At 66.7% G+C, this 56,088-nt stretch carries 56 protein-coding genes, 2 tRNA genes and 1 riboswitch (1 of these 59 only partly in view); of the genes, 31 read left to right on the forward strand and 27 right to left on the reverse strand.

Annotated elements, in window-relative coordinates; translation table 11 throughout:
• The 4 genes from AZH51_RS05990 to AZH51_RS06005 all read left to right on the forward strand — a co-directional run.
• The coding region (locus AZH51_RS05990) for a LytR C-terminal domain-containing protein (protein WP_291522356.1) at window positions 1-375 on the forward strand (375 nt) is incomplete at its 5' end.
• A 58-nt stretch (window positions 376-433) separates the two neighbouring features.
• Window positions 434-523: transfer RNA gene (locus AZH51_RS05995), tRNA-Ser, on the forward strand.
• A 320-nt stretch (window positions 524-843) separates the two neighbouring features.
• Window positions 844-1,179 carry a hypothetical protein gene (locus AZH51_RS06000; RefSeq protein WP_291522359.1) on the forward strand — a complete coding sequence of 112 codons (336 nt, stop codon included), beginning with the start codon at window positions 844-846 and terminating at the stop codon, window positions 1,177-1,179.
• A gap of 47 nt (window positions 1,180-1,226) precedes the next feature.
• Window positions 1,227-1,616, forward strand: a complete 390-nt coding sequence (locus tag AZH51_RS06005; protein WP_291522361.1) for a hypothetical protein — start codon at window positions 1,227-1,229, stop codon at window positions 1,614-1,616.
• Here AZH51_RS06005 and AZH51_RS06010 read toward each other — a convergent pair.
• Window positions 1,604-1,810, reverse strand: coding sequence for a hypothetical protein (locus tag AZH51_RS06010; protein ID WP_291522362.1), 207 nt, complete (start codon window positions 1,808-1,810; stop codon window positions 1,604-1,606). The genes AZH51_RS06005 and AZH51_RS06010 overlap by 13 nt on opposite strands.
• Window positions 1,811-1,864: 54 nt before the next feature.
• On the opposite strand from AZH51_RS06010, the gene AZH51_RS06015 reads away from it, so the two are divergent.
• Entirely contained in the window at window positions 1,865-2,344 is a 480-nt protein-coding gene (locus tag AZH51_RS06015) for a MarR family winged helix-turn-helix transcriptional regulator (RefSeq protein WP_291522364.1), read from the forward strand.
• On the opposite strand, the gene AZH51_RS06020 is transcribed toward AZH51_RS06015, so the two are convergent.
• The 3 genes from AZH51_RS06020 to AZH51_RS06030 all read right to left on the reverse strand — a co-directional run bounded on the left by AZH51_RS06020 (window position 2,328) and on the right by AZH51_RS06030 (window position 5,591).
• Complete coding sequence (locus tag AZH51_RS06020; protein WP_291522366.1) at window positions 2,328-3,782, reverse strand: MFS transporter; 1,455 nt, start codon at window positions 3,780-3,782, stop codon at window positions 2,328-2,330. The genes AZH51_RS06015 and AZH51_RS06020 overlap by 17 nt on opposite strands.
• A gap of 60 nt (window positions 3,783-3,842) precedes the next feature.
• Window positions 3,843-4,616, reverse strand: a complete 774-nt coding sequence (locus AZH51_RS06025; protein WP_291522368.1) for a hypothetical protein — start codon at window positions 4,614-4,616, stop codon at window positions 3,843-3,845.
• Between the two features lie 96 nt (window positions 4,617-4,712).
• Window positions 4,713-5,591, reverse strand: coding sequence for a LysR family transcriptional regulator ArgP (locus tag AZH51_RS06030; RefSeq protein WP_291522370.1), 879 nt, complete (start codon window positions 5,589-5,591; stop codon window positions 4,713-4,715).
• 69 nt (window positions 5,592-5,660) lie between these two features.
• Here AZH51_RS06030 and AZH51_RS06035 point away from each other — a divergent pair, with 69 nt between their 5' ends.
• The 3 genes from AZH51_RS06035 to AZH51_RS06045 all read left to right on the forward strand — a co-directional run bounded on the left by AZH51_RS06035 (window position 5,661) and on the right by AZH51_RS06045 (window position 8,122).
• On the forward strand, window positions 5,661-6,275 hold the full coding sequence (locus AZH51_RS06035) for a LysE family transporter (RefSeq protein ID WP_291522372.1): 615 nt from the start codon (window positions 5,661-5,663) through the stop codon (window positions 6,273-6,275).
• A 52-nt stretch (window positions 6,276-6,327) separates the two neighbouring features.
• Window positions 6,328-6,600, forward strand: a complete 273-nt coding sequence (locus AZH51_RS06040) for a type II toxin-antitoxin system Phd/YefM family antitoxin (protein ID WP_291522374.1) — start codon at window positions 6,328-6,330, stop codon at window positions 6,598-6,600.
• A gap of 499 nt (window positions 6,601-7,099) precedes the next feature.
• On the forward strand, window positions 7,100-8,122 hold the full coding sequence (locus AZH51_RS06045; protein ID WP_291522376.1) for a bile acid:sodium symporter family protein: 1,023 nt from the start codon (window positions 7,100-7,102) through the stop codon (window positions 8,120-8,122).
• A gap of 32 nt (window positions 8,123-8,154) precedes the next feature.
• On the opposite strand, the gene guaD is transcribed toward AZH51_RS06045, so the two are convergent.
• From guaD to AZH51_RS06090, 9 genes are all read right to left on the reverse strand, one after another.
• Entirely contained in the window at window positions 8,155-9,450 is a 1,296-nt protein-coding gene (gene guaD, locus AZH51_RS06050; RefSeq protein WP_291522377.1) for a guanine deaminase, read from the reverse strand.
• Window positions 9,447-10,250, reverse strand: coding sequence for a xanthine dehydrogenase accessory protein XdhC (gene xdhC, locus AZH51_RS06055; RefSeq protein WP_291522379.1), 804 nt, complete (start codon window positions 10,248-10,250; stop codon window positions 9,447-9,449). The genes guaD and xdhC overlap by 4 nt, the downstream gene beginning before the upstream one ends.
• A complete protein-coding gene (gene xdhB / locus AZH51_RS06060) occupies window positions 10,247-12,709 on the reverse strand; it encodes a xanthine dehydrogenase molybdopterin binding subunit (RefSeq protein WP_291522381.1) in 2,463 nt (820 codons plus the stop codon). The genes xdhC and xdhB overlap by 4 nt, the downstream gene beginning before the upstream one ends.
• Window positions 12,706-14,160, reverse strand: coding sequence for an FAD binding domain-containing protein (locus AZH51_RS06065; RefSeq protein WP_291522383.1), 1,455 nt, complete (start codon window positions 14,158-14,160; stop codon window positions 12,706-12,708). Before AZH51_RS06065 ends, xdhB begins: the two co-directional genes overlap by 4 nt.
• Before the next feature lie 317 nt (window positions 14,161-14,477).
• The gene (gene uraD, locus AZH51_RS06070) at window positions 14,478-16,409 is read right to left on the reverse strand and encodes a 2-oxo-4-hydroxy-4-carboxy-5-ureidoimidazoline decarboxylase (RefSeq protein WP_291522385.1); all 1,932 of its coding nucleotides are present in this window, start codon (window positions 16,407-16,409) and stop codon (window positions 14,478-14,480) included.
• A 321-nt stretch (window positions 16,410-16,730) separates the two neighbouring features.
• Window positions 16,731-17,657 carry a factor-independent urate hydroxylase gene (gene pucL / locus AZH51_RS06075; RefSeq protein ID WP_291522387.1) on the reverse strand — a complete coding sequence of 309 codons (927 nt, stop codon included), beginning with the start codon at window positions 17,655-17,657 and terminating at the stop codon, window positions 16,731-16,733.
• Window positions 17,658-17,662: 5 nt separating this feature from the next.
• Window positions 17,663-17,986: a hydroxyisourate hydrolase gene (uraH, locus tag AZH51_RS06080; protein WP_291522388.1), complete on the reverse strand. Its 324-nt coding sequence runs from the start codon at window positions 17,984-17,986 to the stop codon at window positions 17,663-17,665.
• Window positions 17,983-18,492: a 2-oxo-4-hydroxy-4-carboxy-5-ureidoimidazoline decarboxylase gene (uraD, locus tag AZH51_RS06085; protein ID WP_291522391.1), complete on the reverse strand. Its 510-nt coding sequence runs from the start codon at window positions 18,490-18,492 to the stop codon at window positions 17,983-17,985. The genes uraH and uraD (AZH51_RS06085) overlap by 4 nt, the downstream gene beginning before the upstream one ends.
• 95 nt (window positions 18,493-18,587) lie before the next feature.
• Window positions 18,588-19,349, reverse strand: a complete 762-nt coding sequence (locus AZH51_RS06090) for an IclR family transcriptional regulator (protein ID WP_291522393.1) — start codon at window positions 19,347-19,349, stop codon at window positions 18,588-18,590.
• Window positions 19,350-19,463: 114 nt separating this feature from the next.
• Here AZH51_RS06090 and AZH51_RS06095 point away from each other — a divergent pair, with 114 nt between their 5' ends.
• The 3 genes from AZH51_RS06095 to alc are packed head-to-tail and all read left to right on the forward strand — an operon-like array spanning window position 19,464 to window position 23,130.
• A complete protein-coding gene (locus tag AZH51_RS06095) occupies window positions 19,464-20,714 on the forward strand; it encodes an aldolase/citrate lyase family protein (RefSeq protein WP_291522394.1) in 1,251 nt (416 codons plus the stop codon).
• A gap of 17 nt (window positions 20,715-20,731) precedes the next feature.
• On the forward strand, window positions 20,732-22,078 hold the full coding sequence (gene allB, locus AZH51_RS06100) for an allantoinase AllB (protein WP_291522396.1): 1,347 nt from the start codon (window positions 20,732-20,734) through the stop codon (window positions 22,076-22,078).
• Window positions 22,075-23,130, forward strand: coding sequence for an allantoicase (alc, locus tag AZH51_RS06105; protein WP_291522398.1), 1,056 nt, complete (start codon window positions 22,075-22,077; stop codon window positions 23,128-23,130). Before allB ends, alc begins: the two co-directional genes overlap by 4 nt.
• 64 nt (window positions 23,131-23,194) lie before the next feature.
• Here alc and AZH51_RS06110 read toward each other — a convergent pair whose 3' ends face one another.
• Window positions 23,195-25,861 carry a LuxR family transcriptional regulator gene (locus AZH51_RS06110; protein ID WP_291522400.1) on the reverse strand — a complete coding sequence of 889 codons (2,667 nt, stop codon included), beginning with the start codon at window positions 25,859-25,861 and terminating at the stop codon, window positions 23,195-23,197.
• 123 nt (window positions 25,862-25,984) lie between these two features.
• On the opposite strand from AZH51_RS06110, the gene AZH51_RS06115 reads away from it, so the two are divergent.
• The 6 genes from AZH51_RS06115 to AZH51_RS06140 are packed head-to-tail and all read left to right on the forward strand — an operon-like array spanning window position 25,985 to window position 31,364.
• Window positions 25,985-27,013, forward strand: coding sequence for a hypothetical protein (locus tag AZH51_RS06115; RefSeq protein WP_291522402.1), 1,029 nt, complete (start codon window positions 25,985-25,987; stop codon window positions 27,011-27,013).
• Window positions 27,010-27,594, forward strand: coding sequence for a hypothetical protein (locus tag AZH51_RS06120; RefSeq protein WP_291522404.1), 585 nt, complete (start codon window positions 27,010-27,012; stop codon window positions 27,592-27,594). Before AZH51_RS06115 ends, AZH51_RS06120 begins: the two co-directional genes overlap by 4 nt.
• On the forward strand, window positions 27,591-28,706 hold the full coding sequence (locus tag AZH51_RS06125) for a hypothetical protein (RefSeq protein ID WP_291522406.1): 1,116 nt from the start codon (window positions 27,591-27,593) through the stop codon (window positions 28,704-28,706). Before AZH51_RS06120 ends, AZH51_RS06125 begins: the two co-directional genes overlap by 4 nt.
• Window positions 28,703-29,833, forward strand: coding sequence for a DUF5624 domain-containing protein (locus tag AZH51_RS06130; RefSeq protein ID WP_291522408.1), 1,131 nt, complete (start codon window positions 28,703-28,705; stop codon window positions 29,831-29,833). Before AZH51_RS06125 ends, AZH51_RS06130 begins: the two co-directional genes overlap by 4 nt.
• Window positions 29,830-30,705: an alpha/beta hydrolase gene (locus AZH51_RS06135; RefSeq protein ID WP_291522410.1), complete on the forward strand. Its 876-nt coding sequence runs from the start codon at window positions 29,830-29,832 to the stop codon at window positions 30,703-30,705. The genes AZH51_RS06130 and AZH51_RS06135 overlap by 4 nt, the downstream gene beginning before the upstream one ends.
• On the forward strand, window positions 30,702-31,364 hold the full coding sequence (locus tag AZH51_RS06140; RefSeq protein WP_291522412.1) for an isochorismatase family protein: 663 nt from the start codon (window positions 30,702-30,704) through the stop codon (window positions 31,362-31,364). Before AZH51_RS06135 ends, AZH51_RS06140 begins: the two co-directional genes overlap by 4 nt.
• Window positions 31,365-31,458: 94 nt before the next feature.
• Here the strand turns inward: AZH51_RS06140 and AZH51_RS06145 are convergent, their stop codons facing one another.
• Both AZH51_RS06145 and AZH51_RS06150 read right to left on the reverse strand, forming a co-directional pair.
• Complete coding sequence (locus AZH51_RS06145; RefSeq protein WP_291522414.1) at window positions 31,459-32,193, reverse strand: aspartate/glutamate racemase family protein; 735 nt, start codon at window positions 32,191-32,193, stop codon at window positions 31,459-31,461.
• Window positions 32,194-32,271: 78 nt separating this feature from the next.
• Window positions 32,272-33,918 carry an NCS1 family nucleobase:cation symporter-1 gene (locus AZH51_RS06150; RefSeq protein WP_291522416.1) on the reverse strand — a complete coding sequence of 549 codons (1,647 nt, stop codon included), beginning with the start codon at window positions 33,916-33,918 and terminating at the stop codon, window positions 32,272-32,274.
• Between the two features lie 199 nt (window positions 33,919-34,117).
• Here AZH51_RS06150 and AZH51_RS06155 point away from each other — a divergent pair, with 199 nt between their 5' ends.
• The 5 genes from AZH51_RS06155 (at window position 34,118) to AZH51_RS06175 (ending at window position 40,405) form a co-directional block, all read left to right on the forward strand.
• The gene (locus tag AZH51_RS06155; protein WP_291522417.1) at window positions 34,118-34,768 is read left to right on the forward strand and encodes a helix-turn-helix domain-containing protein; all 651 of its coding nucleotides are present in this window, start codon (window positions 34,118-34,120) and stop codon (window positions 34,766-34,768) included.
• 88 nt (window positions 34,769-34,856) lie between these two features.
• Window positions 34,857-36,272: a nucleobase:cation symporter-2 family protein gene (locus AZH51_RS06160; RefSeq protein WP_291522418.1), complete on the forward strand. Its 1,416-nt coding sequence runs from the start codon at window positions 34,857-34,859 to the stop codon at window positions 36,270-36,272.
• Between the two features lie 117 nt (window positions 36,273-36,389).
• Window positions 36,390-37,544 (forward strand): EfeM/EfeO family lipoprotein, encoded by a 1,155-nt coding sequence (locus AZH51_RS06165; protein WP_291522419.1) that lies wholly within the window; start codon window positions 36,390-36,392, stop codon window positions 37,542-37,544.
• Window positions 37,541-38,761 (forward strand): iron uptake transporter deferrochelatase/peroxidase subunit, encoded by a 1,221-nt coding sequence (gene efeB / locus AZH51_RS06170; RefSeq protein ID WP_291522420.1) that lies wholly within the window; start codon window positions 37,541-37,543, stop codon window positions 38,759-38,761. The genes AZH51_RS06165 and efeB overlap by 4 nt, the downstream gene beginning before the upstream one ends.
• A gap of 27 nt (window positions 38,762-38,788) precedes the next feature.
• A complete protein-coding gene (locus AZH51_RS06175) occupies window positions 38,789-40,405 on the forward strand; it encodes an alkaline phosphatase family protein (RefSeq protein ID WP_291522421.1) in 1,617 nt (538 codons plus the stop codon).
• 61 nt (window positions 40,406-40,466) lie between these two features.
• On the opposite strand, the gene AZH51_RS06180 is transcribed toward AZH51_RS06175, so the two are convergent.
• The gene (locus AZH51_RS06180; RefSeq protein WP_291522422.1) at window positions 40,467-41,180 is read right to left on the reverse strand and encodes a GNAT family N-acetyltransferase; all 714 of its coding nucleotides are present in this window, start codon (window positions 41,178-41,180) and stop codon (window positions 40,467-40,469) included.
• 31 nt (window positions 41,181-41,211) lie between these two features.
• A riboswitch (SAM riboswitch) is annotated at window positions 41,212-41,327 on the reverse strand.
• A gap of 71 nt (window positions 41,328-41,398) precedes the next feature.
• On the opposite strand from AZH51_RS06180, the gene AZH51_RS06185 reads away from it, so the two are divergent.
• Window positions 41,399-42,280 carry a crotonase/enoyl-CoA hydratase family protein gene (locus tag AZH51_RS06185; protein WP_291522423.1) on the forward strand — a complete coding sequence of 294 codons (882 nt, stop codon included), beginning with the start codon at window positions 41,399-41,401 and terminating at the stop codon, window positions 42,278-42,280.
• Between the two features lie 4 nt (window positions 42,281-42,284).
• Here the strand turns inward: AZH51_RS06185 and tadA are convergent, their stop codons facing one another.
• Complete coding sequence (gene tadA, locus AZH51_RS06190) at window positions 42,285-42,773, reverse strand: tRNA adenosine(34) deaminase TadA (protein WP_291522425.1); 489 nt, start codon at window positions 42,771-42,773, stop codon at window positions 42,285-42,287.
• Between tadA and upp the strand changes: the two genes are divergently transcribed.
• A complete protein-coding gene (upp, locus tag AZH51_RS06195) occupies window positions 42,772-43,413 on the forward strand; it encodes a uracil phosphoribosyltransferase (RefSeq protein WP_291522426.1) in 642 nt (213 codons plus the stop codon). The genes tadA and upp overlap by 2 nt on opposite strands.
• On the opposite strand, the gene AZH51_RS06200 is transcribed toward upp, so the two are convergent.
• From AZH51_RS06200 to AZH51_RS06215, 4 genes are all read right to left on the reverse strand, one after another.
• Window positions 43,395-43,898 carry an acyl-CoA thioesterase gene (locus tag AZH51_RS06200; protein ID WP_291522427.1) on the reverse strand — a complete coding sequence of 168 codons (504 nt, stop codon included), beginning with the start codon at window positions 43,896-43,898 and terminating at the stop codon, window positions 43,395-43,397. The genes upp and AZH51_RS06200 overlap by 19 nt on opposite strands.
• 5 nt (window positions 43,899-43,903) lie before the next feature.
• The gene (locus tag AZH51_RS06205) at window positions 43,904-45,157 is read right to left on the reverse strand and encodes an MFS transporter (RefSeq protein ID WP_291522429.1); all 1,254 of its coding nucleotides are present in this window, start codon (window positions 45,155-45,157) and stop codon (window positions 43,904-43,906) included.
• Window positions 45,154-45,636, reverse strand: a complete 483-nt coding sequence (locus AZH51_RS06210; RefSeq protein WP_291522430.1) for a transcriptional regulator — start codon at window positions 45,634-45,636, stop codon at window positions 45,154-45,156. The genes AZH51_RS06205 and AZH51_RS06210 overlap by 4 nt, the downstream gene beginning before the upstream one ends.
• A gap of 211 nt (window positions 45,637-45,847) precedes the next feature.
• Entirely contained in the window at window positions 45,848-46,738 is an 891-nt protein-coding gene (locus tag AZH51_RS06215; RefSeq protein ID WP_291522431.1) for a small ribosomal subunit Rsm22 family protein, read from the reverse strand.
• A gap of 156 nt (window positions 46,739-46,894) precedes the next feature.
• Here AZH51_RS06215 and AZH51_RS06220 point away from each other — a divergent pair, with 156 nt between their 5' ends.
• From AZH51_RS06220 to AZH51_RS06240, 5 genes are all read left to right on the forward strand, one after another.
• Entirely contained in the window at window positions 46,895-47,068 is a 174-nt protein-coding gene (locus tag AZH51_RS06220) for a hypothetical protein (RefSeq protein WP_291522432.1), read from the forward strand.
• Window positions 47,069-47,079: 11 nt separating this feature from the next.
• Entirely contained in the window at window positions 47,080-47,958 is an 879-nt protein-coding gene (locus AZH51_RS06225; protein WP_291522433.1) for a PH domain-containing protein, read from the forward strand.
• 39 nt (window positions 47,959-47,997) lie between these two features.
• Window positions 47,998-48,573 (forward strand): peptide deformylase, encoded by a 576-nt coding sequence (gene def / locus AZH51_RS06230; protein WP_291522434.1) that lies wholly within the window; start codon window positions 47,998-48,000, stop codon window positions 48,571-48,573.
• 4 nt (window positions 48,574-48,577) lie between these two features.
• Window positions 48,578-49,450 (forward strand): SMP-30/gluconolactonase/LRE family protein, encoded by an 873-nt coding sequence (locus AZH51_RS06235; RefSeq protein WP_291522435.1) that lies wholly within the window; start codon window positions 48,578-48,580, stop codon window positions 49,448-49,450.
• A gap of 92 nt (window positions 49,451-49,542) precedes the next feature.
• A tRNA-Arg gene (locus AZH51_RS06240) sits at window positions 49,543-49,615 on the forward strand.
• A 62-nt stretch (window positions 49,616-49,677) separates the two neighbouring features.
• On the opposite strand, the gene AZH51_RS06245 is transcribed toward AZH51_RS06240, so the two are convergent.
• The 5 genes from AZH51_RS06245 to AZH51_RS06265 all read right to left on the reverse strand — a co-directional run bounded on the left by AZH51_RS06245 (window position 49,678) and on the right by AZH51_RS06265 (window position 53,349).
• Window positions 49,678-50,346, reverse strand: a complete 669-nt coding sequence (locus AZH51_RS06245) for an anti-sigma factor (protein WP_291522436.1) — start codon at window positions 50,344-50,346, stop codon at window positions 49,678-49,680.
• Window positions 50,333-50,920, reverse strand: a complete 588-nt coding sequence (locus tag AZH51_RS06250; protein WP_291522437.1) for a sigma-70 family RNA polymerase sigma factor — start codon at window positions 50,918-50,920, stop codon at window positions 50,333-50,335. The genes AZH51_RS06245 and AZH51_RS06250 overlap by 14 nt, the downstream gene beginning before the upstream one ends.
• 72 nt (window positions 50,921-50,992) lie before the next feature.
• Complete coding sequence (locus AZH51_RS06255; protein WP_291522439.1) at window positions 50,993-51,640, reverse strand: fasciclin domain-containing protein; 648 nt, start codon at window positions 51,638-51,640, stop codon at window positions 50,993-50,995.
• A gap of 102 nt (window positions 51,641-51,742) precedes the next feature.
• Window positions 51,743-52,441, reverse strand: a complete 699-nt coding sequence (locus AZH51_RS06260; protein ID WP_291522441.1) for a DUF6629 family protein — start codon at window positions 52,439-52,441, stop codon at window positions 51,743-51,745.
• Between the two features lie 53 nt (window positions 52,442-52,494).
• Window positions 52,495-53,349, reverse strand: coding sequence for a tryptophan 2,3-dioxygenase family protein (locus AZH51_RS06265; protein ID WP_291522444.1), 855 nt, complete (start codon window positions 53,347-53,349; stop codon window positions 52,495-52,497).
• A gap of 133 nt (window positions 53,350-53,482) precedes the next feature.
• Between AZH51_RS06265 and AZH51_RS06270 the strand changes: the two genes are divergently transcribed.
• Both AZH51_RS06270 and AZH51_RS06275 read left to right on the forward strand, forming a co-directional pair.
• Window positions 53,483-55,114: an HAD family acid phosphatase gene (locus tag AZH51_RS06270; protein ID WP_291522445.1), complete on the forward strand. Its 1,632-nt coding sequence runs from the start codon at window positions 53,483-53,485 to the stop codon at window positions 55,112-55,114.
• 191 nt (window positions 55,115-55,305) lie between these two features.
• Window positions 55,306-56,088: the 5' portion of an ABC transporter substrate-binding protein gene (locus AZH51_RS06275; protein WP_291522446.1), read on the forward strand. Its footprint extends 273 nt past the window's final position; 783 of the gene's 1,056 nt are visible here — the first part of the coding sequence; the start codon lies at window positions 55,306-55,308; its stop codon lies beyond the right edge, outside the window.

Below are 56,088 nucleotides of genomic sequence, written 5' to 3' on the forward strand. Positions count from 1 at the left end.
AGTTGCGTCCGCACCACCCCGCCTCCGGCGCCGCAATCGCTGTTCACGCTGAACGTCTACAACGCCTCGAAGGACAAAGGGGTGGCCAAGCGGACGGCCGCGGCGCTGCGGTCCCGGGACTTCTCGGTGGGCGCGGTGAGCAATGACCCGTACGGCGAGCAGATCGACGGCGTCGGCGAGTTGCGCTTCGGGACCGAGGGCGCGGCGTACGCCAAGCAGTACGTTCTTCCGCTCTTCCCCGGCGCGACGTTGCAGCAGGACGGGCGCACGGGCACCTCGGTGGACGTCGTGCTCGGCGAGGAGGCCCCGTCGGTCAGCGACAGTACGCCGACCCCCACCCAGACGTTGCCGGCCGACTGCGCGCAGTACGAGTAGGCGCCACTTCGGCTCGGCGTTTTGGGCGTGGCACCGCGGTTCGGGTACCCTCGTCGGCGGTGGCGTGTCCGAGCGGCCTAAGGAGAACGCCTCGAAAGCGTTTGTGGGTGAAAGTCCACCGAGGGTTCAAATCCCTCCGCCACCGCCAACGAAGAAGGACCGTGCTCCGAGCGCAAGCGAGGGGTGCGGTCCTTCTTCGTTCATTGGAGTCGGGGATTTAGAAGGAGCGAGGAGCGCAGCGACGAGCGACGGTTCCCTCCGCCACGAGATGCCTCAGGACATCGACGCCGTCTCAGCGACAATCGACGAAACCGGCACGAGTCGTTGCGTCCCCGGCCCGGAACACCTCGACTAGCGACGGAAACGCCACGATGCTCGAGCATCCCCACCAGCGGCGCGGCAGTATTGCCACGTCCGTCGGTCAGCAGCCTCACCGACGTAGAGGTATGTCAAGCAAGGAGGGATGTAATGGCAGGAGCCATCTTCTTCGATAAGGACCGCGCATGGTCGGCGGCGTCCTGGTGTTTCGACTGGGTGCTGGAGGTGATCGCTCGCAATACCGAGGATCCACAACTCGCACATGATCTGCGTTTCATCATCCGAAACAATTTCGGAGGCCTTTTCCTGGAGCAGCTTCCTTCCGAGCATCGCGAGGAGGTGCTACGAATCATGGATCAGGTACTCGTTCCGTACTCAGAGGCGAACCTACCCTCCGACATGCCGGCCCGCGAAGGCAACATTAGTTACCTTCAAGAACTGGTAGATCTCTCACGTGCGACCTCCGCTCATGGCGACAGCGCATAACGGTCAACCTGAACACTCGGAAGATGCGCATTGAAAAGGGAGGGCACATGGCGAACGCCCTGCCGCCAGACGATCTACCTGGTGGCTTCTGGTATCCGCACGGATATATCAGGCTTATCGAATGCGGCTTGCTCACCCTGGAGCCATGGCATGTGCTCGACGGGGCACAAGTGCAGGACAAGCGCAGCGGTCTGGCTGAACGGTTCCCGAGCCGCCGGTTGCTTCCCTTCGCGGCGCGTCAGGATAACGATGACTGCGCATGTTGGGATCTGGATCGCGGCAGCGAAGTGGTCGCGATCGTTCACGACTACGCCTCACCCGGCTACGAGAACCGCGGCGAGTACGCGACGTTCTACGACTGGCTCCGGCAAGCGGTCGAGGACTTCATCGAGTTCGACCTCGGCTACGACGAAATACTGAAACCTCAGTCCGGCTGAATCTCGCTGGGTAGCGCGGCCCGGACACGCGCCGTACGTTCGCGGCGCATGCGCTCACGCGGGTCACGGTGCAGGGGCATCTGAGCGGGGCCACCCCAGGCGAGCAGCGTGTATTGCAGCCGCCAGACAAAGCGGTAGCCCAGCGATAATCCCGTCGTCTCGGCAGGAATGGGTGTTGGTCGCGCCTCGCTCATGCCACCCGAGGGTATACCAATTCTTGGTACACCAACTATCGGTAGACTGACCCCGTGTCCGACGACCCCCTCGCCCTGGAGAACCAGGTCTGCTACGGCCTGGCCCTCGCCGCCCGGGGCATCATCGGTGCCTACCGCCCGGTGCTCGAGCCGCTCGGGTTGACCCATCCGCAGTACCTCGTGATGCTCGCGCTGTGGGAACGCCACCCGCAGTCCAACCGGCAACTCAGCGACGCGCTGCGCCTGGACCCGGGCACCATCACTCCGCTGATCAAGCGCCTGGAGCGAGAGGGTTACGTGACCCGGCAACGACAAGCGGGCAACGAGCGCACCCTCGACATCGACCTCACCGAGCGCGGAATCGCCCTACGCGACAGGGCAGTTCACGTGCCACTGATCATGATCCGGCGCCTCGGACTCAAGCCGGCGGACCTGCCCGCTCTCGCCGACACCCTGCACGGCCTGATCGCCGCCGCCGACAACCCGCTACCGCTCACCGACGCAGAACGGGCCGCTCTTACTTCACCTCACTGATCGGCGGCGCGATGTCCTCCAACGACTTCTGCGCGGCGTCCACCGACAGGAACAGCGCCAGAATCCCACCTATCACCATCAGCGCCGCCCCCAGGTAGTAGCCGGGCGCAATGCCGGTGATGTCCTTGGTCGCGGTCGCGTTGTCGATGAGTTTGCCGAAGAGCAGCGGACCGCTGATGCCACCGGCCGCCGTGCCGATCGCATAGAAGAACGCGATGCACAGCGCCCGGGTCTCCATCGGGAAGATCTCGCTGGCCGTCAGGTACGCCGAACTGGCACCGGCCGAGGCGACGAAGAAGGCGACCATGCCGAAGATCGTGAGCGTGACCGCGGTCAGGTTGCCGAGCACGAGCCCGGCGATGGCCAGGATGACGCCCGAGACGATGTACGTCGCGGAGATCATGATCTTGCGCCCCACCTTGTCGAAGAGCGGGCCGAGGATCAATGCACCGGCGAAGTTGCTGATCGCGAATGCCGCGAGATACCAACCGGTTTGACCAACGCCGAGGAACGTCTGCAACGTGTCGCCGAAGGTGAAGAAGAACGCGTTGTAGAGGAATGCCTGCCCGATGAACATGCCCAGACACAGGATCGTGCGCCGCGGGTATTCGGTGAAGACGGTCCGCGCGATCGTCGGCAACCCGATGGTGTGCCGCTGGCGGATCTTGAGCGTCTCGTCGACCTCCGGCAACGAGACGTCATCCTCCTTCTCCACCCGTTTCTCGATGTCGGCGACGATCTTCTCGGCTTCGTCCTCCCGGCCGTGGATGAACAGCCACCTGGGCGACTCCGGCACATTGCGCCGCACGAAGAGGACGCCGATCCCGAGGATCGCGCCGAGTGCGAAGCAGAACCGCCAACCGAACTCCGGGTTGACCAACTGGGGATCCAACAACGGAATGGTCAGCAGCGAACCAGCGGCTGCCCCCACCCAGTAGGACCCGTTGATGGTGATGTCGATCCGCCCGCGGAAGGCGGCGGGGATGAGCTCGTCGATCGCGGAGTTCACCGCGGCGTACTCCCCGCCGATGCCCAAACCGGTGATGAAGCGGCAGGCGAAGTACCACGCCGGGTTCATCGACGCGGCGGTGAGCACGGTACCCACCAGGTACACCAGCAACGTGATGATGAAGAGCTTCTTGCGGCCGAAGCGGTCGGTGAGTTGCCCGAAGAAGAGTGCTCCGATGCACGATCCCGCCACGTACACCGCGCCGGCCAGGCCGATCTGGGAACTGCTCAGTCCGAGCCCGTGGGTTGAATCCTTCAGGACGTCGGACAGGTTGCCGACGATCGTGACTTCAAGGCCGTCGAGCACCCACACCGTGCCCAGCCCGATGACGATGACCCAATGCCATGGCGCCCACGGCAACCGGTCCAACCGGGCCGGTATATCGGTGGTGATCGTGCCGAGCTCTTGGTCCCCCTGCGTCTGTGCCATCGCCCCCTTCTACTCCGCACACGGGGACTTGGCACCACCCATTGGGTGCCGGCGCACTCGTCAGTTGAGTGCGGCGAGATCCGCTTTCAGCTGCGTCATGTTGAAGCCTTCCGGCGAACGCCCCTGTCGCAGATACTCTTTCGAGACATAGGCGTAGCTCTCGTCGTTGTACTCCTGCAGGAACGCATCGGTCATCGCCTGCTCCCGACCCCACGTCACGATGACGAAGTGACCGGACCGCCGGGCCACCGCCGGGATGTAGTGGCCGCCCTCGATCGGGGATCCGGGCACGACATCCCAGGGCTGATGATCGCGGAACTGCTGCATCGCCGACTCCGGGAACCGCACGCCGACCCCGATCGCACCGAAGAGGTACATCGCCAACAGGTGCTCCTGCACATCTCCAGGAGTCAACGCCAGATAGGCCGCGATCTTGTGCCGATGACCGCTCGCGTCCGCCAGGCCGGTGTGTCGGCGATAGGAAGCGGCAACCGCCATGTCGGTACCCCGGTCGGTGTCGGGCTGCCCGGGGACGTACCCGGTGATCGCCGAGTAGTTCGTGATCGCTGCCTCGGTACTCACCGCTGCCTCGTGCGATCCGTTCTTGGTCCAGAGCATGGTTTCGTGGAGGCCCCCGGCGATGACGCAGTCACCCACGTGGTCGTTGCCCAGCATCTGCCACGGTGCGACTCCGCTGTCGTGGCCGAAGCTCGCCGGCGGGGTGGGCAACAGCCGTGGCTCGAGATACTTCGTGAGTTTGAAACTGACGGCATCCGGTCGAGCGGGGAGTTTGCCCAGTTTGAACTCGCTGGTCGCGGTGGATGTCTTGCTCATGATGGCCTCCTTGGACGTATCTGCATTTATGACGAGATCCGTTGCGGGACAGGAATACACGGGGGCGAAAATCCCAGCGAACTCCCAGCTAACAGGTCAGCCCAGCGCCGAGCGGGCCGCCGCCGTCACCAGCTCGGTGACCGTGTCCAGCAGCCCGGACTGGACCTTCCACCGCTGCCAGTACAACGGCACCTCGAGCGTGCGGCCGGGGGTCAGATCGACCAACGAGCCGTCGCCCAAGAGCGAGGAGCAGAAGATCTCCGGGATCATCCCCCAGCCGAGTCCGAGCAGCACCGCAGACCGATGCTCGGTCGTCGACGGGATGTAGTGTCGTGGCGCGTCGAGGGTTTCGCCGCTATTTGCCCGAAAGTAATTGTGCTGCAGGTCATCTGACCGATCAAAGGTGACGATCGGGGCGCCCTGCGCGAGATGAGGACGCCCGCTGAGCCAATCATCGACGTACGCCGAGCTGGCCACTGCGCGGTACCGCATCACTCCCAGCCGGCTACTGCGGCAGCCCACGACGGGACGGCGATCCGCCGTGACGGCAGCCATCACCCGGCCCGCGCGCAACATCGCCGCCTTGGACTGCTCGTCCTCACGGTGCAGGTCGAGGGTGATCCCGTGTTCGCGCGTCACGCGTTCGAAGGCCGGCAGCAACCAGGTGGCCAGGGAGTCCGCGTTGACCGAGATGCTGACCGCCCGTACCCCGGCGGCGTCGGCGGCGAGGTCACCCGCAAGATCGTCCTGCAGCACCTGCAACTGACGGGCGTAACGAAGCAGCCGAGTGCCGGAGGCGGTAGCCCGGGTGGGCAGGGTTCGCTCGATCAGGGTCTGGCCCAGCGCGTTCTCCAAGGCGCGGATGCGTTGGGAGACCGCCGACGGGGTCACGTTCAGCACCCGTGCGGCGGCATCGAAGCTGCCGTGGTCGACCACTGCGACAAAGGTCTGCACCTGGATGGCGTCGGGCGTCATGAAGTAAGGCTAATGTTTCATAAGAATCATTCGCTGGACTTCATATGACGGCGCACGCATGCTCAAGTCGTGAGTTTCTTCTTCATCGGCCTGCTGACCGGCCTCAGCCTGATCGTGGCGATCGGTGCGCAGAACGCGTATGTGCTGCGCCTCGGCTTGAGTGAACCCGCGCGCATCGTGGCGCCGGCGGTCGTGCTCTGCATCGCCTCCGACGCCGCGCTGATCATCGCCGGCGTCGCGGGTCTGGGTGCGCTCACCTCGCGCGTCCCGTGGCTGCTCACGGTTTTGCAGTGGCTTGGCGTGACCTGGCTGATCGGCTACGCGGCGCTGTCGGCGAGAAGGTGTCTACACGGCGTACGCTCCTCGGCCAGTCTCGACGCGACCCCGAGTGCCCCGGCCACGCTGCGGACTGTCCTGCTGACCACGGCCGCTTTCACCTGGCTGAATCCGCACGTCTACCTCGACACGATGCTGTTGATCGGGTCGCTGGCCAATGCCCATCCGGTCGGTCGCTGGTGGGTGGCGGCCGGCGCGATCTCGGCCAGCGCGTTGTGGTTCGTGGCCCTCGGCGGTGGCGCGCGGTTGCTCCGCCCGCTCTTCCGGCGTCCGCTCACGTGGCCGGTCATCGACGGCACCATCGCCGCCACCATGGGCGCCCTCGCTGTGCGACTTGCTATGCACTAAACCGAGCCCGCTGATTGCAACGGTCGCGCTACGGGACCGGCAGACTGGTGTCATGGCTACCCGGATCCCGCAGCGCGAGCTACGCAACAACAACGCCGAGGTGTTGAAGCGTGTCGCTGCTGGTGAGAGCTTCGTGGTCACCCGCAACGGAGAACCCGTCGCCGATGTCGTGCCCCACGTGGCAACGTCTCGTCCACCACGGTTCCCAGAGACACACACTCTGCTCTCCGAACCAGACAGTCGGCTTGATCGGGGCAAGTGGCTCGCAGACATTCGCGACGGCGACAACTTCATCGACGACGACCCCTTGAACAGTCGCGCCTGACCACGAACTCGCACTCCTGGATACATCGCGTGTCATCGACATCCCCGATGCCATCCCCAGCATCGCCACCCGGGCCGCGATCAGCACGCTGACTAGTGCGGAACTGGCCTACGGCCAACACCATGCTGACCCGATCATCGCCGGCGCGCGAGAGGCCAGGTATCGGAGCATCCTGACCCAGTTCGACCCAATCCCTACTCGTCCAACGCCGCCCACCTCTACGGAGCTATCGCGGCGGCCGTCCGTAACGCAACCCGCAACCCGCGACCCCGCCGCATCGACCTGTTGCTTGCGTCAGTAGCCGCGGACCTGGGTGCCGTACTCGTCACACGGAACCCTGACGATTTCGTCGGAACCGAGCGACTCATCCGCATCGTCGCTATCTAACCGCCCACGACCTGGTCGGCGCCGATCCGGCGCCTCACCCACGAACGAGGGCCGATCACATCGCGAGACCTACGTTCCACATCGTGGACGATCTGGGGTAACATCCGTCACCGTGTCAGAGATAGATAGCACCTCAAACAATCCGTCGCAGCGCCAGGACCGCAGCGCACTCATCGCCGTCACGATCTTCCCGCTGTTGGTACTCGCCGCAGGGGCAGCCGGCTATCTCCTTCCCGACACCTTCACCCCGTTCACCGGCCAAGTGCCCTACCTGCTGGGGATAGTGATGCTGTGCATGGGTGTCACGCTCACCCCGCCGGACTTCGCGCGCATCGCGAAGCGTCCCTGGGTAGTGCTGCTCGGCCTCGTGGCGCATTACGTCATCATGCCGCTCGCCGGATGGGCGATCGCGCACGCGCTCGGCCTGAGCCCGGCATTGGCAGTCGGCGTGATCCTGGTCGGCTGCGCACCGAGCGGCACGGCCTCGAACGTCATGACGTACCTGGCGAAGGGCGACGTCGCCCTGTCGGTCTCCGTGGCCACCTTGTCGACCCTGGTCGCCCCGGTCCTCACCCCGCTACTCACGCTGTGGCTCGCCGGCTCCTACCTGCACGTAGCGGCGGGTTCGATGTTCCTCGACATCGTGAAGACCGTGCTGATCCCGGTGATCCTCGGCGTCGTGATCCGTCTGCTCGCCGGGCGCTGGGTCGACCGCATCTCGGGCGTCTTCCCGTGGATCTCGGTTGCGGCGATCTCACTGATCGTCGCAATCGTGATGGGCCACAGTGCTGCTGCGTTCCGCACCTCTGGCCTGCTGGTCTTCGTCGCCGTGGTGCTGCACAACGGTTTCGGGCTCTTCCTCGGATACCTGTCCGGCAAAGCGGCCCGGCTCGACCACCGCGCCCGCCGAGCGCTTGCCTTCGAGGTCGGCATGCAGAACTCCGGGCTCGCCGCATCACTGGCCGCCGGGCACTTCGCCTCGATGCCGGCGGCGGCGCTTCCGCCGGCGATCTTCTCGGTGTGGCACAACGTCTCCGGCGCCGTCACTGCCGCCTTCTTCCGGCGACGTCCGCTGCCGCAGGCTGAACTCGCCACCGCCGAGCCCGACCGCGAAGAGGCCACCCTGGCGGGCTGAGCTGAGGTCGAGCGCGTCCGCTTCAACCGGACTCAGTCGCGCGACCGCACCTGGTCGCCGCCGATCCAGACCTTAGCCACGTCGTACGTCGTGCCAAGGACGAAGATCTTGGCCAACGCATCGCTCGGGTCCGCTGCGTTTCTGAGGCACACGTCGAGTGTGGATCCCGTTGGGGGCTGGAGGAGTACGGCGTCAAAGGACTTCCCGACGGACAGGTCACCTACCGTGTCGGCCAGGTCGAGCGCCTGCGCGCCTGCGGCCGTCGCGAGGTACAGCAGATGTGCTGGCGTGAGCGGCACCCCGGCCTCGCCGAGGAGTTGCTGCACGAAGTACGCCTGCAGCCCCTCCTTGAAGAGACTGAAACCGGTGCCACCTCCGACGTCACTGCCGAGGCAGACGCGGACTCCGGCAGCGAGGTGCTCTTTGAGCGGAAAGAAGCCGCTGCCCAGGGAGGAGTTGCTGGTCGGGCAATGGGACACCGAGGCCGATGCGGACGCCAGCGCCGACAGCTCAGCGGGCTTGGGGTGGACATTGTGGGCCAGGATGGTCCGTCGGCCGAGCAGTCCGTACCGGTCATAGCAGTCGACGTAGTCCCGTGAGTCCGGGAAAAGCGTTGCTACCTCGGCGATCTCGCGGTGGTTCTCGTTCACGTGTGAGGTGACGAAGAGATCCGGGGTGTCTTTGACCAGTTGCTGGCAGGACTCCAACATCGGCCCGGACGCGGATAGTGCGAAGCGGGGGGTGACCGCGTAACGCAGCCGCCCGCGGCCGTGCCAGGTGCCGATCAACGAGCGGCTCTCCTCATAGGCCCGCTTCGGGGTCGTCAGGAGGTCCGATCGCAGGATGCGGTCGCTGACGACGAGACCCGCGGTGGCCCGGATCCCGACACGGGACGCTTCGGCGAAGAAGGCGTCCATCGCCGAGGCGTAGTGCGCGCCGAAGACCATCGCTGAGGTCGTGCCAGCGGCGAGCAGGCCGGACAGGAACTCCCGGGCGATCTGCTCGGCGTAGCTGCGGTCGGCCAGGTGCGCCTCCTCGGGCAGTGCGCAGTACTCCAACCAGTCCAGCAGCGGCATACCCAGACCGCCGATGACGTGCACCTGCGGGAAGTGCACGTGGGTGTCGATCAGGCCGGGGATCAGGACGCCGCCGCGCACATCGACAACGTCAGCGTCCGGCGCGTCGGCCCGCACGACCGCGAACTCACTACGGGCCGTGATGATTCCGTCCTCGACCAGCAGGCCGACGTCCTCGCCGGAGCGCAACTGCCCACCCTCGAACGGGCTGTCCGAAGTGTCGAACACCCGGGCGCGATAGAGGGTCCTCACACTTCCACCATCGCCAACTGCGATGCCAACTGCGCCGCCACGCTGAGGGCGATGACCGCCGGCTCCTTGCCGCTGATTGACGGCAGACCGATCGGGCAGCTGATCGCGCCGACGGCCTCCGGCGAATGTCCCTCGGCCAGCAGCCTTTTCTCGAAGCGGCGCCACTTGGACCGGGACCCGATGAGACCGATGCTGCCGAGGTGCCCGCAGCGCAGCGCGGCGTCGCACAGCGCCATGTCCTCGGAGTGATCATGGGTCATGATCAGCACGTGAGTGCCGCGCGGCACCTGACCCAGGACGAGTTCGGGCACCGGCGAATGGTGGATCGTGACCGTGCCGACCGGATCGTTCAGGCTCGCCAAGCGCTCAGGCGTGAGTTCGTTTGCGCGGGAGTCGATCAGATGCAGGTCGAGGTCCTGCCGGACCAGAATCCGTGACAACTCCAGCCCGACATGCCCGGCCCCGAAGATGGCAATCGCCGGGACCGGCAGGATCGGCTCCATCAACAGGGTCACCTCACCGCCACAGCATTGAGTGCCGTGCTCGACCGGTGCGTGCTCGTTGAGCGCGAACTCCATTGTTACCGGGGCACTCTCACCACCACCGATCAGCTCACGGGCCTTCTCGATCGCCGTGGCCTCGAGGTTGCCACCACCGACACTGCCGCTCTCAGCGGTCGCGGTGACGAGCATCTTGGCACCGGCGTCACGTGGCACGTGCCCCCGCGACACAATCACGGTCACCAGGACGGCCGGTTCGCGGCGCGCCCGTGCTGCGGCGACCTCCGACACCCAACTCACGGCCGGCTCCCCGCCGGCTGGGGCTGCTCGGCAGCCGCGACCCGTTCGGATTCGGGACGCATCGGGTGACCACCCGGGATCGGTTCGGGATCAACGGCAGCCTTGTCGCGGCGTACGTTGCCATCAGCCTGACCCGACCGCGCCGACTCCAGCGCCCAGTAGACGGCCTCGGGCGTCGCCGGAAGCGCGAGGTCCACGCTCGCGCCGTCCGGACCGAACGCGGCGGCGGCCTGCCGAAGAGCTTCCCGTACGGCGAACGCGAGCATCAGGGGCGGCTCACCGACCGCTTTGGAACCGTAGACCGCGCCCTCCTCGTGGGCCTGCTCCAACAACGACACGTGGAAATCCTGCGGCATCTCCGAGAAGCTCGGCAGCTTGTAGGTGCTGGCGGCCTGGGTTGCCAAGCGCCCGCGACGCGGACCATCGGACTCGTCCCAGACCAGTTCTTCCAGGGTCATCCAACCGGCGCCCTGGACGAATCCACCCTCGATCTGGCCGATGTCGACCAGTGGCGAGAGGCTGTCGCCGACGTCGTGCACGATGTCCACCCGGCGCGTCTGATAGGCCCCGGTGAAGCCATCGACCTCGACCTCACAGACTGCCACCCCGTTGGCGAAGTACTTGAACGGTGATCCGGTCATCGTCGAGGAGTCCCAGTGCAGACCCTCGGTGCGGTAGTAACCAGCCGCGGACAGCTGAACCCGTTGGAAATAGGCACGTTTCGTGAGTTCGGCCCACGGCAGCGGATCCGCGGTGCTGCCGATCGCAGAGACCACACCATGATCGAACCGCACATCAGCCGGGTTGACCCCGAAGTGCTGTGCCGCGACCGGCCGCAGCCGCTCGATGATCTGCTCGCACGCGTTCTTGACCGCACCGCCGTTGAGGTCGGCACCCGAACTCGCCGCCGTAGCAGAGGTATTCGGCACCTTGTCGGTACGAGTGGGCGCGAGCCGCACGGTCGACAGCGGCACCCCGAGCGCCGTGGCCGCGACCTGAAGCATCTTGGTGTGCAGCCCCTGACCCATCTCGGTGCCGCCGTGGTTGATGAGGACCGAGCCGTCCTTGTAGACCAGCACGAGCGCGCCGCCCTGGTTGAACGCAGTCAGATTGAACGAGATCCCGAACTTCACCGGCGTCACGGCGATGGCGCGTTTGGTGTGCTCGTGCGTCGCGTTGAACTTCTCAATCTCCTGCTGGCGGTCGGCGAATCCACCCTGGCCGCAGGCCTGTTGCCAGGCACGGCCGAGGCGCTCCCATTGAGTGACCTCCTGCCCGTACGGCGTGGTCTGCCCCGGCCCGTAGAGGTTGCGTTCGCGCAACTCGGCTGGGTCGACCCCGAGCAACGGTGCGCACCGGCCGAGGATGTCCTCGATGACCAGCATCCCCTGAGGTCCACCGAACCCACGGAAAGCGGTCTGCGACGTCTTGTTGGTGCGTGCGATCCGGCCGTCGACCGACACATTGGGGATCCAGTAGGCGTTCTCGATGTGGCAGACCGCTCGGGCCAGCACCGGTTCGGAGAGGTCGAGGCTCCACCCCGCGTCGGAGGTGATCGTGGCCTCGAGCGCCAGCAGGTGGCCGTCGTCGTCGAAGCCGACCTTCCACTCGGAGTGGAAGCCGTGCCGCTTGCCCGACATCGTCATGTCCAGAGTTCGGTTGAGCCGCAGGCGAACTGGCCGGCCGGTGAGGATGGAGCCCAGTGCCGCGATGGCGGCGAACCCGTGTGGCTGCATCTCCTTGCCGCCGAAGCCACCACCCATCCGCAGGCACTGCACCGTCACCTCGTGGGAGGCCAGACCGAGCACGTGGGCCACGATCTCCTGGGTCTCGCTCGGGTGCTGGGTGCTGGACTGGATGAAGATCTGCCCGTTCTCGTCGACCTGGGCCAGCGCCGCATGGGTCTCCAGGTAGAAGTGCTCCTGGCCCTTGAACTCGAACTCGCCGCTGAAAACGTGCGCGGCCTCGTCGAATCCGGCCGCCACGTCGCCGCGCTCCATGTGCGGTCGCGCCCCTTGGAAGCTCTCCGCAGCAATGGCCTCGGTGACCGTCATGATCGCGGGCAGCGGTTCGTAGTCGACCTCGACCTTGCCGGCAGCCACCCGGGCAGCGTCCAACGTGTCCGCGAGCACCCAGCAGATCGCGTGTCCGTGGAACATCACTTCGCTGGGGAAGAGGGGCTCGTCGTGTTTGACGCCGGCGTCGTTGACCCCGGGGACGTCGTCTGCGGTGAGGATCCGGACGACGCCGGGGACGGCCAGCGCGTCGTCGACTCGAACCGCGGTGACGAGCGCGTGGGCGTGGGTCGATTGGACGGGCCAGGCGTGCAGGACGTCCTTGGTCCGGATGACAAGATCGTCGGTGTAGAGCGCCTGTCCCGTGACGTGCAGACTGGCGGCCTCGTGCGGGATGGACTCGCCGACAACGGGATTGGCGGGGCGCTGGGACAACGAACTCATGCCGAGACCTCCTGCACGGACGTGGTTTCCACGAAGAACTTGTGCAACGACGTGCGCAGCATCGCCGTGCGGTAGGCGCTGCTCGCGCGGTGGTCGCTCATCGGCGTACCTGCATCGGCCAGGGCAGTGGCCGCCGCGCGCACGGTCTCGGCCGTCCACGGGCGCCCTTCCAGGGCCGCCTCCGCGGCAGTCGCCCGTAGTGGTGTGGCAGCAACGCCGCCGAGCCCGATACGTGCCCGCGCGACAATGCCGTCGCTCAGATCGATGGCGAATCCGACTGCGACACTTGAGATGTCGTCGAACCGGCGCTTGGCGATCTTCTGGAAGGCGGTGTGCGCCGCCAATGGCTTCGGGATGACGACGGCCTTGATGATCTCGGCCTTCTCCCGCACCGACTGGCGATATCCGGTGAAGTACTCCGCCAGCGGCACGGTCCGTTCACCGGCGGGACCGGCCAGCACCAGCGACGCCTCCAACGCCAGGAGGGCCGGCGGGGTATCCCCGATCGGTGACCCCGTCCCGAGGTTGCCGCCAAAGGTTCCCCCGTTGCGGATCAGGCGGGAGGCAAACTGAGGAAAGAGTTTGTCCAACAGCGGAATCCGCCCGTCAAGGCGACTTTCAACCTCGGACAGGGTGAGCGCAGCGCCGATCGTGAATCCACCATCGTCCTCGGTCAGTTCGCGCAATTCCGGAAGGCGGTCGATTGCGATCAGCGTCGTCGCGCGGGTCATCATCAGGTTCGCTGCGACACCCCAGTCGGTGGATCCGGCCACCAGCTGCGCCGTCTCCCCGGTAGCCAGGAGGTCGATCGCCTCGGTCAACGACTCCGGTCGTACGTACCGCGCACCGGCCACCGTCACGTCGGTGTGGGCGGGCGCCGGAGCGGCCTGCGAGCGCCGCTGCGCCAGTTCGTCGGTGCTGTCGGGAGTGCCCAGGGCGTACGCCGCGTCCCGGATCGGTCGGTAGCCGGTGCACCGGCACAGATTTCCGCTGAGGGCGTGGAGGTCGAATCCGTTGGGGCCACGCTCGTGTTCGCCGTGCTCGTCGGCCTCGGCACCGACGTCCGATGCTGGGGTGCGGTCCTTGCGGTAGTACTCCGCGGCCATGCTGCACACGAAGCCTGGGGTGCAGTAGCCGCACTGCGATCCGCCGCGGACGGCCATCTCCTGCTGGACCGGATGCAACTGGCCGGGTTCGCCCAGACCCTCGGCCGTGACGATGCTCTGATCTTCCAGCGACAGGGCCGGGATGAGGCAGGCGTTGATCGCGGTCCAGGTCGTGTTGCCGTCGACGTCGGGCCGGGCCACCAGGACCGAGCACGCTCCGCACTCCCCCTCCGCGCAGCCTTCCTTGGCGCCGGTCAACCCCTGCTCGCGCAACCAGTCCAGGGCGTTGGTGTGGGCCGTCACCTCATCCAGTGACGTGGTGCTCCCGTTGACCGTGGCACGCATCGCGGCCTCCTTCGAATCTCGCTTCCGTCCCCGCCGCGCTGCGGATCCCGTTCTAAGGGGACCACAGCAGCCGAGGACATGGTTGGTCTGATCGAGGAAGTCGCCCGGTTATCCATGTCGAACGAGCAACGACCTTGTGAGGCGGGTCACACACTACCGCACATGAAGTGTACTTTGGAATGCATTTTCCACCATACGGATTTAGATCGACAGTCGAACACTACGCCCCACGGCTGTCGACCGGTTTGGGACGGGTTGACCCACAAATTTTGAAGACGTGGGTCAACCCGTCCCAAAGCCGAGGAAGGCCGCCGCTGTCAGCGGTCCCGCGGTGTGCTCAGGTGACTCAGGGCCGCCGCCTGTAGCGGGTTGGCCTCGGCCACCAGATCGTCGAACCGATACCCGGCGATCTTGGCGATCTCCACCATTGCGCTGTTGTGCTCCTGGACCACCGAGTTGTGCAGCCGGCGTTCGCCGTGCTCGATGATCTGGTCGAAGCTGCCCTCGTCGCGCACGCACACCACCAACGGGAAGCCGAAGCGCTCCCGGTAGGCCGAGGTCAACGCATCCAACCGCTGCTGGTCATCGCCGTTGAGGTGGGTCAGCCCGCGCAGCGACTGCTCCTCCTGCGACGCCGGACCGGCAGTGCCCTCGATGACCTCGTCCGAACCCAGTCGCGGATAGCCGGCGATCAGTTCGGCCTGCTCTTGGGGGGTCGCCGCGAAGAGCGCCTCCTGGAAGGACCGTCGCAGATCCGCGGTGTCGCTGAACGGCCGCTGCGCGTAGGCACGGTGCACCACCCAGTCCGGGCCCTGGAAGAGGCTGCCGAAGGTCTGGGCGAACTCGTCCTCGGACATCTCGTTGACCTGCTCCAGACGGATCAGGTTGCCCGGCGAGCCTGCGACAGCCGGCCCTCGATCACTACCGACGTGGTAGAAGATCATGTAGAGCACGAAGGCCGCGATGCTACCGATCGTGATGCCGCTGCCCAGCAGGACCTGCAGCTTGTCCGGCAACGCCTTGGCGATACCGGGCTGCGCGGTCACCAGCATCGCCAGCGCGAGGCTGGTCGCCACGATGATCACGTTGCGGTGGTCGTTGAAGTCCACCTTCGACAACGTCTGGATACCGACGACGGCCACGGTGGCGAACATCGCCAGCCCGGCACCACCGAGCACCGGCTTGGGAATCCCGGCCACCAGAGCGCCTGCTTTCGGCAGGAGTCCCAGGATGATCATGAACAGACCAGCGGTCGCCACGACGTACCTGCTCTTGACGCGGGTGAGGCGCACCAACCCGACGTTCTCCGCGAAGCAGGTGTAGGGGAAGGAGTTGAGGATGCCGCCGATGAAGGTGGCAACACCATCGGCCCGCAGTGCGCGGGTCACATCGGTGGAATCAACTCGCTTCTCGACGATTTCGGCGGTGGCGAAGACGTCGCCCGTGGTCTCCACCGCGGTGATCATCATGACGATGATCATCGAGATGATCGCGACGACACTGAACTTCGGGATGCCGAAGTAGAACGGCGTCGTGACGCCCACCCACGAGGAACTGCCGACCTCGCTGAAGGTGGCGTCGCCCAGCATCCAGGCGATCACGGTGCCGCCGACCAGTCCGATCAGCACGGCGATGGTGGCGATGAAGCCGCGGAAAACCCGCTGCAGCGCCACGATGACCAGGATGGTGCCGATGGCGTAGCAGAGGTTGCGGCCGTTGGTCGGGTCCGCCTTCCCGTTCGCGTCCATGACGGCGTCGCCCGCGGCCACCGGGAGCAGCGACAGGCCGATCACGGTGATGACCGTGCCGGTGACGACCGGTGGGAAGTAACGCACCAGCTTGCCGAAGTACGGCGCCACCAGGAAGGTGACCAGACCGGCGACGATGACCGAGCCATAGATGGTGAGCAGGCCGTCGGTGCCACCGCCCGCCGCAAGGCCGATGGTGATCATCGGGGCGACGGCGGTGAAGGTGACGCCCTGCAGCAACGGCAGCCGGACGCCGACCTTCCAGAAGCCGATCGACTGGATGATCGAGGCGATACCGCAGGTGAACAGGTCGGCGTTGATCAGGTGGATCAGTTGCTTGGTGTCCAGGCCGATACCGCTGGCCAGCAGGATCGGGACGATGACGGCGCCGGCGTAGAACGCCAGCAGGTGCTGCAAGCCGTAGATCGCCAGCTTCGGTGCGGGAAGCACCTCGTCAACGGGGTGGACGGCCTTGCGAGGAGGCGCTGCCACTGTGGTCATAGCGGACCTTTCCGCTCGAGAGCTGGCGGCGATGACACCACCAGCAGACATGGTTTTGCTGACCGACGATCCGCGACTGGTTATCCATGCCAAACACCCGCGGTGACTCTGTGAGCCTAGTCACATTCGGCGCCGCGTCAAGGAAAAATGAAAAGAAACTTCCACCAGGCGGAGATTGGTAGCTGGCGAGGGGTGGCCAACGTCCGGCTCTCGACACGTCTGGGACGGGCTACCCCACGATCCGAAGAGTCGTGGGGTAACCCGTCCCGAAGCCGGTGGCAGGACGAGGAGGTGAGCCCTCGCCGTACGTCGATCGCCGGACTATGCGTCAGCCGGCACCTTGGCAGCGGCCTCGGACCAGGCCTGACCCGGGTCGTACGCCGCGGAGGCATCCACATCGGCAGTCCGCTTGATGGTCGCCTCGATCAGCCCGTAAGGCCGGTCATCGGCGTGGAAGACCTCGTTGTTGTTCTCCAGGTCGAAGGAGGACAGGTCGAGCACGAAGTGGTGCTTGTTGGGGCAGCTCATCCGGATCTCGGCGATGGTGGCGTCCGCGTCGAGCGCGGCCTGGCCCATCTCCCAGATGGTGTGCTGCAGGGCGTAGCTGTATGCGCCCGCGAAGGCTGCCGTCACCGCATCGAAGACCGCGTCGAACGATGCGCCCCAGTCCTTGTCGTTGCTGGAGTGCGCCCACTGCGACTTGATCGCGGTCGCCATGACGCGGTCGTTGGTCGGCTGCAGCGTCGTGTACTTCTCCTGGTAGAACCCGTGGAACTCCGAGTCGGTGGTCTTCAGGACGGTGAGGTCCTTCAGCCCACTGACGACGGTCGCCGGAGCGGAGCCGCGACGCGTCACGGTCACCGTCCGCACATAGTCACCGTTCTTGACGAAGGCGTGCGGGTTGCCGTGCGAGCGCACCCACGGGAAGGCCTCGATGTTGATCCGGGCGGTCTCCACCTGCGGCACGTCGTCGACGAAGTGGTTGGCCAGCGCCAGCGCGAACGACTCCGGCTGACGGACCGCGTCCCCGGCCTCTTTGGCGAAGGCGTTGACGGTGTTCTTGCACGCGTCGGTGGTCAGCACCTTGGCCTGGTCGCCGGTCTGGTGGGCCTCGTCGAAGTCACCGGTCAGCGCGACGCTGACGTTGTAGTCGACCAGGTCGTGCGGCGCGGTCGGGTCGTCGCGGAAAACGCGCACGACGTGCACTTCGGCTTTGCCGTATTGGTTGTATCCCAGGACGTAGGACATCGTTGTCAGCTCCCTCGGTAGGTGGAAAAGGCGAACGGGCTCAGTAGGACTGGCACGTGGTAGTGGCGGTCGTCGCTGACCGCGAATGTGATGTCGACCTTCGGATAGAAGGCCGCGACGCCGATCCGGTCGAAGTACTCACCGGTGGCGAAGCTGATGGTGTAGATCCCGTGCGGCAGACCGCCGGGCGCGAGGTCGGCAATCCGGCCGTCCTCGTTGGTCACTCCGGCGCTGATCGGTGCGTCGCCGGGTCCGGTCACGGTGACCGCGATGCCGGGGGCCGGGGTGCCGCTTACCGCATCGAGGACGTGGGTGGATAACGAGCTCATGGCTTGATGGCTCCTTCGAGTCGCAAACGGGTGATCTGGCGCAGTTGCTCACGCACTTCGGCGAGCTCGGTGTCGTCGTCGTTGCCCAGCCGCCGCTGCAACTGCTCGAGCATCTCCTGCGGTGAGCGGCCGGCCGCGCGGATCAGGAAGACCCGGTCGAACCGTTGCTCGTAGGCGATGTTGCCCTCGCGCAGGGCGGCCTTCACCTGATCGTCGGCGTCGCCCATCGAGGACTGTTCGGAGCGGGACAGATCGGCGCTGTGCCCGTCCGCGGAGACCTTGTCGCCGATGCGCGGATGGCCGGCCAGTGCAGCATCCAGGTCGGCGGGATCCAGACCCTCGAACACGGCATCGGAGGTTGCCAGCAGAGTCCCGCGATCGGCGTACGGGCGTCCGTCGACCACCCCGGCGGCCCAGCGGGGCGCGGAACACAGCTGCTCCAACCACTCGCCGGCGTCAGCGGCAGGCAGGGCGTTGAAGGTGCCAACCTCGAGTGACTCGCTCATCGGATTCCATTCTGCGAAATTGCTATTCCGTATCAAGAAACTAAAGAGTGACGCGGGTCACTGTCAAGGGTTTGGCGACAACTCTGTCGCCGACGTCACGCGGAGGCGACGTCGAGGTGCGTGGCCAGGTCAGCGGCGACCTCAACCAGGAGAGGTACGGCGCGCGCGCGCACCCGCTCATCCACCCGGACCGCAGGGCCCGAGATAGAGACTGCGAGCAGAGCGGTCGCGCTGGGCACCGGCACCGCGAGGCAGACCACGCCGTCCTCCAGTTCGCCTTCGTCCGCGGCCCAGCCACGTTCGCGCACGGTGGCCAGCTGGGCCAGCAGTTCGTCCGGGTCGGTGATGGTGTGGGGCGTGAGTGCCGGCATGCCCGCCCGCCGCAACACGGTGCGGACCTGCTCGTCCGGCAACTGGGACAACAGCGCCTTCCCGGTGGCCCGGCAGTGGGCGTGCACATGACGGCCAAGGTCGGTGAACATCCGCATCGCATGCGGCGAGGGCACCTGGCCGACGTAGACCACCTGGTCGCCGTCGAGGGTCGCAAGGTTGGCCGTCTCGCCGAGTTCAGTGACCAGACGGCGCAATTCGGGCGTGCTGCGGGAGCCGAACGCGGTCAATGCGGAACTGCCGAGCGGGATCAGTCGCGAGCCGAGGGCGTAGCGCCGGTCGGGCAACTGCCGCAGGTAACCGCGGTCGACCAAGGTGCGCACCAGGCGATGGATCGTGGGCGTCGGCAGACCGCTGGCGGCGGCGATCTCGATCAACGCCAGTTCGCCCCCGGCGGCATCGATAGCCTCGAGAATGTCCAGGGCGCGGGTCACCGACTGCACGCCACCCGGTTTGCTCTGCGCCATCGCCCCTCGTCCTGATTCGGTGCGCCCAGCGTAGAGCGCCGACCACCATTGACAGCCATAGTACCGTCGAGTGGAAACATATTTCCGTATTTCGGAAACTATCCGGGAGGGCCCATGGACCAGACAGACATCGTCACCGCGCTGCAGCGTCAACTGGACGACACGCTGCGCGAGGCCGACGCCGACCTGGCCGCCCGCTACCCCGGTGACCGCACCGACCGGCAACCGATCCATACCGTCTACGTCCCCGGCGACCGCGTCAGCGCCGATCTGCCGCGGGCCTGGGGTGACGAGGCACTGCGGCTGCTGACCGCGTACGCGCCAGACGCCGCGACCCTGGCTGCCGCCCTGGGCGAGCCGGTGGCGGACATCGAGCCGATCTACCCGCTCATCGTGGCCAAACTGCAGCGCGAACCGATCGAGGACCTGCGGATCGACTTCGAGGACGGCTACGGGCGCCGGCCCGACGCGGTCGAGGACGCTGACCTGCAAAGCTGCCTCTCGGCGTACGCCGATCAACGGACTGCCGGGATCCGCCCACCCTGGTGGGGGATCCGGTTCAAGTCCTTCGAGGCACCCACCCGCGACCGCGGGGTTCGCACCCTCGCCGGCTTCCTGGCTGGAGTCATCGAAAACGGCCAGGTGCCAACGGGTCTCACCCTCACGTTGCCCAAGGTGACCTCGGTGGGGCAGGTCAGCGCGATGGCCGACGCCCTGGACGCTCTTGAAGAAGCACTCGGCGCTCCGGCCGGCAGCATCGGCTTCGAGATCCAGGTCGAGACGGCGCAGGCGATCATGGCCCCGGACGGCACCGCGGCCGTTGCGGCGATGGTGCATGCCGGGCGCGGCCGGGTCACCTCGTTGCACTACGGCACCTTCGACTACTCCGCGGGGCTGGGGATTGCCGCGGCCTATCAGTCGCTGGACCACCCGGTCGCCGACCACGCCAAGAACGTCATGCAGGTCGCAGCAGCACAGACCGGCGTGCGACTGTCCGACGGCTCCACCAACGTGGTGGCGTTCGGCACCGCCGAGCAGGCGTTCGCGACGTGGCGGCTGCACGCCGACCTGGTCCAGCGCTCGCTCGTCCGGGGCATCTACCAGGGTTGGGACATGGCGCCGGGGCACCTGGTGTCCCGGTACGCCGCGACCTACCTGTTCTTCCGCCGGGCCTTCGATCCCGCGTGCTCCCGACTGGCGGCGTACGTGCAACGCATCGGGGGGGACGTCATGGACGAACCGGCCACCGCCCGCATGCTCTCCAGCGCTCTGCTGCGCGGGATCGCCTGCGGCGCGTTCAGCCAGGCGGAGGTCACCGACCGCACCGGTCTTGACCAGGACGCACTGACCGGACTGACCCGATGAGCGGGGATACTGACGTGGTGAGTTTCGATCTCGTGGTGCGGGCGCACGACTCCGTTGTCGGCTCGGGTGACGATGTGCGCACCGGCCCGGTGAGCGTAGCCGTGCAGGACGGCCGGATCGCGCAGGTCGGGCCATTCGACGCCGATTGGGCTGCAACGGAAACCGTCGAGTTGGGCGCCGACGAGGTACTCATCCCCGGTGGCGTCGACACCCACGTGCACGTCAACGAGCCTGGTCGCACCGACTGGGAGGGCTTCACCACCGCGACCCGTGCGGCCCTGTCCGGCGGGACGACCAGCATCATCGACATGCCCCTGAACAGCCTGCCCTCCACGGTCACCGTGGACGCCTTGCACACCAAGCAGGATGCTGCCTCGGGTCAGTGTTACGTCAACGTGGGCTTCTGGGGCGGCGCGATCCCCGGCAACCTGGACGACCTCGAAAAACTAGACAGCGCAGGGGTTTTCGGCTTCAAGTGCTTCTTGGTGGACTCCGGCGTCCCGGAGTTCCCGCCGCTGTCGACGGCCGAGTTCACGACCTATCTGGCCCGGACCGCCGAGCTCGGCGCATTGATGATCGTGCACGCCGAGGACGGCGACGAGTTGGCCAAAGCTCCTGTCGCACAGGGGCCGCGCTACACCGACTTCACCGCGTCCCGCCCGGACGCCAGTGAGGTCACCGCGATCCGCACCGTCATCGAAGCAGTCCGAGCGACCGGTGGCCGCGCCCACATCCTGCACCTGTCGAGCGCAGCAGCGTTGCCGGAGATCCGAGCCGCGAAGGCCGAGGGCCTGCCTCTGACTGTGGAGACCTGCCCGCACTACCTGACCTTCGCCGCCGAGACCATCCGTGACGGTTCGACGGCGCACAAGTGCTGCCCCCCGATCCGCAGCGACGCCAACCGCGATGCCCTCTGGGAAGCATTGGCAGACGGCACGATTGACATCGTCGTGAGTGATCACTCGCCGTGCACCGTCGATCTGAAGCTGGTCGAGTCCGGTGACCTCGGCGCGGCCTGGGGCGGTGTCGCGTCGGTGCAGTTGGCCCTGGCGGCGGTGTGGACCGAGGCCCAGCGGCGCGGCTTTGCACTCACCGATGTCGTGCGGTGGATGAGCACCTCCCCTGCCGCGCTGGTCGGCCTGGCCGGCAAGGGTGCGATCGAGGTCGGCCGGGACGCGGACCTGGTCGCGTGGGCGCCCGCGCAGAGCTACACCGTGCACGCCGCCGATCTGCAGCACAAGAACAAACTGACTGCCTACGAAGGCGTTTCGCTGTCCGGTGTGGCCCGCCGGGTCTGGCTGCGCGGCGCACCGGCCACCATCGAACGCCCCGACGGGCAGTTCCTGATCCGAGGAGAACGATGACCCCACCCAACCGCCGCAGCCGGCGCCTCGCGACCGAGGCGGATCTGCCGGACTTCGTGGTCCTGCCCGATCTGGCCTCCCGCGCCATGGGTTCGGGGGTCGTGGCCGCCAACGATGAGTTGTTCGCCGAGAAGGAGAACCTCATCAAGCCGGAGGAGCCGACCTACTCCACCTACACCTTCGGTCACAAGGGTCAGGTGTACGACGGGTGGGAGACCCGTCGCCGCCGTGAACCCGGATTCGACTGGGCCATCGTGCGATTGGGCGCTCCCGGTGTGGTGCGCGGCATCATCGTCGACACCGCCTACTTCAAGGGCAACTACCCGCCGGAGGTGTCCGTGCAGGGTGCGGTCATCGACGGCTACCCCTCGGCTGAGGAGCTGGAGGACACCGACTGGTTCGACCTGATGCCCCGATCCGCGGTCAAGGGCGATGACCTGAACTCCTTCGACGTGGACTGCGACCGGTTGGTCACCCACGTGCGCCTTTGTATGCACCCTGACGGCGGCATCGCGCGGCTGCGGGTGCACGGTGAAGTAGTCGCCGACCCGCAGTTCATCGGCCGGGTCAACGTCAACCTCGCCGCGCTGGACTGCGGTGCCGGGATCGCCGGCTGCTCCAACATGTTCTACTCCTCGCCGACCAACCTGATCATGCCCGGCAACGCCCGGCTGATGGGTGAGGGCTGGGAGACCTCCCGGCGCCGCGACGACGGCAACGACTGGGTCGAGGTGCGCCTGGCCGGACCGGGGACCGTCGGTGTCGTCGAGTTGGACACCCGCTACTTCCTGGGCAACGCCCCCGGCTGGGCTCGGGTGACCGGGTGGTCGGCGGATCGCTCCCAGGAGGTCGAGATCCTGCCCAAGACCCGCCTGCAGCCTGACACCCGGCACCGCTTCCGCGTCGACAGTTCCGATGAGATCGCTTTCGCCCGCCTCGACGTCTATCCCGACGGTGGGATGGCAAGGCTGCGGCTGCTCGGCGAACTGTCCGAAGCAGGGCGCCAGGCCATCCACCAGCGGTGGACGAGCGCAGGCGGCCCAGCCCGCTGATCGGCGTACGTCGATCGGCAGCTCTCCGCCACCCCCTCACCCCCCCACCTTTTGACGCTGTAGGTCAGCGGGTTTCCGCACGGAGAATGTCGCGAAGCTGGGATCGTGCGGTAATCCCGAGTTTGGGAAACATGCGATACAGGTGCGAGCCCACCGTGCGCGGGGACAGTGACAGCATCGCGCCGATCTGCTTGTTGGACATTCCGTCCGCAGCCAACCGGGCGATCTGGTCCTCCTGCGCGGTCAACGGCAGCGGGTTCTGGGCGCCGCCATCGAACGGTACGCCGGCAGCGCGCAACTCGCGATCGGCGCGCTCGACCAGGCGCAGCTGACCCAGCGCCCGGAGCACGTCGGCAGCCTCCTTGAGCGGGCGCCGCGCCTCTGTCACCCGCCGGCTGCGCCGTAGCCACATCCCGTGGGCGAGCAGTGCCCGCGCCCGCTGATACCCGGTCGCACGATCGATGGACGCGTTGTACAGCTCCTCGGCGGCGTCATCGGCAGCAAGCAGGGCCCGCGCCAGGGACACCTGGCCGATCAGCTCGCGGGTTCCGAGTCGGGCAGCGATCCGTTCCCACCGATCAACGACCGGCCGGATCGGTGCGAGGTCGACACCCGCCAGCACGGCACTCTCGACCAGGTCGGCGATCGCCCAGCCAGCAAGATACTCGTGATAGGCGGGATCCGACGGGTCATGCACCCGCCAGAAGCTGTCGTACGCCTCCTGGAATCGGTCGCCGCTGAGCAGCACACGACCGTTGGCGAGTTCGACGACCGCCAGCACCGGATCCACGACCGACCCGATGATCTGCCCGCGGACCGCATCAATAGTGGCCAATGCCTTTGTCTCCGAGACGAACTGAGCCTCCACAGCCGCACGAGTAGCGGCCAGTGCGGGACCGACGGAGAGGACTTCACTGCCAGCGAGCTCGTCAGCATCGTGCAGCCGAATCGCCGCCTCACGCACGTTGCCCAGCCGGAGGGCGATCGACGCCTCCGCGGTAAGCGACTCCGCCAACAGCCCCCACATGCGCGCCGCGCGGAGCCGTTGGGACGCAGCCCGCGCCAACGGGCTGGCCAGGTCCGGCGCCCAGACGGCGGAGGCCGCACTGGCCACCATGTGCAACAGCCGAGGGTCCGGCACGTCGGCTGGTGCGATCCGCCGGGCGATCTCCACAAAGGCGGGCCCGTGCTCGATCGGGTCGGCGTGGACCAGGAGCGCCTGCCGCAGGATGCCGTCACCGAAGCCGGCACTGACTCCGCGTGCCAGCTCGGTCCGCGTCCCCGGTTCCAGTCGGGTGCGGTACAACGTCCGGAACAGCAACGGAGAGAACAGCTCTCGGGTCTCGCACGCTCCCTCAAGGCGCGAGAGAACATCCAGTGCGCCCTGGGCAACGCGCTCACCCCGCGCGCCGCGGGCACCCAGCAACTCGCCGTACGTCACCACCACGGACCGCTCGACGGGACCGAGCCCGCTGTCGGCTGCCCACCGCAACAGCCGGCCCGCGCGTGCGGTGAATCCGAGGTCGACCGCCAACGTGACGGCGGCGATCAGACGGTCGACCCGCAGCGCCGGGTCGAGCGCGTGCCGCGCCGCGAGTTCGAGCGCGTCGAGCGCGAGGTCCGCTTCATCGCGATGTAGTGCGACGACGGCGACTTCAGCCAGTTCCCGGCCGAGCGCGGCGTCCGGGTCCGCGACCGCCAGTGCGCGATGGCAGGCGCGCTGCGGTGCAGGAAGCGCGGTCAGGGCGGCCAGCACACTATGGGCTCGTTGCAGCTGGTCAGGTCGCACCTGTTGGCGCAGGACCGCCCCGGTCAGGGGGTGCCTGAATCGCACGCGGTCGTCGCACACATCGCAGACCCCGCGCTGCACGGCCGTCGCCAGCACGTCCGGCGACGGCAGCCCGGAGACCGGCAGCTGTGGTTCCAGAGCCACCAACAGCAACATCTCGCGGGTCGGGGCGGGCAGCCCGTCCAGATCGACTCCTGGTGCGGTCAGTCCGTAGACCCGGCTCCCGGGGCCGTCGACCGCGTGACCCACGACCGCGGCGGCCAGCGTACGGATCGCGAGCGGATTGCCGGCCGCCTCACGGACTACCCATTGCCTTTGTTCGCAGGTCAATTCAGGCGATAGCCAACGAACGACCCGGCGGGCGGCTGAATCGTCGAGCGGATCCAGGCGTAGCGACTCGAAACTTCCGTCGACCAAACCATCGGCCTGCTCCTCGCTGGTCGTCAGCACCAGAAGGGCCGGCAACTCGCTCATGCGGTCGGCGAGCAAGGTGACCACCTGCCGTGAGGCGACGTCGATCCGGTCGAGGTTGTCGACGATCAGCAGACCGCGGCGCACGCCCAGGCCACTGCGCAGCACGTCCAGCACGGCTAAGGCGACCGCATAGGCCGGGGGTGGTGACTCGGCGCCGAAGCGGAACGCCTCGCGCAAGGGGCTTGTGGCCGGGAGCTCGGACGCCATAGCCCCTACCAGTTGATGCAGAGCGGCGTACGGCGGCAGCTGCGCCGCTGCCGCGCCGCCGGTCCGCCGGACCTCGACCCCCGCCGCCGCGGCCCAGGTGTCCAAGTCCGCCACCAGTGCGCTCTTGCCCGATCCGATCGGCCCGCGGACCACCGCGACGAAACCGTGGTCCCCCGATGTCTGCACCATGCGCCGCAACCGGGCGATCTCGCGGTCGCGACCGGCCAGCATCGGTCCGGGCGACGAGGGGCGACCACTCACCGCACCACCTTCGCATCTTCGCGGCCCTGGGCCCACCGCCCGATCGTGCGCCTGAGCAAACACCCGGGCAAGTGCAGTCACGTGACTGAAGCCAGCCACCCCGCAACCGATGCACGGTGAGAAGTGTCCGACAACGACAACGAGGAGGAACTGCCGATGAACACATCGCAACCCACCATCACCACGGTCGCCGAGTTTCCGCTGCACACCATGCCGGAGAACCTGGCCGTCCGGGCCGACGGCTCGATCCTGGTCGTCGCCTCCCCGCAGCGCCAGCTGTGGTACGTCCCCGCACCGTCCGGGACGCTGCCGGTCGAACCCGTCCTGCTCGAGACTTTCGACGAGGAGCAGTTGGCCCAGAGCCTGGTCGAGGTGGAACCCGATCTGTTCCTGGTGACGACGTACGGCGATGCAGTCCTACGCCGCCTCGACCTGCGCGGGTGGACCCCTGGCGAACCGGTATCCACCACCACCGTGTTCCGTTTCGACCCGCCGGCCGGCCCCAACGGCGCTGCTCTGGTCGGGCCTGGCGTGATGTTGCTGGCCGACTGCGTCGAGGGCCTGATCTGGCGACTCGACGTCACCGACGACGCACGAACCGTGGCGGCCAGCGTCTGGCTCAAGGATGAATCCATGGCGGCCGGGGGTGGTCATCCGGACGTGAAGTTCTCCGACACCCAGAGCGTGCCCTTCCCCGGCATCAACGGGCTGGCCTTCGGCCCCAAGACCCAACACGTCTACTGGGCCACCTCGTCACTCGGGGTCTTCGCGCGTGTTGCTATCGACCCCGACAGCTATGAGCCCACGGGACCGGTCGAGAAGCTAGCGGACGTCGTGAACTGTGACGACCTCTGCCTCGATGAAGATCTGGGCGTCGCCTACATCGCACGCCACCCGGACCACATCATCGAACGCGCACCGCTGGATCCGAACCGCCCGGCGCCGGACCAGCGGCCGGCCGCCGGTGATCCGTTCACCGACGCCCTGATCGGACCGACCAGCATCGACTGGGGTAGGAGCCCGGGCGACTACGGCCGGGTCGCCTACGCCCCCACCGACGGTGGTGTCATCAAGTTGCCCGCCGACGGTCAGCTGCGGCCGGCCCGGTTGGTGCGCATCGAATTTTCCTCGGCACACCAGGACACGCTGTGAGCGCCGCCGACCTCGGCGGTCGCCTGCCCCTGGCCGACCCCGTACACCTCGACCCCGCGCAGCGCGACCTCTACGACCACCTGATGTCCACCTGGGTCAAGTTCGCCGACAGCATCGGCGTCCAGGCAGCGACCGAGGACAAGCGGCTCATCGGACCGTTCAACGCTCTGTTGCTGCATCCCGAACTGGCCACGAGCATCTCGGATCTGCAGGTGGCCGAGTCCGCCGGCACCACCTTGTCCCCACGCATCCGGCAGATCGCGATCCTGCTGACCGGTGGGGTATGGCGGGCCGACTACGAGCTCTACGCCCAGTTCGGGCAGGCCCGGGAGCTGGGCTTCTCCGAGGAGGAGGTCATCCGCCTGTGCGCGGGCGAGGTCCCCGAGTCGCTGGTCGGCGACGAGCACGCCGTGGCGGAAGCGGCGTGGCAGTTGGCCACGAAGCACCGGGTCGACGACGACGCCTACAGCGCAGCGGTGGCGGCGGTGGGTCCGGAAGGACTGTTCGACCTGTGCATGGTCATGGGCGTCTACCACGCGATGTGCTCGCTGATGGCCCTGTTCGAGGTTCCCGCGCCGTGAGCGACGTACGGCTTCGGCCGATCGCCCAGCTCGACACGTCCGGTGCTCGCGCCGTCGCGCATCGCGTCGTTGACGACCAGCACCTGCTGGTCGTGCCCCAGCTGGCGATCGACGTACCTGACCTCCCACCTGACATGAATGGTGGGGACAGCGACGAAGCCACCACCCTGCTACTGCACTGGGACGCCGTGGCCGAGGTCGCACGGACCGCGCAGGAGCTACCGGTCCCGGGCGGGGAGGACGCCGAACTCTTCACAGTCGGATCACGGACCTTCCTTGCGGTCGCGAGTCTGCGCGCCGGGCGGGAGCCAGGCGATTACGAATGGACTGTCCCTCAAACGGTTTTCGAGTGGGACGGGGAACGCTTCACCCCGTTCTGGTCGGTGCCGGGTCTGGCGGGCAAGCAGTGGCGACACTTCCAGATCGGCGAGCAGCACTTTCTCGCGCTGGCCCAGGGGGTGTCACCGTCGCTGGTTCCCGGCGACGCAGAGCGATCGTCGTGCATCTTTCGTTGGGACGGCGCTGGATTCGTCCCACTCCAGGACGTGGACTCCGAGTGGGGTTACAACTGGGCCCACTTCCACGTCGGCGGCCACGACTTCCTGGCGTACGCCGACCACCTCCGCCCCAGCGTCCTGTTGCGTTGGTCGGGTGATCGCTTCGTCGACCACCAGGAGCTGCTGCCGGCGGGCGGCCAGGGTCGGGCGTTCGCCCACCTGACGCGAGACGGCGAGGACTACCTCCTGGTGGCCAGCCTGCAGGAGAGCTCGGCGGTGCTGCGCTGGGATGGGTCGAAATTCGTTGCACACCAACGACTCTCGGGACCAGCCGCACGTGAGTGGGAGGTCGTGGAAGCGGACGGCCGGCTCTTCGTGGTGCGCATCAACTTCATCGAGGGCACACCCCGGCAGCCGCACACCGCGTTGACCTCACTGCTCTACGAGTGGATTGACGACCAGCTCGTCGAGGTCGCCACCTTTCCCACCCACGGTGGCACCGACGTCACCAGCTGGCGCGACGAGGGCGGTGCGCTGGTCGCGGTGTCCAACAGTCTGGCGGCCGACGTCCGCTTCCGGACCCCATCAATCGTCTACCGCTTGGAACTGGGATGACCACTGAACAGACGTTCGGCGGCAGTCCCGAACTCCTCGACCTCTACGCGGCCTACACGGCCGGCCCGGACAGTATCGGCAGCCACGTGAGTGCGATGGCCGCTCAGCTGAGCAGCCCGGACCCGCTGCTGGTGACAACGGCCACCGACCTGGTTCTGTATCCCGGGTCAGGACAGCCACCCCAGGTCCTGGGCTTTCGCAAGTCCACCCGCGGCTTCAAGGAATTGGCCGGCGTCTCCCACCTCGGTCCGGCCCTGGCCTCCCTCGTCGCTCTGCGCGAGGGCGACCACGACTGGACCACGGATGCCAAGCGGCTCTTCGCCGCCGCGCAGGACGCCCGCGCCGCCAACAGCACGGCCCTGTGGCGCGACCGGATCGGGGTCGAGGCCTACCGCGGTCGCGAGGAGGCCATCGCGCGGATGGTGGACTACAGCCTCGGGCTGACCACGCAATGGCTGGAAGCCGTGCTGGACGATCCGCAGCGGCTGACTTACCAGCACCTGGTGGCCGAGATCCTGCAGGACCGGCCCGACCTACCGGTCTCCCTCGACCGGGTCATGGTCGCAACGTTCTACCTGGTCGGCCTGGACATCTCCTACCGGCTCGGCACCTGGTTGAGCGGGCTGGGTATCGACTGGTCCCGCGCCATGGTGATCGTGGCCGGCCAGCAGGGCCGTCCGACGGCCGGCGTGACGTGGCAGACGAATTCGATCGCCCGCATCATCTTGGCCACCGCTGACGGCGCACTCCCGCTCGAGCGGTTGTACGTCGCGCCGCACGCCCCGACCTTGCCTCCGGTGAGCGCAGGCCAGGGTCAGCAAGAAGAAGTTGTGGCTCTGGAGCAGACCTACCGCAGGCTCTGGGCCGGAACCCGCGCCGTCGTCCAGCTGGGCGGTGCGATGTTCCCGGCCAGCCCGCCGTATGACCCCGCTGGCAGCGACGCAGTGAATGCGCCTGGTGCAGTTGACTGGTCAGCCCTGATCGGCCGCCTCCGGTTGGTCATGGAGGATCCCCGCCAACTGCTGTCGGGGGCGGTGACCGACATCGCGGCCCGCGACCTGCTCGCCGCCGGCGGCGACCCGCAGCGGGTGCGGGTGCCCGGCCTGGACCAGGAGCCCTACCCATGACCAGAGCGTTCCTCGACCTGGCGGACGGCGGCCGGCTGGCGTACCGGCTCGTCGGCGACCGGGGCCCCGTGGTGCTGTGGGTGCACGGGCTGCCCCTGGACTCCGACTCGTGGCGCCTGCAGCTGCACCACTTCGCCGGGCGCACCCGCAACGTGCTGGTGGACCTGCGTGGCTACGGCGCCTCGAGTCCCCTGCCCGAGGGCGCCGACAAGGTCACCCAGCTCTACGTTGACGACCTATCGGCGCTGTCGCAGGCGCTTGGACTGGACGACGTCACCGTCGTCGGATTCGCCTCCGGTGGGCATGTCGCGCTGCGCTACGCCGCGGAAAATCCTCGCGCGGTCGATCGGCTGGTCGTCATCAACGCATCACCCCGCTTCATGCGTGGTCCGGACTGGCCGTTCGGTTTCGACGAGTCCGGGATCGCCTACTTCGTGCAGGCGGCCACCGACGGTCGGATCGAGGCGATGACCGACGCGGTCCTGGACCCGGCGCTGGTCTTCCGCGACGTCGACACGGCGACCGCGGACCGCATCTCCGACTGGTTCCGGCCGATGAGCCTGGCCGCCGGTGTGCGCACGCTGCTCGGATTCTTCGAGTCCATCGCTCGCGACGACGACCGAGATCTCTTGCGCCGCATCGAGGCACCGACGCTCATCCTGGCCAGCACCGCCGGGCAAGAGGTGCCGGTGGCAGTCGGCCGCTACCTGGCCGACCAGATCGCGACCTCCTACCTTGTCGAGCTGCCGCACGTGGACCACTTCGCGTTCGCCACCCGTCCCGACCTGGTCAATGAACTCATCGCCCAGATGCTGTCCGGCCCCGCGCCGGATGTTCACCACCCAGCACCACCAACCAAGGAGTCACGATGAACAACATCCCCGAGCCCTTCACCCCCGAGGACACCACCATCGTCCTGCTCGACTACGGAATCGGCTTTGCCAACCTGCTGCGCTCCCACGACCTGGCCCTGCACCTGAACAACGCACTCGGCCTGGCGAGCACTGCCTTGCTGATGAACAGCGGTCTGGTGGTGACCGGAGGGGTGACGGACAAACCATCCGGCGGTCTGTATCCCGAACTGCTGGAAGTCATCGGCGATCACGACATCGTCATCCGCAAAGGAGCCACGAACGCGTTCGAGGACGACGGCTTCAATGCCGCGATCGAGGCCACTGGCAACAAGCGCCTCGCCATCGGCGGAATCTCCACGGAGGGCTGCGTGCTGCAGACCGTCCTGGGTGGCCTCCGACGGGGTTACGAGGTTCTCGTGATCGCCGACGCGTGCGGTTCCCTGTCTCGGGAGACCCACGACCTCGGCATCCAGCGCATGACGCAGGCCGGAGCCATCCCGGGTTCGATGTTCTCCCTCGCCGGCGAGTTCGAGCGCAAGCACGGTTCGCCGCGCTCGGCCGCCTATCAGCAGCTGATGCGCACCTATCAGCCGGCGATGGCCAAGGGCACTGAGGTGTTCATGCAGGCCCGGGAGGTCGGCGCCGAATCCAGGGAGCACGTGGGGGCGCCGGCCTAGCGGTCCCGGTCAGCTGCCGATCGGCGTACGTCGATCGGCAGCTCCCAGCCAACCCCCCCTTTGACGCCGTAGCGGCGTCAAAAAGGTCTGTACGTCAGTGGATTTCGAACGGAGCCAACAGCCCGGTCATCTCCTTGACCGGTGGCGCGGCGTACTCACCCCGGCGACTGGTCGTCACGCCCATCCGGATCAGGCCCTGCACCATGCCGGTGGCCGCGACCACGCCGTCGATCACCGGCACCCCGACCACCTGACTGATCTGTGCGCAGAAGTCCGCCATCCCAGCGCAACCCAGCACGACAGCGTCCGAGTCGTCGCGCTCGACGGCCTCGCGACACGCCTTGGCGATGCCGTACACACCGTCCTCACCCAGTGACTCGAGCTCCAACACCGGGATGTCACACGCGTGCACCCCGGCGCAGTGGTCGGCGAAGCCGTAACGGTCCAGCAACTCCTGCGCGCGACCACGCGTCCGGCTCAAGGTGGTCATCACACTGAACCGGCGACCGACCATGGCGGCGGCGTGGAAGGCGGCCTCTGCGATCCCCAGCACCGGACCGTTACTGAGCTCCCGCGCCGCGTCCAGACCCGGATCACCGAAGCAGGCAACCACGAATCCGTCGACGCCAGAGGCGTTTCCGAGCGCGATCTGCTCCAGCAGCCCGGGCACGGCGAGCGCTTCTTCGTAGTGTGACTCGATCGACGCCGGGCCCATCGAGGGATTGACTGCGTCGACCGTGACATCTGCGCCCGCGACGCCCGCGGCCGACCGGCCGATCAGGTCGGTCATCGCGGACGTGGTGTTGGGGTTGATCAGACGAATGTGCATGGGACACCTTCCTGCTCGTCGTTGAGCGTTGGTGACCCGGGTCGGGGCGGGCGCACTCCCACCCCGACCCGGGAGTCGTCAGTGGCCGGCGGACATTGCGACGCCCTTCTTGGCGGCGATGTCCTCAGCGCAATCGGAGATGTGGTGGACCCGGTCCGGATGCCCGGCACCGTCGCTGACCTTGGGGTCGTCACCGGACAGGACCGGCAACTGTGGATTGGCCCGCTCCAGCAGCACCATGAGCACGAACCCGAGGCCACACCCGATGAACCACGAGTAGTCGCTGAGCTTGCTGATGTCGAACCAGCCGAGGTCGGCGAAGGTCTTGGGCAGCACCGCACAGGCGATGGAGATCAGACCCGCGACCGCGACCGTGATGACCGCGTTGGGGTTGTAACCGCCCTTGAACCAGTACTTACCCTTCGGCGACATGGTGAACATGTCATCGACCAGGACCTTCTGCTTGGAGCAGATGTAGTAGCCGGCGATCAGGATGCCGAACAGCGGGCCGATCAGTGCACCCAGAACCCCGAGCGTGTAGTGGATCGCGGTGTCGTTGTTGTACCAGTTCCACGGGGTCAGCAGCACCGAGCCAACCGCGGCGATCATTCCCCCCATGCGCCAACTGATCTTCTGGGGCGACACGTTGGAGAAGTCGAAGGCCGGCGAGATGAAGTTCGCGACGATGTTGATACCCACGGTCGCGGTGACGAAGGTCAGACCGCCGAGCAGGATCGCGAACCGCGAGTCGATGGCCTGCACCGTCGCGATCGGGTCGGTAATGAGCTTGCCGAAGACCGGCACCGTAGCCGACGCGCAGATCACCGTCAGGATCGAGAAGAACAGGAAGTTCACCGGTAGACCCCAGAAGTTGCCCTTCTTCACCGACGCGAACGACCTGCCGTACCGGGCGAAGTCGCCGAAGTTGAGCATCGGTCCGGAGAAGTAGGAGACCACCAGGGCGATTGCCGAGAGCATCACGGGGATCGACGCTGCGAACGACAGTTGGGGGCCAGTGGACAGGTTCAGCGAGATGTTGCGCCACCCGGCCTTGCTCACCAGGTAGATCGCCAGCGCGATCATCACCACGTAGACCGCCGGACCGGCGTAGTCGATGAACTTACGGATGGTGTTCATGCCGGTCATGAACAGCGCCGCCTGAGCAACCCACAAGATGGCGTAGGAGATCCACCCCAGTGCGTTCAGGCCGAGGAAGCTGTGCTCGAGCAGGCTCGCCGAGCTGGGGATGAACTTCAAGAAGATGATGTTCAGCGACTCTGCGGCCAGGAAGGTCTGCACGCCGTACCAGGCGACAGCGATGAACCCCCGGATGATCGCGGGAATGTTCGCACCCTTCACGCCGAAGACCGCCCGGTTGATCACCGGGTAGGGCACCGCCGTGCGCTGGCTGGGTTTGGCGACCAGGTTGCAGAAGAAGAAGACGATCGTGATGCCGATCAGCAATGCGGCCAGCACCTGCCAGCTGGCGATGCCGAGGGCGAAAAGACTTCCGGCGGTGACATATCCGCCGACGCTGTGCACGTCGGACATCCAGAACGCGAAGATGTTGTACGTCGACCAGGTCTGTTTGCGTAACGGTGCGAGGTCCTCGTTGGTGAGGGCCGGGTCGTAGGCGGACTTCACCTCACCGGCGCCCGGCGGAAGCCCTGCGGCTTCGGCGAGGTCGTGCGGCAGGTCGTCCCAGCTGACTGCTTCAGTGGCCATGACTGCTCCAAGGTAATTCGGGCGATGGGATGGGAGCGCGGCGCTGCGCCGGGAGGATCGGTCCACCCGGGTGGGGTACCGATCAGGCTGGTAGCGTGCAGGTCGGCGGTGTACACCGTCGGCACGGGTGTTAAGTTATTAGTTAACAGCGTGGTGTAGGTTACAAACGGGTTAACAAATTCGTCAAGGGGGCGTTTTCGTGACACGGGACGAGCTGGCTACTGACGAGGTGCGTACGTCGATCGAGGCGGGCGCGCTGGATGAGTTCGACGCGCAGTTGGCCGGCATGCGTATTCGCGAGGTCAGAGAACGCAAAGGACTGTCGTTGCGGGAGGTTGCCCGCCGAATGGGCATCTCTGCCAGCGCGCTGTCGCAGATCGAACGCGGTCTCCTGCGGCCATCGGTCAACCGACTCTTCGCCATTGCGGGCGCCCTGGATGTGACCGTGCTCGAGCTCTTCGGGGAAACCGAAGCACCAACTCCTGATGCTCCGGATATGGCTGCGGCACAGTCATATTCATTGCGTCGAAGCCTCGAGATGGAAACCGTCACCTTGGAGGGCGGTGTGAGCTATCGGCGACTGTCTCCGGGCCGCACCCATGGCGTTGACTTCTTCGAGTCCACCTACCCGCCGCACAGCACTGCGGGCGACATGCACGAACTGAACACCCACACGGGCTTTGAGGTGGGCACCGTCGTCAGCGGCGAGCTCACGATCGACTTCCCCAAGGAACGGGTCCTGCTACGAGCCGGTGACTCGATCTCCTACAGCTGCGCCCTGCCGCACCGGTTGTCCAACCAGTCCGACGAGCCGGCCGTCGCGACGTGGTTGGTGGTCACTCGGTCGTAGCGACGTGTACCTCTGGGTGCACACATTTGGACCCAAACGGTTACATATCCTTAACCCACCCGGGTGCACGCGGGCCTAGCGTCGGACCATGACGACAGTCGACACCGTCCGGCCCGAGGACGAGAAGCTCGGGTGGCTCCCCTCCCTGGGGTACGGCGTACAGCACATCCTGGCGATGTTCGGTGGTGTGATCGCGGTCCCGCTGATCATCGGCGGCGCGGCCGGACTGAGCGGCGCCGAAAAGGGCCTACTGGTCTCCTGCGCCCTCCTGATCAGCGGCCTCGCTACATTGCTGCAGACCCTTGGCGTGCCGTACTTCGGAGCGCAACTGCCTCTGGTGCAGGGTATTTCGTTCGCCTCGGTCTCGACGCTGCTGACCATCGTGCTGGGCAAAGGCGGTGGTCACGCGGGGATGCAGGCGGCGTTCGGTGCGATCATCATCGCTGGTCTGATCGGCCTGGTCATCGCCCCGTTCTTCTCGATGATCGTCAAGCTCTTCCCACCGGTTGTGACCGGTTCGATCATCACCATCATCGGTCTGTCCCTGATGCCGGTGGCTGCCGGCTGGATCACCGGCCAGCCGACACTGAACGGCAAACCCAACGCCGACTTCGCCAACGTCGGCAACATCCTGCTGGCCGGTTTCACCCTGTTGGTCATCCTGGTGCTGATGAAGGTCGCCGTGCTGTCCCGGACGGCGATCCTGCTGGGTCTGATCATCGGCACCATCGCAGCGTTCATCGTCGGCAAGGGCAACGCGGACTCGATCAAAGGCACCAGCGCGTTCGCCTTCCCGAGCCTGTTCCACTTCGGCGCCCCGACCTTCCAGGTGGGCGCGATCGTCTCGATGACCGTCGTGATCCTGGTCATCATGGTCGAGACCACCGCGGACATCATCGCCGTTGGTGAGGTCGTGGGCACCAAGGTGGACTCCAGGCGAGTAGCGGACGGGTTGAGGGCGGACATGATCTCCACGACCGTCGCCCCGGTCTTCAACACCTTCCCCGCAACCGCGTTCGCGCAGAACGTCGGACTGGTCGCGATCAGCGGCATCAAGAGCCGGTTCGCTGTCGCGATCGGCGGCGGTGTGCTCGTCCTCCTCGGCCTGTCGCCGTTCCTGGCCGGAGTGGTGAACATGATCCCGCAACCGGTTCTGGGTGGCGCCGGAATCGTGCTGTTCGGCACCGTCGCCGCGTCGGGAATCCGGTCGTTGTCGAAGGTCGACTACCAGGGCAACAACAACCTGATCATCGTGGCAACGGCGTTGGCCTTCGGACTGATCCCCGTGGTCTCCAGCAACTTCTACGAGAACTTCCCCGCCTGGGTCGACACCATCTTCGGCTCCGGCATCTCGGCCTGCGCGATCATGGCCGTGCTGCTGAACCTGTTCTTCAACTGGTTCCAGCCGGACGAGCCGGAGGACCCGACCGACATCGCCGCCGCACCCGCGCTGCAGGTGACCGACGACGAGCTCGAAACCCTGGAGAAGGGCGGCTCGCTCTAAGGGAGCCGGGCGACCCGGCTAGGTTTCCTGAAGATAGCCTCCCAATTCATCCAACGGGCAGGGAACGCTCGGTAAACCCCGGCTGAAGTCGCCAAATCCGCACCTAGCCTCAGCGATGTGCGCCTGCTCGGTCTCGCTCTGGCAGCGGTAGCTCTGCTCAGCGCCTGCAGCGAACCCCGACACAGCGCTGCGGCGTCCGCGACGGCGACGCCCAACGCCGCGCCGGCCAGTGCCGTGGCGGCGATGTCGCTCAGCCACTGCGGGCAGGGGTGGAGCCACGCCACCGCCGGAACCGTCCGCGTCCAGATCCACAACGTAGACACCTCTTCCGGAGAGGCGTACCTGGACACCACGGACGGCGCGATCCTGGCCGAGGCCGATCCGGTAGGTCCCGGCTCCTGGGGCACTCTCGACGCTGTCCTGGCGCCGGGGACCTATCACGTGGTCTGCACCATGGACGACGCCGACCCGGTTGCCGGCCCGGCGGTCACTGTCACCGGAGGCGCGGTGGCCGGTAGCCCCCAGGTGCGCCCGGTGACCAGTGGCGACCTCGCGCCGTACGCCATCGCCGACTCACGGCTGATCGCGGGACGCCTGGTGACCCTCCAACAGCAGAGCGAGGCCCTGGCCGCCGCCCTGCGCTCCGGCGACCGAAGCCAGGCCGAACGGTCCTGGCGCGCAGCGTATGCGACCTGGAACAGCATGGGAGTGGCGTACGGCGCGTTCGGGACCGGCGCGGACAAGGTCGCCGGCCTGCCCGACGGGCTGCCGCACGGCGTGAACGACACCGGTTGGACCGGCCTGCACCGCATCGAATACGGCCTGTGGCACGGTCAGTCTCTGTCCGACCTGACCCCGCTCGGATCCCGGCTGACCAGCGACGTCCAGGCTCTGCGCACTACCGTGCAACACACCGAACTCGACCCCGGCGAGCTGGTTCTGCGCACCCACGAGATCGCCGAACAATCAGTGCAACAGACCCTCTCCGGCGTCGACGACTTCGGCAGCGACGCAACGACGGCAGCCGTGGCCGAACAGCTCGACGCCACCGAGGAACTCCTGACCGGTCTGCGTCCGCTGCTCGCCCCCCGCTACCCGGACCTGTCCCGGACCGAAGCACTACTGCAGCAGGCCCATTCGCAAGCATCGGCTATCCCGTCCTGGCGCCACGCAAGCCGGCGACAGCGCGAGACCCTGGACGCCGACCTGTCCGGATTGTGCGAACTCCTCGCACCCGTGGCCACCATCCTCGAACCCCGGATCGTGCCGTGACGGGGGTCAACCGCCGCCAACTGCTGGCCGGCTCGGCCGCCGCGGGTGCCGTCGGGCTGGGAGGTGTTGTGGCGGCACGCGAGGCGGCGGCGGCAACCTCGAGCGCCGTACCATCGGCAGCCGTTGGGTTCCACGGCTCCCATCAGGCGGGAATTCTTGAGCAACCGCAGGCGAATTCGGCCCATGTTGCCTTCGACCTGACCATCACTGGCCGCAGCGCACTGGCGGCGCTGATGAAGGTCTTGACCGAACGGGCCAGAGCGCTCACCACAGGCGGCCCGTCGCGACCGGTGGGCATCGCGGGACCCGCGACTGATTCGGGCACGATGGGCCCGGAGCAGCCGGCGTCCGGTTTACAGGTCACTGTCGGTCTCGGGGCCAGTGTGTTCGACGGACGGTTCGGCCTGGCCAGCGCGAAGCCGGTTCGGCTACGGGCCATGGACACCTTCGTCAACGACCGGCTGGACCCCGCCGAATGCGACGGCGACCTGCTCCTGACACTGAGCGCACCTGACCGCGACACGGTGCTGCACGCCCTGCGGGACATCTGCCGCGCTACGCGATCCTCGATGCAAATCCGTTGGCGCATCGACGGATTCACTCCTCCGGCCCGACCGTCAGGAGCACCGCGCAACCAGCTCGGGTTCAAGGACGGCACCGCCAACCCGGACGTCACCGATAGTGCGGAGATGGACCGGTTGGTGTGGGTGCAGCCGGGTGGGGCTGAGCCGTCCTGGGCCAGCGGTGGCAGCTACCACGTCGTGCGCATCATCCGGATGCACGTGGAGTTCTGGGACCGGGTCTCGGTCAGCGAGCAGGAGCGGATGTTCGGTCGGCGCAAGGACACCGGTGCACCGTTGAGCGGCGTTCACGAGTCTGACACTCCCGACTACACCGATGACCCCAAAGGCACGGCGATACCGCTCGACAGTCACATCCGGGTCGCGAATCCCCGGACACCGCAGACTGATTCGAGTCGTATCCTGCGCCGCTCGTATTCCTACGACCGCGGGGTCGACGAGACCGGGAACCTCGACCTCGGTCTGATCTTCGGTGCGTTCCAACAGGACCTCGACCGGCAGTTCGTCGCTGTGCAGAAGCGGCTCGCGGACGAACCGCTGGTGGACTACATCACGCCGACGGGCGGCGGCTATTTCTTCGCCCTGCCGGGCGTCCGCGACCACTCCGACTTCTACGCCAGCGCCCTGTTGGCGTAGTCCTCCTCCACCGAAAGGAAGTACCGCATGAGCAAGCGACGCCTGCTGCTCCCCGCAGCAGCGGCGACGGTCGCCGCGACCACCGCCGTCGGCATGTCGACCGCCTCGGCCTGGCCGTGGCAGCACCACCCCGGTCCCGGCCACGGGGCCGTTCACACCGCCACCCCCATCAAGCACCTGGTGGTGCTCTTCGATGAGAACGTCTCCTTCGACCACTACTTCGGCACCTACCCGCACGCCGCCAACACCGACGGCACGACCTTCACGGCCTCCCCGAGGACCCCACACAACATCAACACCGAGCAGCGGGCCGGCAAGATCAGCAGCAACGCCAACCTCTACGCGCCGTTCCGGCTGAGCGCCGACCAGGCCGCGACCTGCGACCAGAACCACAGCTACCTACCAGAGCAGAAGGCCGCCAACAGCGGGGCCAACAACCAGTTCGTCCAGAACACCAGCGTCGACAAGTGCACCGGCCTCTTCGGCGCACCCGGCCTGACGATGGGCTATTACGACGGCAACACCGTGACGGCGCTGTGGAACTACGCCCAGCACTACGCGATGTCGGACAACTCCTACGGGACGACCTACGGCCCGTCGACCCCCGGCGCATTGAACCTGATCGCCGGGCAGACCTACGGCGTGACGGCGGTGAATCCGACCACGCTGCAGCCGACGACCGACTCCTACGTGGTCTCCGGGGCGACCGCCTCCGGCGTCGGCACGGTCACCAACGACCCCGACCCTGCCTACGACGACTGCTCGGACAAGAACCACACCTCGACCAACAACCTCGGCTCGATGTCCGGTCAGAACATCGGTGACGAGCTCAACGCTCGTGGCGTCACTTGGGGTTGGTTCCAGGGTGGGTTCGCACCGAGCACCCAGGCGGGCAACGGCACGACGTACGCCGCGTGCGCAGCCGCGCACACCAACCTCGCCGGGGCGTCGGTCGTGGATTACAGCCCGCACCACAACCCGTTCGAGTACTTCAAGTCCACCTCGAACCCGCACCACCTGCCGCCGACATCGCTGGCGGAAGTAGGTCACAACGGGCAGGCCAACCACGAGTACGACCTCAGTTGGTTCAACCAGGCTGCGCAGCACGGCAGCCTGCCCGCGGTGAGCTTCGTCAAGGCCCCGGAGTACCAGGACGGCCACGCGGCGTACTCCGACCCCATCGACGAGCAGCACTTCCTGGTCGACGAGATCAACACCATCGAGCAGTCGCCGGACTGGAAGAGCACGGCGATCGTGGTGGCCTACGACGATTCCGACGGCTGGTATGACCACCAGTCCACGGCGGTCCTCAACGGGTCAACCGACGCGGCGCTGAACTCGGCGACCTGCACCAGTGGCCCCGCGGCCACTGCCGGTTACCAGGACCGGTGCGGTCCCGGTCCCCGGCTGCCGTTCCTGGTGATCTCGCCGTACAGCAAGCGCAATTACGTGGGTCACACGCAGTTGGAGCAGACCTCGGTGCTGAAGTTCATCGAGCACAACTGGCGGGTCCCGGCTCTCGGGAACGGTTCGTTCGATGCCCGGGCGCACGACTTCACCAGCCTGCTGGACTTCTGGCAACGTCCGCAGAGCAGACCAGTCCTGTTGAACCCCAACGGGTCGCTGCAGGGCTCGGCTTCCTGAAGCCGACCGACGGCCGGGGGCACGCAGCCCCCGGCCGTTGGCATGTCGCGGACCAGGAGAGCTACACCGGCGCCTGGATCGCGCCGAACTGCGCTGCGCGGCGCAGCCGGAAACCAAGGGACTCATAGAGGCGGATCGCGTTCACGTTCCGCCGACCGGTGTGCAGGAACGCCCGGTCACCGCGGGCCTGGATGTTGGCCACCACTGCCAGCACCAACCGCCCGCCAAGGCCCTGCCCGCGGAACCGCGCATCGGTGCACACGGCCGAAACCTCTGTCCAGCCAGGCGGTTTCATCCGTTCCCCCGCCATCGCGATCAATTCACCGTCGCGGCGGATGCCCAGATAGGTCCCGAGCTCGATCGTCCGCTGCAGGAACGGCCCGGGCTTGGTGCGCTCCACGAGCGCAAGCATTTCCGGCACGTCATCGTGGGTCAGGACGATTGCCTCCTCATCCGGGCGGCCCACGACATCAGCGCCGGACAACTGCACGCCGTCGACAGGTGCATGCAGGTGCCATTCCTGCGGAGCGCCCCATTCAACACCGGCAGACACTCCCACGCGACCGTCGACCAGCTGGCGCAGGTCGGCCCAATTCTCCTGTGTCGCAGGCAATGGCAGCGCTGCGAACGGACTGACATCACTGGGGTAACGAACCGCTGTGCCCGATCGCTCGGCCAAGTGGGCCTGCGGACCGTTCAGGGCGAAGTACGCCGGGTTGTCCAGTACCGCGTCAGTAACCGGCACCGGGATGGTGAAAGTCTCGGTCGTTGTCATCACAAGCCTTTGTAACGCAACCGCTGTCGCGTCAACGCGCTTGCCCGCGCGGGTTCGCTAACGGGCCGGGCTTTCACCTGGAGCACCCCACCGCGGAACGAGGGTTGCTGGTCGGCCAGCCAGGGCTTGTCACCGACACTCAATGCCTATCCGGAGAGTAGACATTGAGTCGTCAACCCGTCAACTCGCCGCATCGGAAGGTGCGGGATGATCGACCGGTGAGCGATTACGAAACCCTGGACTACAGCGTCGTGGACGGGATCTGCACGCTGACCCTCAACCGACCCGAGCAGCTCAACTCCTTCACCGTCACGATGGCCAATGAGTTGGTCGACGCCTTCACCCGCGCGAGCACCGACGACGACACGCGTGTCGTCGTGGTGACCGGCGCCGGGCGGGCCTTCTGTGCCGGTATGGACCTCACCAAGGAAGGCAACGTCTTCGGCCTCACCCCGGGCCTCGCGCCGACCGTGCAGGACCTGACCGAGCGCCTCGACGACCCGGCGATCTTCGAGGGGGTCCGCGACACCGGCGGCCGCGTCTCCCTGGCGATCTACGCGTGCACCAAGCCGGTGATCGCCGCGATCAACGGCGCCGCCGTGGGCATCGGGGCAACGATGACCCTGCCGATGGACATCCGCCTGGCCTCCACCAAAGCGCGGATCGGCTTCGTCTTCGGCCGCCTGGGCATCGTGCCCGAGGCCACCTCGTCGTGGTTCCTACCGCGCATCGTGGGCATCTCCCGGGCCTTGGAATGGACGTACGCCGCGGACATCCTCTCCCCCGAGGAAGCGTTGGCGGGTGGCCTGGTCCGGTCGCTGCACGAACCCGAGGACCTGTTGCCCGCGGCGTACGAGCTCGCCCGCAAGTTCATCGACGGCCGCTCGCCGGTCGGTATCGCCCTGACCCGGCAGATGATGTACCGCAACAGCGCCCAACCGCATCCGATGGAGGCTCACCGGATCGACTCCCTGGCGATGTACTACACGAGTTTCGCCGACGGCCAGGAGGGCGTGCAGGCGTTCCTGGAGAAGCGCGACACCGAGTTCACCGGTCGCACCTCCACCGATATGCCGCCGTTCTACCCCTGGCAGGAGTGAGCCGCTAACCGCGTCGCGCGCGGAAGAAGTCCGTGAGGAGCTGCGCGCATTCGGCCTGCCGGATCCCGCCCACCGCATCGACCCGGTGCGGTGACGGATTCTGCGCGATGACGTCCCACGCGCTGCCGCACGCACCGGCCTTGGGATCCCACGCGCCGAAGACGATGTGCGAGATGCGGGACTGCATGATGGCGCCCGCGCACATCAGACACGGCTCCAGCGTGACCGCGATCGTGCAGTCATCGAGGCGGTAGTGCCCGAGGGTGGCGGCCGCTGCCCGGATCGCGACAATCTCCGCGTGCGCGAGCGGATCGGCATCTGCGACACGGCGATTCGGTCCGACGCCGATCACGAGACCTTCCGCATCGACGATGACCGCGCCCACCGGTACGTCATCGGTGGTGAGGGCGACGCGAGCCTGGTCCAGCGCCAGACCCAGCCACTCGGCGTACTGGCCATCCTCATCGCCCACCACGCGTAAAGTCTCAGGCATGCGCGTCCTCGTCGCCAATCACCCGTTGATCGCCCACAAGCTGACCTACCTGCGGGACAAGGAGACCGACAGCCCGACCTTCCGCCGGCTCGCGGACGAACTGGTCACGCTGCTGGCCTACGAGGCCACCCACGAGGTGCGGGTCGAGCCCAAGGACATCGTGACGCCCGTCGCCCCGACGACCGGGATCAAGCTGAGCAACCCCAAGCCGCTGGTGGTGCCCGTGCTGCGCGCGGGTCTGGGCATGCTGGACGGGATGGTGCGCCTCCTGCCGTCGGCCGAGGTCGGCTTCCTGGGGATGCAGCGCGATGAGGAGACGCTGCAGGCGATCACCTACGCCAACCGGCTGCCCGATGACCTGACCGGGCGACAGTGCTACGTGCTCGACCCCATGCTGGCGACCGGCGGCACGTTGGCCATGGCGATCCGCTACCTGGCCGAGCGCGGTGCCGATGACATCACCGCCGTGACACTGCTGTCCGCACCCGAAGGCATCAAGGCTGTCGGCAACGAGTTGGCCGACCTGACGATCCCGATCACCCTGGTGACCGGCGCCGTCGACGAACGCCTCAACGAGCACGGGTACATCGTGCCCGGCCTGGGTGACGCGGGTGACCGGCTCTACGGCGTGGTCGACTGATCGCTTTCGAGGGCCTGCTCGACCTCCTGGGTCACGCGCCGGCGGCGGAGCGCGTCGTTCCAGCGCCGCTTCTCGACCTCGCTGACCGGCTCAAATGGAGGTACGGCGATCGGTCGCCTGTCCGCGTCCAGCGCGACCATCGTGAAGTAGCAGGTGTTCGTGTGTCGGATGCTCTGTGTCGCAACGTTTTCCGTGGTCACCCGGATACCGACCTCCATCGAGGTGCGGCCGACGTAATTGATCCCGGCATCGAAGGTCACCAGTTCACCGACGTGGATCGGCTCGCGGAAGACCACGCGGTCTACCGACAGGGTGACGACGTACTGCCGGGCGTACTTGCTGGCGCACGCATAGGCGACCTCATCGAGGAATTTCAGGATCTGCCCGCCGTGGACGTTGCCGCTGAAGTTGGCGTACTGCGGAGTCATCAGCACCGTCATCGACAACGCGTGCCGCGGCGTCTCGGGCCGGCTCAGCTCAGGCATGGCCCTCAGTCTGGCAGGGACAGCGCCGCTTCGGTGGCCGGTTCCGCGCTGTGCTGGCGCAGGTTTCGGACTGACGGCACCAGCAGAGTGCTCAGAGCGACTGCGGCATAGACGATTCCGGCCGCAACCAGCACCATCTCGGTGGACGCAACTGTCGCCAGCCACCCGAAGAGCAGCATGCCGACCGGGATCGCGATGAACGAGCCGAGCATGTCGTAGCTGACGACCCGGGACAGCACGTCGCCCGGCACGTTCTGCATCATCGCGACGTTCCAACCGGTGCCGAAGGTCTCGATACCGGCGCCGGCCACCAGAGCCGCGACCATCAGCGGGATCGTCACCGGATCGAGGCCGAGCATGAACATCATGATGCTGAAGAGACTGATCCCGAGCATCCCGCTGAGCAGCGGCCGGTTGAGCCGAACCTTCAGCAATACCAAGGACATCAGCAACATGCCGACCGCTTCGGCACTGAGCACCAGACCCCAGCCCTTGATGCCCAACGAATCGTGGTTCTTGGCGATGACCGGACCGAGCACTGTGATCGCGCCGGACTGGATGGCGTTGAGGATGGAAAACGCGAGCACGATCACCCACAGCCAGGTACGGGAGCGAAACTCACCCCACCCGGTGCGCAGGTCGGTGATGAAACTGGTGGCCCCCGCGGCCGGCGGCGGCAGCCGGACTGGGAGCAACAGCAAGCTGCTCACCACGAAGGTCAACGCGTCGATGACGAACGCCCACTGCGGGCCGCCCGCGACGACCAGGACACTACCCAGCGCAGGGCCGAGGAAGTTGGAACCGTTGCGCACGAAGGACATCAGCGCGTTGGCTTCCTGCAGTTCCCCCTCCGGCACGAGCTGCGGCACGATCCCCTGCAACGCCGGCAACGAGAAGGCACTGATGCCGCCCGCCAATCCGCCGAGCACCATGAGCCACCCGATCGTGGCGTGTCCGGTGAACATCAGTGCCGCGAGGGTGCCCAGGACGACGGCCATCGCGATCCGGCAGGTCTGCAGCACCAGGCGTCGCGGTAGTCGGTCCGAGACGACCCCGCCGAACAGGACGAAGATGATGTTGGCGGTCATCTCCACCGCCAGCACCCTGGCGAGGGCGCCCGCCGAGTTCTCGATCTCCAACACCGCGAAGGCGAGAGCGATCGGCGTCATCATGCTGCCGAGGGTGTTGGTCACCCCCGAGGCGAAGAACCAGCGGAACTGCCGATGACGCAGTACGCCGAGCTTTGCGCTGCGCTTCATGAGTCCATCTCGAACAGCATCGCCATGAAGTTGACCCGCTTCGTGCCCTGCGTCCGCGGCGGTTTCGCCTGCTCGTGCACCAGCAGCGAGGCCTGCTTCACCAGGTCACGGGCCTGCTCCCAGTCGGCCGGATCCAGCCAGACCTCGGCATCGGTGTCGAAGATCTGCGCGGAACGGTCCATCAGACGACGGCGCAACTCGACCTGGTGCGCTGCGAGCCACATCTCGAAGTCGGCGTCCGTGGGTTCGTAGCGGTGCTGGTCCGCGGGCATCTGCCCCACGATGTACCGGTACTTCTTGGCCACTCCGCCGCGCACCTTCTCGGTGCCCGCTTCGATCAGATAGCCCGCTTTGACCAGCGCCCGCAGGTGGTAGCTCGCGTTGGCCTGGGTGATGTCGAGTTCGCGCGCGACCTCACTGGCACTCAACTCGGCGCCGGTCAGCAGCGACAGCATCCGCAGACGGAGCGGGTGCGCCATCGCCCGCAGTGACGACCGCTGTCGGCTATCCGCTGCCGTGTCGCTCGTCGGGCCATCTCCCAAAGACATGTTGGAGAGTCTGCCCTGCGGGGCGGCAACTGTCAAACATTCCTTTGTGACTGCGCTCCCACCTCACTTTGGATACGGATGGCTGGTTCGATCGACGCAAACCAGCCATCCGTATCCGAACCCGGTTGAAGAAGCGGACTGCTCAGGCGAACTCGTCGCCCCACGCCACCTCACGCGCCGAGCGGTACCGCGATCCCTGCTTCTTCGACACGATCTCGCGACCGGCGGAACCGTCCGGGCGGCACAGGGTCAACTCGACCAGACCCTTGCGTTTCACCGGATGCCGCAGCACGCGGGACGCCGCCGGCGGCACAGCGACATCAGGAGCCACCGCCAGCAGATAGCTGAACTTCTCGTCCTCGTACGACAGGTCGCCGCCCTTGATCTGCCGATGCAGGGCAGAGCGCGCCACCCGCACCGCGAAGTGACACCAGTCCGGCGACACCAGCGGGCACTCCGAGGCGTGGGGACACGGCGCAGCGATCTGCCACCCGGCATCCAGCACCCGCGAGCGCACCCGCAGGATCCGCCGATAACCACCCGGCGTGCCTGGCTCAATCACCAGCACCGCCGACCGGGCCTGGGATAGCGCCAGGGAAACCAGCGAATCCTGTTGCGCCTCAGTCAGTTCCGACAGAACGTAGGACGCCGCCACCAGATCAGCAGTGACGTCCAGCGGCATCCCCAACTGCCAGGGCAGTGCAGTCACCGCCGGGCCGTCGGTCGCCAACTCGACCCCCAGCGAACGGGCCGCCGGCACCTGCTCCGCGATCGTCGTACGCGCACCGGGCCACAGCGAGTCCGCCGCCCACGCCACGGCACCTGTCCCGCCGCCCAGGTCGAGGACGGACGACACGGCCACGTCGGGAGGCAGGAAGGACAGCGCCGCCCGGCACGCGGCGTACGTGGCTGGCATCCGGTACGCCGCGTAGGCCAGGACGTCGGTCGCCGAACCCATCAGGGGTGCGGAGGCAGGCGACTCCTGCCGGTAGCGGTCGCTCAACCGGCGCACAGCGGCGGTCAACTGGGCCACCGGCACACCCCGCGTCGCGGCATCCAGCGCCTCACCCAACGACGAACCCGACACTCCGAAGCCTCTCCACAGCAGTCACACGCGTCACTTCTGGCACACTGAACAAGTGGCGCGACCGCGCTCATTCTTGCTGCACCCGTCAACCCGGAGATCACCATGGCCCTCGCGAACGCCAAGAAGCTGCTGGTGCTGCTGGTGGTTGCCTTCGTGATCTACGCGATCGTGCAGAGTCCGCAGCAGGCCGCCGACATCGTCCACACCGTCTGGAACATGATCGTCTCCGGATTCCGTGGCATCGCGGACTTCTTCAACAAAGTCCTGCACAGCTAGGCGATCCGGGCATGACGCTCGTCGACCCGCGCGCCCAGCGTCAGCTCAAGGACGTGCTGCTGCCCAGTGAACGGGTCGTGGTGGCCACGCACGAGCACTGGAGCCGGTGGACCAGCCTGGCCGGTGGCATCGTCACCGCCATCGTGCTGACGTTCCTCATCGACAGCCTCGCCCCCGCGAACTGGGGCGGGCTGGTCAACGTCTGCTGGATCCTGCTGTATTCGCTGGTCTTCTATGCGATGTGGCAGGTGATCGCGCGCCGGTTCGACTGGTTCGTCGCGACAGATAAGCGGCTGATCCTGCGCCAGGGGGTGCTTTTCCGGCGCACGATGATGATGCCGATGGGCAAGGTCACGGACATGTCCTTCGTGCGTTCACCAGTCGGGCGTGCGCTGGGGTACGGCACGTTCATCATGGAAAGCGCGGGCCAGGACCAGGCGCTGCACCGCATCGAGTGGGTACCGCAGCCGCAAGCGGTCTACCAGACGCTGTGCGCGCAGATCTTCACCTCGCAGGATCCGGACGATGACCCGCGGCTGCAGTTCCTGTCCGACGATCCGGACGTCACCAACCCGGGCGTCCTGCCGCCGGAGTTGGAGCCGGTCACGGTGCGCGTGCGCGGGGACCGTGCGACCGCCGCACGCCGGCCAGCCGAACGTTACGACTCGACCCAGGTGCCCGTACGCCGATCGCCGGACTACCAGCCGCGCCCCGCCACCGAGCCGAAAGGCTCACTGCGGCAGCGCATCCTGCGCGGCCCGCAACCTGCGGAGACACACGAGTTCAGCCCCGAGGTGCAGGCCTGGAACGTCAGTCGCGAGGATGCTGCACCCCGGCAGGACGTTCGCAATCCCTGGTGGGACCCGAGTGACCCCAACGATCGTGATTGACTAGCGCCGAGTCATTCACCAGCAGGAGGCACGACCCGCATGGCAGTCCGGCCCATCACGATCATCGGGCACAAGGCGTTGCACCAACCGACCAAGAAGGTCCGTGAGGTCACCCCGGAGATCAGGACCCTGGTGGCCGACATGTTCGACACGATGGATGCCGCCAACGGGGTCGGGCTGGCTGCCAACCAGGTCGGGGTCCGGTGGCGGATCTTCGTCTTCGACTGCGAGGACGGTGACGACGTGCAGCACCGTGGCGTCGTGATCAACCCGGTGTTGGAGAAGGGTGCGGTGCCGCCCGGCGACCCCGACCCGCGCGAAGGTCTCGAGGGCTGCCTGTCGGTGCCCGGCGAGCACTACCCCACGGCCCGCTCGGACTGGGCTCGCGTGACCGGCACCGATCTCGACGGCAACACGGTGGTGCTGGAATCCACCGGCGGCACGTTGGCCCGGGCGCTGCAGCACGAAACCGACCATCTCGACGGCCACCTCTACGTCGAACGCCTCTCGCCCCGCTACCGCGACGAAGCGCGGCGCGCCATCAAACGCCGCGCCTGGGCCGAGCGGGGACTGACCAAGTGGGACCCCGCAACCGCCGAGGCCGAGGACGTCTGAGCTGATGCGCGCCGAACCCGTCGGACCACCCCAGGCATTCCACGCCGAGGGTCCGGTCTGGTGGCCCGAATGGGATCCGGGCTTCGGGCGCGATGGATTCTCCGCCCTCAAGTACGTCGACCTGCTGGCCGGCGACGTCCTCACCCTCTCGCCGTCCGGGTCGGTATCCCGTGTCCACGTGGGTCGTGTCGCGGCAGCGCTTCGACCACGATCGTTGGGCGGCGCGGTCGTCGCCACGGAACGCGGCTTCAGCCTCGGGCGGACCTCGTCTTTGACAGATCTCGCGCCAGTGCCCGACCTCTGGGCCGATCCCGGGCTCCGGTTCAACGACGGCGGCTGCGACCCCGACGGCAACTTCTATTGCGGCACGATGGCCTACTCGCAGGCACCCGGAGCCGGCACGCTGTGGCGGTTGGGCACCGATGGGGCCGCGAGCGCCGTACTCGAAGGGGTCACGATCTCCAACGGGTTGTGCTGGTCGCCGGAAGGCGAATTGGCTTACTACAACGACACTCCCACCGGCCAGGTGGATGTCTTCGACTGGTCGTCGGCGACCGGCCTCACCCGGCGGCGACGGTTCGTCGCGGTCGGCGGGTTCCCGGACGGACTGTGCGTCGATGAGCAGGGTGGCGTGTGGGTTGCTCTCTATGGCGGATCGGCGGTGCACCGCTACACGCCCGCGGGCGTGCTGGACGAGGTGATCGAACTACCGGTCACCAACGTCACCGCCTGCACCTTCGGCGGAGTCGACCTGCGCACGCTGTTCATCACCACGACCCGCGAGAACGTCCCTGACGGTGAGCAACCGCTGGCCGGAGCGGTCTTCACCTGCCGCCCCGGTATCGGTGGCATCGCGACCCGCCCCTACGCCGCCTAGCGCCCTCCCCCGGGTTTGGATACGAATGGCGGGGGATCGGCCGATTTAGCGACTGACGCCCCGACCGGCTAGAGTAGGGCGTCGCATGACAAGCACCCGTAGCTCAACGGATAGAGCATCTGACTACGGATCAGAAGGTTTGGGGTTCGAATCCCTACGGGTGCACGTACTGAGTTGAGACAGTGCACGAAGGTCCCGGGCGGATGCGTCCGGGACCTTTCTCATGTCTACGCAGTCAATTTGCCGCGCAACAGGCTGTTACCCGAGTGTGCCGGGTTGTTGTCGTACTTCTCCTCGGAGATGTCGACGATCAGGTAGCCGCTCTTCACCAGGCTCGCACTCATCGGGAAGGTCTCGACGCCCTCGCCACGCAGCACCCCCACCGGCACCATGCGTTTGCCGTCGGTGTTCAGCAGCCACACCTGCAGATACCCGTCACCGGCGTTCAACGGCTTGGTGGTGTCGATGCGCAGCGCCATGCCCGACCGGGAGTCGATGAGTTGGGCCGAACCACCCTGCTGGCCGGTGTCCAACGTGTCCAACGCGACCTGGCTGACGGTTGTCGATCCCGGTCCATCTCCCCACACCAGGCGGCCGGTGCCCAGACCGATCAGGATGCCCACCGCCGCGACAGCAGCCGCCACGGCGAGTCTGCGCGGCCACGACCGCCGCGTTGACGTAGCCCGACCGGTCGACGCCTGGATCGCCGGCCACACCGAGGGTGGCGGCGCGAGCCATTCCAGGTCCTCGGGCGCCTGCTGCGCCAACCCGAGCGTCACCCGCAACTGCGCGACGGTGACTTGGCACTGTTCGCAGGTTGCGACGTGCTCGGGCACGCCGTCAACAGAGTCACCGAGCGCAACGGCGGCCAGGGCTTCGTCGTCAGGGTGCGCCATCGCCGCTCTCCTTCAACCGCCTCCGTAGTTCGACCAGTCCGCGCCGGACGTGACTTTTCACCGTACCCAGCGGGATGCCCAGGTGTTCACTGATCTCGGCGTACGGCCGATCCTCGATGATCGCCAACCGCAGGATGGCCGCCCGCGGATCGCCCAGTTGCTCCAGTTCGTGCACCACGAAGATCTGGTCGGCCAGGTCCGCATCGCCCACCGGCGGAGCCGATGCGTCGAGGATGGCTGCATCCAGGTTGCGCCGGGCCCGCTGCCGTTGCTGGCGCACATCGGCGATGCGATGTTTTGTGATGGCCACCAGCCACGCTGCAGGTGAACCATGCCCCGGCACCAGGGTATGGCGACTGCGCCAGGCGGCCAGGAACACCTGTTGGGTGACGTCCTCCGCGTCGTGCGCGTCGTCGAGGGCTCGCCGGGCGATGGTGTGCACGAGTGTCCCCCACCGTTGGAACATCTCCGCGAGGGCATCAGGATCCCCGGACGCCAACCGTGCGGACAGTTCGGCGTCCGCGCGCGAGTCCCCCTCTGGCGGCACGCCGTCAGCCAACCACAATGCGGCCATCCGTGGTGGGGCTTGGGAAGGTACGCCGAGACGCGGGTGAGCGCCCCGGCGTACCTTCCTCGGTGAGCCGGGTCAGAGATAGGCCGGACGCAGCACCGCGGTGATGCCGTGCGCGATCTGCTTGTTGCCGTAGTTGAGGTTGATCTGGAAGAGGTTCACGAACGGGTCCGCCGCGTTCGGGTCGTTGTCCTTCAACCGGATCAGCGGCAACGGCTTGAGCACGTCCACGGTGAACGTCTTGCCGGCCAGCGCGGTGGGCAGCACCGCGTTGTCCGAGCGCAGAGCGGTCACGGCGTCGATCGTTTTGCCTGGTACGACGTGGTATTCGAGGATCTGCTCGACCGTGTCGATCCCCAGGCCGGCCACGACGTTGAACACCTGCTGCTCCGAGCGCACCCACTTCCCGGTCAGGTCGTGGACCAGGTTCCGGAAGGCGAAGTCCTCGGGCAGGAACGCCGTCAGGGGCACGTTGCCATTCGCCAGCAGTGCGACGGGACTGTTCGGCTTGGCCTTGACGACGGCCAGAACCGCCGCCGTCACGATGTCGTAGTCGAACGGGTTGTTGTCGAAGCCCACGCCGCCCGCGGTCAGGTAGGCCGCAAGGCTGCGGCTGCCCGCAGGTGCAGCCGCCTTGGTCTGGGCCGACGCCGGAGCAGCCGCGAGCGCGGGCACCGCCAGTGCGACAGCGACGGCAACGGGTACGAGATGACGCTTTTTCATCAGAGAACCTCTCGGATCAGATGGCTGGGCACCGACAGGTACCCGCTACCTTCTCCGTCGCAAGGCCCCCGCAGGATGCACCTGGCGTCAATCAATCAACCCTCAGGTCGCCCCGACCGGATCACGAGGCGGACTTCCAGTCGGCGTTCGTCCCTCGACACGGCGCTCGTGCCAGAAGTGCAGGAAGATGATGATGCTCAGGAACGCCGCGAAGGTGCACCAGATCGAGGCGTAGTCGTTGACGTTCATCCACGCGGCGATCGTCATCGCGATGAAGTTGCCCACGCCGACCATGACCACGTAGCGATAACTGCTCATCGCAGGGGCGATACAGGTCGCGAAAACGTAGGGGTAGGCCAGGATCCCCGGGCTGAACCCGGGTAGGACGTAGTCCAGGTTCCCGCCGTTCACCGACACCTGGATAGCCGGTTGTAGGACTTGATACATCATGTAGACGAACAGGATCGTGCCCACCCAGGACGGGATCAGCAGCAGTTTGCGCCGCCGGGGATCGCGCTCCATGAACCACACCGACCAGGGCACGATCAGCGGGAAGAGTGCCCACGCGATCAGCACCCACAGGTGCACGTCGTAGCCGGTGAGGCACTGCACCTCACCGTGGCGCGCTTGGTTGTCCAGCTTCAGCCACGTGACACCCTCCATGAACTGGTGGAGGCCGAAGATCAGCGGCAAGGTGGCGAAGGGGATCTGCCTCTTGTCACGCACCAGCGCCAGCGAGCCGACGCCTGCGGTCAGCACGATCCCCGCACCGACGAAACTCGCAGTGGCGTTGAAGCACATAGTTCCCCATTCCCGGACTGGACGATGCGCACAGACTGCCAGATCCGAGGCGACTAATCGCCGATCAACGTGCGAACTGCGTATAACTCCGGGAAAAAGGTCAGGTCCAGGGCCCGGCGCAGGAAGTCCACTCCGGAACTACCGCCCGTGCCCGTCTTGAAACCAATGGTGCGTTGCACCGTGCGCAGGTGCCGGAACCGCCAGAACTGGAACGCGTCTTCCAGGTCGACCAGGTCCTCGCAGGTCGCGTATTCGGGCCAGAACGTCGAGGTGTCCCGGTAGATCCGCGCCAAGACCGGCAGCAACGCGTCGTCCTGGACCCAGGCCCGGGTGACGTCCCGGGTCAGGATTGATTGCGGTACGTCGTGCCCTCCTCGGGCGAGGAAGGCCAGGAACGCGTCGTACACCGTGGGTCCCTCGAGCAACTCGGCCAGTTCGGCGTGCGCCTCCGGCTGGCTCTCGAACACCCGCAGCATCCCGGCGTTCTTGTTGCCCAGGATGAACTCGACCGCCCGGTATTGGTAGGACTGGAATCCGGAGGACGAGCCGAGGGACCCACGGAACTCGGCGTATTCGCTCGGGGTGAGAGTCGCCAGCACCGACCACTGCTCGGCCAGCGTGCGGAAGATATGCTTGACCCGGGCCAGCGCCTTGCGGGCCCGGCTGACGTCGTCGGCATCGAGGTAGGTGCGCACCGCGCGCAACTCGTGCAGCACGAGTTTGAACCACAGCTCCGTCGTCTGGTGCTGCACGATAAACAGCAACTCGTCGGGATGCTCGGGGCGGCTGACCGGATGCTGCGCTGACAGCAGTCGCTCCAGATCGAGGTAACTGCCGTAGGACATCTGCGAGCGGAAATCGGTGCGGATACCCGCCTCGATCGGCCGTTCGCCGTCGTTCACCGTCATCGTCATCCTCTCCGTTGAGATCGATGCTCCCATGCGCTGCGGATTGACCGGTCGCGAAGACCCCGCAGCCCCGGAACGTCGTACTAGCGTCGGAAAGTCCGCCAAAACCGACCCGGAAAGTGGTGCGCCACCCATGCCCCGATCCAAATCAGCTGCGGCAGCGCTTGTCGTCGCAGCTACGCTCCCGTTGCTCAGCCTCGCCGGCACTGCCGACGCCCGCACGACCCCGCGGGTCCCGGACGCTGCCGTCAAGAGCCTGAGCCAGTTCACCGATCAGTTCCTTACGCCGCGCACCCATTTCACGATGGCCGCTGACGGATCAAGCGGGAAAACCGTTGGTGGAGCAGGCATTCCGAACATCGACTCGGTCAAATCGACGATCCGCACCTACTACAACGCGGACGCGACGGGGATCGCGAACAAGACCAGCTCGCCGTACATCAATGAGATGTCCTCCCTCCTTGGCAAGACGGCCAAGCAGTTGAAGGCGATGTACGCCAAGAGTGCGAAGTCCGGCAAGAAGCCGGCCATCGTCCTGGACGCGGATGACACCACGTTGTGGACGTATGACATGGAAGACAACGCCATGCACTTCAACTTCGATCCTGCCCTGCAGGACGTGTGGGTGCAGGGCGAGAAGTTCCCGGCGACCCCGGGCATGGTGACCTTCGTCAAGGCGGCACAGAGCGCCGGCTTCGCCATCTTCGGCCTGACCGGTCGCGGCGACAGCCAGAAGGCGGCGACGCTGGGCAACTTGTCCAAGGTCGGTTACACCGCCTTCAACTCCACCAACTTCTACACGAAATGGGCTGGGGCACAACCGGATTACATCACCTGTGCCGCCGCGAAGTGCACGACCGTCGAGTACAAGGCGGGCACCCGCAAGCACATCGAGTCCCTGGGTTACGACATCGCCCTGAACGTCGGCGACCAGTTCTCCGACCTGCAGGGCGGGTACGCCGATCGGTCACTGAAGCTGCCCAACCCCACCTACTACCTGCCCTCCCCTGATCTACCGGGAATGAGCGAGCCGTGGCTGGCGCCGCGCACTCACTTCACCATGAAGGCAGACGGTTCGAGCGGGAAAACCGTTGGTGGAGCGGGCATTCCGAACATCGACTCGGTGAAGTCGACGATCCGCACCTACTACAACGCGGACTCGACGGGGATCGCGAACAAGACCAGCTCGCCGTACATCACGGAGCTGACCCGGCTGACCCAGACGATCAGCCCGGCCCTCAACGCGGCCTGCGCCCTGGGCTCACGGTTCGGCGCCAAGCCGGCCATCGTGCTCGATGCGGACGACACCACGCTGTGGACGTACGACATGGAGGACAACGCCATGCACTTCAACTTCGACCCCGCGCTGCAGGACGTGTGGGTGCAGGGCCAGAAGTTCCCGGCGACTCCGGCGATGACCACGCTGGTCAACGCGGCCGACAAGGCCGGCTGCACACTGATCGGGCTGACCGGTCGCGGTGCGGCCCAGAAGGACGCCACCCTGGGCAACCTGGCCAAGGTGGGTTACACCGGCTTCACCCCGGAGAACTACTACACCAAGTGGGCCACGGGTCAGCAGCCGAGCTACATCAACTGCGCGGCCGCCAAGTGCACGACGATCGAGTACAAGTCGCAGACCCGGGCGCACGTGCAGTCGCAGGGCTACACGATCATCGCCAACTTCGGCGACCAGTTCAGTGACCTGATCGGCGGAAGTGCGCTGGTGCCGGTGAAGTTGCCGAACCCCACGTACTACCTGCCGTGACGCCCCGGAGCCGATAAAGCCCACCACCCGGTTTGGTCACCGATTGCCGATTCCGTTGAGCAGGAACGGCAATCGGTGACCAAACCCGCGATTCGAAGCACCCCTGCTTGACGCGACTCCCCGACGATGATTTAGGTTAGCCTTGCCTGCCTAAAGGCCCCTGTCACCGTTACTCAGGAGATCGCATCCGCATGACCGTCTCTCGTCGCGCCGTACTCGGCGCCTTCGGTGCTCTCGGCACCAGCGCGGCCCTCGCCGCGTGCTCGACCGGTTCGACCAGCAGCAGCTCGCCGTCCGCCACCGGCAGCGGCACGGCCGCCGCCGACGCGGGCGCGTTCCCGGTCTCGATCAAGAACTCGCTGGGCACCGCGACCATCCCGAAGGCTGCCACCCGCATGGCCACGTTCGGTATCGGCAACGAGGACTACCTCGCCGTGCTCGGTGAAGTCCCGGTCCTGGTCCCCTCCTGGGGCGAGGACGGCAACTCCCGGGGTTCGACCGACTGGTTCGACGAAGCGGTCAAGAAGCTCGGCAAGGACTACCCGGCGCAGTACAAGCAGGCCGAGTCGCTGCCGATCGATGAGATCGCCAAGGCCACCCCGGATCTGCTCTTCGGCCCGTATTCGGGGCTGACCGAGCAGGAATACGCCAAGGCCAGCAAGCTCGCTCCGACCGTCGCCGCCCCGGGCATCCCCTACGGCACGACCTGGCAGGAAACGCTGAAGATCGCCGGCGAGGCCCTGGGCAAGAAGGACGCAGCCGCGAAGGCACAGGCCGACCTGGAGAAGCAGGTGGCCGAGGCCGTCGCCAAATACCCCGCGATCAAGGGCAAGACAATCGCTCTGCTGCGCTTCTTCCCCAATGACGCCGGCAAGATCTACAGCACCACGACGCTGGACCCGCGCCAAGCCCTGATGCGTGAATTCGGTTTCACCACACCGCAATTCGTCACCGATCTGACCAAGGCCAACCCG

This window comes from Branchiibius sp. NY16-3462-2 (assembly GCF_001594145.1).
GTDB lineage: Bacteria > Actinomycetota > Actinomycetes > Actinomycetales > Dermatophilaceae > Branchiibius.

Excerpts from the sequence above, each read along its gene's own strand:
- tadA (WP_291522425.1), bottom strand. The coding sequence starts at position 42,773 with ATGCCTGAGACTTTACGCGTGGTGGGCGATGAGGATGGCCAGTACGCC.
- AZH51_RS06220 (WP_291522432.1), top strand. The coding sequence starts at position 46,895 with ATGGCCCTCGCGAACGCCAAGAAGCTGCTGGTGCTGCTGGTGGTTGCC.
- def (WP_291522434.1), top strand. The coding sequence starts at position 47,998 with ATGGCAGTCCGGCCCATCACGATCATCGGGCACAAGGCGTTGCACCAA.
- uraH (WP_291522388.1), bottom strand. The coding sequence starts at position 17,986 with ATGAGCTCGTTATCCACCCACGTCCTCGATGCGGTAAGCGGCACCCCG.
- xdhB (WP_291522381.1), bottom strand. The coding sequence starts at position 12,709 with ATGAGTTCGTTGTCCCAGCGCCCCGCCAATCCCGTTGTCGGCGAGTCC.
- AZH51_RS06210 (WP_291522430.1), bottom strand. The coding sequence starts at position 45,636 with ATGGCGCACCCGCTCCGTCTGCGGATGCTGTCGCTGCTGACCGGCGCC.
- AZH51_RS06025 (WP_291522368.1), bottom strand. The coding sequence starts at position 4,616 with ATGAGCAAGACATCCACCGCGACCAGCGAGTTCAAACTGGGCAAACTC.
- AZH51_RS06245 (WP_291522436.1), bottom strand. The coding sequence starts at position 50,346 with ATGGCGCACCCTGACGACGAAGCCCTGGCCGCCGTTGCGCTCGGTGAC.
- AZH51_RS06200 (WP_291522427.1), bottom strand. The coding sequence starts at position 43,898 with ATGCCTGAGCTGAGCCGGCCCGAGACGCCGCGGCACGCGTTGTCGATG.
- pucL (WP_291522387.1), bottom strand. The coding sequence starts at position 17,657 with ATGTCCTACGTCCTGGGATACAACCAATACGGCAAAGCCGAAGTGCAC.
- AZH51_RS06010 (WP_291522362.1), bottom strand. The coding sequence starts at position 1,810 with ATGAGCGAGGCGCGACCAACACCCATTCCTGCCGAGACGACGGGATTA.
- AZH51_RS06020 (WP_291522366.1), bottom strand. The coding sequence starts at position 3,782 with ATGGCACAGACGCAGGGGGACCAAGAGCTCGGCACGATCACCACCGAT.
- AZH51_RS06095 (WP_291522394.1), top strand. The coding sequence starts at position 19,464 with ATGGACCAGACAGACATCGTCACCGCGCTGCAGCGTCAACTGGACGAC.
- AZH51_RS06160 (WP_291522418.1), top strand. The coding sequence starts at position 34,857 with ATGACGACAGTCGACACCGTCCGGCCCGAGGACGAGAAGCTCGGGTGG.
- AZH51_RS06235 (WP_291522435.1), top strand. The coding sequence starts at position 48,578 with ATGCGCGCCGAACCCGTCGGACCACCCCAGGCATTCCACGCCGAGGGT.
- AZH51_RS06150 (WP_291522416.1), bottom strand. The coding sequence starts at position 33,918 with ATGGCCACTGAAGCAGTCAGCTGGGACGACCTGCCGCACGACCTCGCC.
- alc (WP_291522398.1), top strand. The coding sequence starts at position 22,075 with ATGACCCCACCCAACCGCCGCAGCCGGCGCCTCGCGACCGAGGCGGAT.
- AZH51_RS06090 (WP_291522393.1), bottom strand. The coding sequence starts at position 19,349 with ATGGCGCAGAGCAAACCGGGTGGCGTGCAGTCGGTGACCCGCGCCCTG.
- AZH51_RS06205 (WP_291522429.1), bottom strand. The coding sequence starts at position 45,157 with ATGAAGCGCAGCGCAAAGCTCGGCGTACTGCGTCATCGGCAGTTCCGC.
- AZH51_RS06005 (WP_291522361.1), top strand. The coding sequence starts at position 1,227 with ATGGCGAACGCCCTGCCGCCAGACGATCTACCTGGTGGCTTCTGGTAT.
- AZH51_RS06030 (WP_291522370.1), bottom strand. The coding sequence starts at position 5,591 with ATGACGCCCGACGCCATCCAGGTGCAGACCTTTGTCGCAGTGGTCGAC.
- AZH51_RS06140 (WP_291522412.1), top strand. The coding sequence starts at position 30,702 with ATGAACAACATCCCCGAGCCCTTCACCCCCGAGGACACCACCATCGTC.
- AZH51_RS06040 (WP_291522374.1), top strand. The coding sequence starts at position 6,328 with ATGGCTACCCGGATCCCGCAGCGCGAGCTACGCAACAACAACGCCGAG.
- AZH51_RS06130 (WP_291522408.1), top strand. The coding sequence starts at position 28,703 with ATGACCACTGAACAGACGTTCGGCGGCAGTCCCGAACTCCTCGACCTC.
- AZH51_RS06260 (WP_291522441.1), bottom strand. The coding sequence starts at position 52,441 with ATGTGCTTCAACGCCACTGCGAGTTTCGTCGGTGCGGGGATCGTGCTG.
- AZH51_RS06000 (WP_291522359.1), top strand. The coding sequence starts at position 844 with ATGGCAGGAGCCATCTTCTTCGATAAGGACCGCGCATGGTCGGCGGCG.
- AZH51_RS06270 (WP_291522445.1), top strand. The coding sequence starts at position 53,483 with ATGCCCCGATCCAAATCAGCTGCGGCAGCGCTTGTCGTCGCAGCTACG.
- upp (WP_291522426.1), top strand. The coding sequence starts at position 42,772 with ATGCGCGTCCTCGTCGCCAATCACCCGTTGATCGCCCACAAGCTGACC.
- AZH51_RS06265 (WP_291522444.1), bottom strand. The coding sequence starts at position 53,349 with ATGACGGTGAACGACGGCGAACGGCCGATCGAGGCGGGTATCCGCACC.
- AZH51_RS06250 (WP_291522437.1), bottom strand. The coding sequence starts at position 50,920 with ATGGCCGCATTGTGGTTGGCTGACGGCGTGCCGCCAGAGGGGGACTCG.
- AZH51_RS06225 (WP_291522433.1), top strand. The coding sequence starts at position 47,080 with ATGACGCTCGTCGACCCGCGCGCCCAGCGTCAGCTCAAGGACGTGCTG.
- uraD (WP_291522385.1), bottom strand. The coding sequence starts at position 16,409 with ATGACCACAGTGGCAGCGCCTCCTCGCAAGGCCGTCCACCCCGTTGAC.
- AZH51_RS06175 (WP_291522421.1), top strand. The coding sequence starts at position 38,789 with ATGAGCAAGCGACGCCTGCTGCTCCCCGCAGCAGCGGCGACGGTCGCC.
- AZH51_RS06180 (WP_291522422.1), bottom strand. The coding sequence starts at position 41,180 with ATGACAACGACCGAGACTTTCACCATCCCGGTGCCGGTTACTGACGCG.
- AZH51_RS06255 (WP_291522439.1), bottom strand. The coding sequence starts at position 51,640 with ATGAAAAAGCGTCATCTCGTACCCGTTGCCGTCGCTGTCGCACTGGCG.
- AZH51_RS06135 (WP_291522410.1), top strand. The coding sequence starts at position 29,830 with ATGACCAGAGCGTTCCTCGACCTGGCGGACGGCGGCCGGCTGGCGTAC.
- AZH51_RS06065 (WP_291522383.1), bottom strand. The coding sequence starts at position 14,160 with ATGCGTGCCACGGTCAACGGGAGCACCACGTCACTGGATGAGGTGACG.
- AZH51_RS06145 (WP_291522414.1), bottom strand. The coding sequence starts at position 32,193 with ATGCACATTCGTCTGATCAACCCCAACACCACGTCCGCGATGACCGAC.
- uraD (WP_291522391.1), bottom strand. The coding sequence starts at position 18,492 with ATGAGCGAGTCACTCGAGGTTGGCACCTTCAACGCCCTGCCTGCCGCT.